Source organism: Atopobium fossor DSM 15642 (genome assembly GCF_000483125.1).
GTDB classification, from domain to species: Bacteria; Actinomycetota; Coriobacteriia; order Coriobacteriales; family Atopobiaceae; genus Atopobium; species Atopobium fossor.
In genome coordinates this window covers 1-57,671 of the sequence record NZ_AXXR01000003.1, presented here as the reverse complement: position 1 = coordinate 57,671, position 57,671 = coordinate 1, and the positions used below count along the sequence as shown (strand labels likewise).

Sequence of the window (57,671 nt, the reverse complement as noted above, 5' to 3'; positions counted from 1 at the left end):
CCCCATTTACAGTCATTTAAAATGCGCCAAGCCTCATCGTTGGGAAGTTTTCTTTTGGGTACGGACATGGAAGCTCCTTTACTAGGTATATGAGTAAGCTAGGCAAGCTTGTAAATCTTGCTGAACTTCTCTTCTAAGTACTTGGTGTAGAAGCTGGGATCAAAATCTGCGCCAACGGCACCCTTAATCAAATCAATGGGGTCTTTACCGCGGCCATAGGTCCAGATGCGGCTCCCCAGCCAGTCACTTAAGGGAGCAAGTTTGCCTGAGCCAATAATGCCATTAAGGTCCATGCCTTCTTCAATCATCTTGGCAGCAAACTGAGATCCGTAAGCACTGCCCAAAGCATAAGTGGGGAAGTAGCCAATAGAGCCGTCAGACCAATGCATATCTTGCAATGCACCCACTGTGTGGTTAGGAACATCTACACCCAAGTACTCCTTGTACTTTTGAGCCCACAGTGAAGGAATATCTGCTGCTTTGGCCTCGCCAGCAAACAACAGCTGCTCCAATTCGTAACGAATCAAAATGTGCAAAGGATAGGTAAGCTCGTCTGCTTCAGTGCGGATAAGAGAAGGCTCAGCGCGATTTTCGGCAAGATAGAGCTCTTGGGCGGTAACATTTGCCATATGCTCAGGGAAGTATTTTTTAAGCAGGTCAAGTAGCACGGGAGCAAAAGCTTCACTACGGCCAACAAGGTTCTCGTAGAAACGAGATTGAGCTTCGTGGATTCCCATGGAGGTGCCACCCTTAAGGCAGGTGTAGTCATATGCGGAATTGACTCCCTGCTCGTATATGGCATGACCTCCCTCGTGCAACATCGAGAAGATATTGGATAAAACATCATGCTCATACACATGCGAAGCAATAAAGACATGGTTGGAGGTCAGAGAGTCTGTAAATGGGTGCTCGGTATGGGCACATACCAAAGCATCCATATCCAAGCCCTCAATCTTACAAAGCTCAATACCCAAATCCCACTGCTTTTTGGCATCAAAGGTGCCTTCTACACAGCTACGACTGGGCTGATAGCCATTCTTTACGATATCGTTTACAAGGGGAACAACTGTAGCCTTAACAGCATCAAAGAAATTGTTATAAAACTCACGAGAAGTGCCGGGCTCAAATTCATCCAGCCAGACATCATAAGGGTCACGAGTAGCATCTTTGAGCTGGGCAATTTGGCGCATATAACTTACAACTTGATCAAGATAGGGAGCAAAGCTGTCCCAGTCCCCAGCAGGCTTAGCCTTGTGCCATGCATCGCCAGATTCAACGCGTAGGCGCGTGTAGTCACTTGCCATCTGCGCAGGAATATCTGCTTCGCGGGAACGGTCGCGTGCCAAAACGCGTACCTCGGCAGCACGAAAATCATCGAGCTCACCGTTTTTCTCGGCAGCTGTGAGGCGATCGAGAAGTTCTCCAGTTTCTTTAGAACACAATAGTTCGTGGTATTCTTCGTCTAAAATTGCAAGTGCTTCACCTCGACCAGCTGCACCTTTGGCAGGATCGGTTGTAGCTCCGCTAAAATAAATACCGCTCGTTGCATAATTATGGGCAAACAGGTGTTTTTCTATGCGATCAAGCTCGGCAAGATCGGCAGTAAGTTGATTGGGATTGGTAGCCATACTGCTCCTTTTTGGTAGGGAGTGATTATATAAAATTAAGTGTAACGCTTCGTAAACTTTGCGGATGGGAGAGCGGCATGATTAAGCTCATTTTGTCGGACATTGATGGGACCATTTTGCCGTATGGGCAAAAACATGTGTCGGCAAATATGTTGGATGCTATTCATACAGCCTTAGATGCTGGTATACGTTTTGGTCCTTGCACTGGTCGTGGCGTAGAGTGGCTGGCGCCATTGTTTTGTGATGATGCTACAGCCTATGCAACGGCTATTGGCACCAATGGTCAAAGTGTCTATCTGGATGGCCAAGCACTGGTGGAGACTCGCTTTACGCGTCAACTCTTGCAGCCTCTGGTAGACGAGCTATCTGATGTTTGCGGTGCAGGTGTGTTGGTGTTTATGGACGGTGTGCCCCATGTACTGTGTGGAGATACAGCAGATTTGATGGTGTCATTTCCAGAATATGCCAAAACCGCAATTATCGAGAAAACCATTCCATCCACAGATGCTATGACTAAATGCAATGTATTTCTTAACGGTGATATGGATGCCACAGTTACGTTGTGCCAGCGCCTGAATGAGCGCGTGAGTGGCCTAGACTTTGATGTGCCCAATCCTGCGTTTCTTAATGTGATGGTGGAGGGCCGTAACAAGGCTTCTGGTATTGATGCTCTTGCGCATCATCTGGGCATTACCTTGGATGACGTGGTAGTTTTTGGTGATGGCGGCAATGATGTACCCATGTTGGCTCACGTTCCAAATTCTGTTGCTGTTGCTGGTGCTATGGAACAAGCTGCAGCGGCTGCACGCTGGCATACTGGTAGCGTAGATGATGATGCAGTAGCAGATGATATTCGTGCGATAGCTTGTGGCGAGTGGCCCTTTACTCGCTAGTTTGTGCTAAGGTAAGCCAATGGCTATGACGGAGAGGGTATCTTCTCGTGTTATCCGTGGACAGAGAGGGTGTTTGGCGGTATGACCGCTGGCTGAGAAACGCCCACATGGATAGAGAAGTGCGTTCACTCTATCAGCTGTGACCTTAACGGAAGTTTTGTGCTCCTACGCCAGACTTCTTAGTAGGGGAGCCGTTCTCCTTACGAAACAAGGATAATTAAGTGGGCGTGTGCGAGAGAAAACGTGTGCGTCAATCAAGGTGGTACCGCGGTAATTTCCCGTCCTTGGGCACTATGCTCAGGGGCGGTTTTTATTGGAAGGGGAAGGTAAATGTCACTAGTTGACGACCTTAAACTTATTGCTGAGCAGGCAAACGAGCAGCTTGCTGCTGCAAAAACGTTAGAGGATTTAGAAAAAGTCCGCGTGGCAACTATGGGTAAGAAAGGTACGCTTGCAGGTGTGTTGCGTTCCATGGGCAGCGTAGATCCTCAAGAACGTCCTCGTATTGGTAAGCAGGCCAATGAGGTGCGTGCACAGTTTGAGGCCTCACTTGAATCGTTTAAAAAGCAACTCCAAGCAGCAGCTTTGGAGGCTCGTATTGCAGCAGATACGGTGGATGTAACCCTTCCTGGAACACAACTTTCCGTGGGTACCCAACATCTCATTTCTCAGATTGTAGAAGAGATTGAGCAAATCTTTGCTGGTTTAGGCTATACCGTACAGGATGGTCCCTATGTAGAGACTACGTATTACAATTTCACTGCGCTCAATGCACCAGAAGATCATCCTTCTCGTTCTGCGCGCGACACGTTTTATGTTCAAGATCGCACAGACCATAACAAGCATAATCATGTGCGTGGCGAGTCTGACATTTTGCTGCGTACGCAAACTTCTGGCGTGCAGGTGCACACCATGGAGGAGCAAAAGCCTCCTATTTACATGATTTGCCCTGGTACGGTATTTCGTCCCGATACAGCAGACGCCAACCATTTACCTCAGTTTACGCAGATTGAAGGTTTAGTGGTAGATGAAGGCATCACCTTTGGTGACTTGAAGGGGACCCTTGATTACTTCTGTCGTGAGATGTTTGGTAAGGATCGTGCTACGCGCTATCGTCCTCATTTCTTCCCCTTTACGGAGCCTTCCTGTGAGGTAGATGTATCTTGCAATATTTGCCATGGTAAAGGTTGCCGTTTTTGCAAGAACACTGGTTGGCTAGAGATTTTGGGTTGCGGTATGGTTGACCCTAATGTCTTTAATTATGTGGGAATAAATCCCGAGAAGTACTCGGGCTTTGCCTTTGGTATTGGTGCCGAGCGCGTAGCTGCGCTTCGCTATGACTTACCCGATCTGCGCATGCTGGTAACTGGTGACATGCGTTTCCTCCGTCAGTTCTAAGAGAAAGGCATTTCATCAATGCGCATTTCATATGAGTGGCTCAAGTCTATGGTTGAGCTTCCAGAAAATCCTGATGACCTTTGTCGTGAATTTGTTCGTACTGGTACCGAAGTGGAAACGGTCGAGAAAACCGGTGCAAATTTAGATCATGTAGTAACTGGTCGGGTTGTGTCTAAGACTGCCCATCCCAACTCTGATCACATGTGGCTCACTCAAATTAACGTAGGCAATCTTAATGTAGATGAGCATGGCCTCCCTGCTCCTCTGCAAATTGTTTGCGGTGCTCAAAACTTTAATGAGGGTGACCACATTATTGTTGCCATGATTGGTGCCGAGCTTCCTGGTGGCATAAAGATTAAAAAGTCCAAGCTCCGTGGTGTAGATTCGTACGGCATGAATTGTTCTTTGCGTGAGCTGGGCCTAGCGGCAGAGTCTAACGGTATTGCTATTTTGCCTGCCGATGCTCCTGTAGGTATGCCTATTGCTCAGTATTTGGGTCTATCCGACGTTATTATCGATGCAGAAATAACGCCTAATCGTCCCGATTGCTTATCTATGCGTGGTATTGCGGTTGAAGTTGGTGCCATATATAACAAGGACGTCCATTTTGATAATCCCACCATTACAGACGAGAAGGGCCCGCAAGCTTCTGATCTTGTTTCGGTAGAAGTGGTAGATTCTAAGCTTTGTCCTCGCTATGCAGCTCGTGTTGTTCGCAACGTTAAAATTGGTCCCAGTCCTGAGTGGCTGGCTCGTCGTGTTATGGCTGCTGGTGCACGCACCATTAATAATGTGGTAGATATAACTAATTATGTTATGTATTTGACCGGTCAACCTTTACATGCCTTTGACCTTGATAAAGTTACTGTACAGGCAGACGGTAAGCGTCATATTGTTGTGCGTGCTGCTCACGAGGGTGAAAAACTTACAACACTGGATGAACAAGAGCGTACCCTCACATCTGATATGGCTGTTATTACAGACAACGGTCAAACCCCCCTTGCGCTTGCTGGAGTTATGGGCGGTCTAGATTCCGAGGTAACCAGCAATACGGTAGATGTACTCTTGGAAAGTGCTGTCTTTAATGCGGGCCATATTTCTCGTACTAGTCGTAACTTGGATCTTATGAGTGAGGCTTCCATTCGTTACGAGCGTAAGGTTGATCCAACTGGTTGCGTAGACGCTGCCAATATTGCAGCAGCTTTGTTTGAGCAGTGCTGTGATGCTGAGGTTTGCTCCGGCGTGGTCGATTGTGTGTGCGAGCCATTTGAGCCTGTAAGTATTTCTTTACGCCCTGATCGTGTTCGTGCTTTATGTGGTGCGCCCATCACAAATGCCAAGATGGAAACGTTTCTTACACGCCTGGGCTGCAAAGTGGATACAAATTCTGAACCCTGGAATATCATCGTGCCTTCCAACCGTCCTGATCTTACGCGTGAAGCAGATCTGGTGGAAGAGGTGCTGCGTTTGTGGGGTATGGACCGTGTAGAACCCACACTTCCTGCGGCGCGTAACCATCATGGTGGTCTTACTACAGATCAGGTTCGTGTACGTCAGATAGGTGCAACCCTGCGTGCCTGTGGTTTGAATGAGACAAGCACATATTGTTTTGCAGATCATCGTGATCTTGAGTTGCTTAATATGCCAAAAGAGGATAGGGGCTTGCCCGTTGTTCTTCTCAATCCTTTAGTGGCAGATCAGTCAGAAATGCGTCGCTCTATGCTTCCTGGTCTTTTGCGCTCGGTGGCTTATAACTTGGATCATGGCGTTGCAAACGTTGCCTTGTATGAGATTGGCCGCTGCTTCTTTGGGAGCGCAGATGCCAGCCAGCCTGCAGAACCTTCTTTTGTAGCAGGTGTTTTGTGTGGCGAGAATAGCTTGCCTAGCTGGAATGTCAAACCAAAGATCTATGACTTCTTTGATGCCAAAGGTATTGTAGAGCAGTTGCTTAAGTCTTTGCGCATCCAGAAAGTTCGCTTTGTTCCTGCAGATTCTCAGCGTTATTCTTGGCTACAGCCTGGTCGTAGTGCTCAGATTTTTGCAGGCAAGGATTTGTTAGGCTGGATTGGTAATGTACATCCCACATCTCTTGCTCACTTTGGTATTGACGCAGACGTAGTTGCCTTTGAACTTGCTCAAGATGTTTTGCTTTCGCAGGCCGTACGTGAACTGCCGTATCAGGAAGTACCCACATTGCCTGGTGTCACTATGGATATTGCCTTGCTCGTAAATGAGGATGTTACGGCAGAAACGCTCATGCAGCGTGTGACTTCTGCGGGTGGCAAGTTGTTGGCCGAGGCACGCCTGTTTGATATATATCGTGATCCTTTGCTGATTGCTGCTGGTAAGAAGTCCATGACGGTTTCTTTGGTATATCGCGCTGTGGATCACACCCTGAGTTCCAGTGAGGTAGAGGCTGCACATTCCAAACTTATCGAGAAACTCAAGCGAGGCTTGGGTGCCGAGTTGCGCGGTTAGTTTGCCTAGCTGGAATGTACATATTGCTCATGTTGAGCGGCTCTTTCAGGAGAAAGAGCCGTGCACTTTGGGTATTGCCAGCGCTAATTGTTTTTTGTTTGGTAACCTTGTACCAGATATTTATGTGGGCTACATGGTGCAGCCGCTTACCAAAACGCTGAGCTATTGTCGTACGCATGTGGCGGTAGATGAGTTTATGCCTACACCTTGCTATAACGAGTTTTGGGATTTGTATGTGGTACCCCTGTTAGCCGATGGACCTTCGCCAGAGCGTGATTTAGCACTTGGTGCTTGGGCACATTTAGTGTGTGATCATAGCTATAATCTGGCTGCTCGTAAGGTTGCGCTTGCTGCAGGTTATAAACCAGGCGATGGCGTGCGTGTGCTCAAACAGTCTGATTTTGATGACTACGGAAAGAGTTTATCCATATCTATGGTGCCAAAACTTACACCTACACTGATTCGTGCAGCCCATAGCTTTTCGCAGTATCCTATCGATAAGCCCGATGTAACAGCAGCAATCGATGCGGCGCAACGCATAGTAGACACTAACACGCCTGCTATGCCAAGCCCAAGTTATCGGCTGCTGAGCACTGAGTTTTTTGAAACAACCGCGCAAGCGGCTCATAATATTATAATTTCAAACTTATTAGATGGAGCAACACAGTATAATACGAGCAGTTCATAGCATGCTTGTTACGTAAGGGGAAACATGGCGCAATTCGAAAAATCGTCTGATTCGCTTTTGTACGTGCAGGTTTCTGACTTTGTGCGTGAAAAAATATACTCCAAGGAATGGGGTGTTGATGACCGCATTCCGTCTGAGCATGAGCTCATGGACATGCTTGACCTATCGCGTGGTACTGTACAAAAAGGTATCCGCGCATTGGTGGATGAAGGTCTTCTTGTCCAGCAGCGTGGTCGTGGTACCTATGTAACTCAGCCAGTTATGGCTCGTCCCTCTTCCAACTCGCTTCTTTCCTTTGCGGAGTCCATGAACGAACAGGGCATTCCGTATCAAACTACCGTTGTCGAGAAAAGCATACTTCCCGCAGGCAAAGCTTGCGCTGAGGCTTTGGGCATTGGCCGTGGGGACTCCTATTTATATCTGGCTCGTGTGCGAGAAGTATTTGGTGAGCCAGTTATGTTTATTGAGAGCCATCTTAACTTGAAGTTGCTTCCTGGTTTAGCGGATGTGGATTTTAATGAGGAAGGTCTGTTTGAAGCGGTGGAGCGTTTGAGCGGTCATGGCATTGGCAAGTCAGAGATGATTTATAGTGCTCGCACGGCTGGTAAAAAGCGTTCTGAATGGTTGCGTTGTGATGAACATGCGCCTGTGCTTAACCTAGATCAACTGGTTCGCCTAGAAAATGGTTCTCCTTTTGAGTGGGGTAGTGTTTGGTTGCCTGCAAACCGTTGTGTAATTAGTTCTCAGACAAGTCGCAACGATTAGGGTAATAATATTCTGTATAGGGTTATTTAAATTATTCTTAGTTTAATTGCGTTAATAAAAATATAAAAATATTGCTACCAAATAGCAGACATGCGCGGTGTTTAAGGTCGCATGTCTGCTTTTTATGTGCACGCAGTATAATATAAACCAAGTCACTTGTGTTCGATTTTTTGAAGGGATGCAGGTATGAAAAAGATTATCAATAAGCCAGAGAATTACGTAGACGAGATGCTTCAAGGCATCTATGCAGCTCATCCTGATATGGTTAAATGTGCTGCTGATGATCTTCGTTGCTACTGCAATGCAGTTAAAAAAGATGGTAAGGTTGCAATTATTACCGGCGGTGGAACCGGACATCTTCCTCTTTTTCTTGGTTATGTTGGTGAAGGTCTTATTGATGGTTGCGGTGTTGGTGGAGTATTCCAATCTCCCTCTGCTGAGCAAATTTATAATATTTCAAAAGAGGTTGAAGCCGGTGCAGGCATTCTTTATCTGTATGGTAATTATACGGGCGACATCATGAATTTTGATATGGCAGCCGAAATGCTAGAAATGGATGATATTGCATCTATTTCTCTAGTTGGAGCTGATGATGTGCTGTCCAATGATAATCCTGAAGCTCGTCGTGGTGTAGCTGGTATTTATTTTATGTATAAAGCTGCCGGTGCAAAAGCTGATCAAATGGGAACCTTAGAAGAGGTTGCTGCTGCAGCTAAAAAGGCCGGAGATAATGTGCGTACAGTTGGCTTTGCGCTGACACCTTGCATTGTTCCTGAAGTTGGACATTCGAATTTTAATCTCAGTGAAGATGAAATGGCCTTTGGTATGGGTATTCATGGTGAGCCTGGTGTCTGGAATGGTCCAATTAAAACTGCTGATGAGTTAGCTGCAGAGTCCGTGGATGAGATTCTTAAGGATATGTCTCTAAACGAAGGCGATGAAGTTGCTGTTCTTATTAACGGTCTCGGAGCCACAAGTATTGAAGAACTTTATATTCTCAATAATTCCGTTCGTAAGCAGCTTGAAGCCAAGGGGGTAAACATTTATCGCTCTTGGACTGGTGAGTTTGCAACCTCAATGGAAATGATGGGTGCTTCTATCTCTATCTGTAAGGTAGACGAAGAGCTTAAAGGTTATTTTGATTATCCTGTACACACTCCTTTTATTTGCCAAAAGTAACTTTAGTAAGGAGTGATTGTAGTGGATACACTATCTCTTGCGGATGTAGCAGATCTTTTTGAGTCTGTTGGTAATCTTTTTGTTGAGAAAAAAGATGAACTTTGTGAGATGGATGCAGCTATGGGTGATGGTGACCTTGGTTTAACTATGAGCAAAGGTTATAGCGCCCTTCCAGGATTTTTGCGTGACTTTGCATCAGAAAACGATTTAGGAAAGATGCTTTTTAAAGGCGCTATGAAAATGCAAAATCTCGTTCCATCAACTATGGGAACACTCATGGCGTCTGGTGTAATGGAAGCTGGTAAAAATCTCAAAGGGCAGACCGAACTCGCTCCAGCAGATCTTGTAACGTTTGCAACTGCATTTGCTGCTGGTATTCAGAAACGTGGAAAGTGCGAGTTAGGTGATAGAACTATTTTTGACTCTGTAGATGCTGCTGCAAAGAAAGCAACTGCATTTTTAGAGAATAATGCAGAGGCAAGCTTTACTGAGCTAGTAGATGCTTTAGTAACTGGTGCGTCTGAAGGTTGTGAGGCAACCAAAGATATGCTTCCTAAGTATGGTAAAGCAGCGGTACATGCTGCAAAGGCCAAAGGCGTTATTGACCAAGGTGCCCTTGCGGGACAGTACGTATATGCTGGCATGAAAAATTACTTCTCTAAATAAGATTAAGGAGCAGATATATGCTTTTTAATGATCCGAAAAATTTTCGTGAGGATATGCTTCATGGATATGTGGCAGCTTATCCTGATTATGTAGTTGAAGTTCCTGGCGGCGTTGCGCGTGCAACAAAAATGCCTGAAGGCAAAATCGCTGTTATCAATGGTGGTGGGTCAGGACACTATCCAGCATTTTGCGGAATTATTGGCGATGGCTTTATGGATGCAACAGTTGTTGGAAATGTGTTTACATCTCCTTCTACTGATGATGTTTTGGGTGTAGCACGTTCTGTTGAGCAGGGTAGTGGCTTGTTTATTGTTGGTGGTAATTATGCCGGCGATAAAATGAACTTTAATATGGCGCGTGATACGCTCATTGAAGAAGGTGTTGATGCTCGCTCTTTTTATATTACTGATGATGTAGCTTCTGCTGCCCCTGAAGAAGTTGAAAAACGCCGTGGTAATGTAGGCACTTTTATGGTCTTTAAAGCTGCTGGTGCAGCTGCAGCTGCAGGTGTTTCTTTCGATGATTTAGTTCGTATTACAACCAAAGCAAATGACCGTACGCGTACTATGTCTATGGGCTTTCGTGGCTGCACACTTCCTGGTGCAGGTGAGCCATTGTTCCATGTTCCGTCTGGCAAGATGGAAGTTGGCCAGGGTATTCATGGTGAACCTGGCGTTGGTGAAGATAATCTTAAGTCTGCTGCAGAAGTTGCTCAAATTTTAGTTGAGCGTGTTCTCGCTGAAGCTCCTGCAGACGACACCAAACGTATAGCTGTCATTCTTGATGGTCTTGGGTCAACTAAGTATGAAGAACTTTTTGTTGTATGGGGTACAGTTTACCAACTTCTTGAAGAAAGAGGATATACCTTAGTAGAGCCCTTAGTTGGCGAGTATGTAACTTCCCTTGATATGGAAGGCATTGCGCTTTCTGTTGAGTACTTGGATGATGAGTTAGAAACTTATTGGAGTGCTCCTGCCGATACTGCTTCTTTCCGCAAAGGAGCAAGTTCTATGGCAGCGGGTGAACGTAAGGTTTATGCAGAGCAGTCCGAAGTAGTTGAAACTTTTGAGCTAGGTTCTGAAGCATCTAATGTAGTTGCTGATTATCTAGTAGATGCTTTTAGCCGTATGGCTGATGTTATTGCAGGCGCGGAGTCTGAACTTGCAAAAATTGATGGTATTGCTGGTGATGGCGATCATGGTCGTGGCATGGTTAAAGGCTCTTCTTTTGCATATGAAGCCGCTAAAACTGCGCGTTCTAAAGGTGCCGCAGCAGGTTCTGTTTTAAAGGAAGCTGGTAAAGCTTGGGCTGCAAAAGCTGGTGGAACATCTGGTGTATTGTGGGGGAGTGCTCTTCAGGCGGCAGGTGCTGTAATCGGTGATACTGCAGATGAATATACCACCAAGATGGTTGCTGATGCCGTAAGGGCAGCCTATGAAAAAATGCTTTCATTGGGTGGCGCAAAGCGTGGTGATAAAACCATGCTAGATGTACTCATTCCATTTGGTGAATCACTTGCGATATCCGCTAATAAGGGCATGGATATTAAAGATGCATGGACTATTGCATCTACTGTTGCAGATGAGTCTGCACGGGCAACTGCAAATCTGGTTCCAAAGGTTGGACGTGCTCGCCCTGCTGCTGAACGTAGTTTAGGTACTCCAGATGCCGGTGCAACTTCTATGGCTTTGTGTATCAAATCAGTATTACCTGAATGATAAAAACATATTAAGCTATTAGATGTAATCGGCCACATTAGGCCATGGGTTCTGACGTAATGTCGAGAAAGGATTTTTATTATGACGGCTCGTATCATTGTTGCTTGTGGTTCCGGTGTTGCAACATCTCAGACTGTTGCATCAAAGGTTCAACGCCTTCTCAAGGCTGAGGGTGCAGATGCAGAATGCGAGGCAGTTGATATCAAATCACTTAAGCACTACATCAAGAACGCTGATATTTACATCTCTATTGTTAAGGAAGATACAGACTGGGGTATTCCTGTATTTAACGGCGTTTGCTTCTTAACGGGAATGGGCCAAGATGCAGAGCTGAAAAAGCTTCTTGCGGCTATTGATGAAGTTAATAAGCGCTAAACTCCGGTTTTATTGAATTTGGAAGACCACAGTTGTCTAAGCGTAAGAAAAATATCGTTCCAGGAAAGGCTTCTAAAAAGCGCTGGGAAGACTTACATGCAGCGCCTGATAATAAATTTAATATTTCAAAAGCTGGTTGGTTAATTTTTATTGTCGTAGAAGCCTTACTGTTAATTGCTAGTTTCTTTACTTCAAATATTCTTTTGGGTATAGGAGCATTAGTTATCGGTATTTTTGTTGAACGATACGGTAAAGATTATATTTTGCATGACTATAACATGCAGGTTGCTGAGTATAGGCAGCGTTTTGGTTTTGGCAAAGATGGCATGACTGCTGAACAGCGCAACGAAATCATGGCTGCAATGCGTGATGAGCGACAGCGCCAGCGTCGTGAAAAGCGTGCAAAACGACTTTCCATAAAAAAGGGCATTGACTATGAAGAAGCCCTTGTCCGCGAGTATGAAAAAGTCGCAGCTAAGAGTGGCTTAACGGTCGAAGAATATCGAGAGAAGGAAAACGCTGATTTTATTCGTCGGCAAGAAATATTGCAGACAAATGAATCAGAGTAATAGTTTCAATCCGTTGCTACAGCTAAGGAGAGAAAATGGCGACTGACTGGAAAGAGATTGGTGCGGTAAAGGAAGCTCAAGAACTTGCTTACTTAATGTGGGACAAGAATTGGGATGAAGCTAACGGAGGTAATATTACTTATATTCTGACCGAGAAAGAAGCAACATCACTCAATTACACCATTGGCTCTGGACGTAAAGTTGAGCTTCAAATACCTGATGCTGTTCGTGGCAAGTATATTCTTACAACCTCTAGTGGATCGTATTTCCGTGAGCTTCGCGATAATCCTGATGACTTGATTGGAATCGTATATATTCCCGAAAATGGAGACTATTACGAGATTGCCTTTGGACTCGAACATGGCAATAAACCTACATCTGAGTTTCCTGCACATATTGCTACACATGCAGCCCGTCTTGCAATTGATCCCGAGCAGCGCGTAGTAATGCATAATCATGCAACAAATGTTTTGACAATGACACACGTAGGTCCTACAGATGAACGTGATTTTACGCTTGCACTTTGGCGCTTGATTCCAGAGGCACTTTTTATGTTCCCAGAAGGTATTGGTATGGTTCCATATTGTGCCTGTGGCACACAGCATATTGCTGATTTGACATTGGAAAAGATGAAAGACCGCAAGTTTGTAATCTGGCAATACCACGGCGTATTTTCAGCAGGCAAGTCTTTACATGATGCTTTTGGATTGCTGGAGTCTGTTGATAAGCTTTGCGGTGTGTACCTTGAAGTTATTCGTACCGGAAAGTTTAACGGTGGCATCAATGATGCTGAGTTGATGGAGCTTGCCAATCAGTGGGGAATTACCCCTCGTGAGGGTTATTTAAACGTTTAGCCCCCTAAAATCTTTGGAGTGAATATATTCTATTCACTCCAAAGATTTAATATAAGTATTATTAAAATTCATTCGTTTAAAGTATTAAGTCAAAATAATTCTTTATTACGAATATTTATAGAGTTTTATTTCTTTATGTGTATTAATATCGTGTACATGGTGAAGTGCCAGCACCACGTGCAGGAGAGAGCACGCCAAACAGTATCCAATGTCTTTGAAGGGAGTTCTCAATGGATGTTTTGCTAAACGTTGTTAATTACATCCTTGGGTTCGGAGCCGCAGTCTTCGTTCCACTGATTATGTTTATTCTTGGTCTTGCGGTTAAGATGAAGCCAGGAGATGCTTTTATCGCTGCACTTACTCTTGGTGTAGCTTTTACGGGCATGAATGTTCTTACCGGTTTTATGACTGGTGCAATTCAGCCTGCTGCAGAAGGTCTTGCTACAAAAACTGGTATTGTGTTGACTTCTATTGATACTGGTTGGCCAGCAATGTCTGCAATTGCATGGGCTTGGCCCTTTGGCGTTCTTTGCTTCCCTCTGCTTATTGTGATTAACATCATCATGTTGGTTACCAATAAAACCAATACTCTTAATGTTGATCTTTGGAATGTTTGGAACCTTCTGCTTACTGCTGTTCTTATTAACTTTGCATGCACATCTGCTGGCATGACTCCTGTGGTATCTATGGTTCTAGCATTTGTTGGCGCAGGCCTTATGGCAATTATTGGTCTTAAGATTGGTGATGCTTGGGCTCCCACTGTTGAGAAACTCACTGGTATTCCTGGTGTAACGGTTCCTCACTCCATGACCTTTACTGCAGTTTTCATGCTTCCTTTTGAGAAGCTTCTCGAGAAGATTCCTGCAATTGAGAATCAAAATTACGATGCTAAGTGGCTTCGTAATAAGCTCGGTATCTTTGGTGAGAATGCTGTAATGGGTCTTTTGATTGGTATCGTACTTGGTTTCGTTGCTTATGACGAACTTCAGGCTGCACTTACTCTTGGTATTCAGGCTGCTACTGCAATGCAACTTTTCCCGATGGTTTCCAAACTCTTTATGCAGGCTTTGTCTCCAATTTCTGATGCTGTTGGCGATTGGATGAAGAATAAGTTTAATGACGGGCGTGAGCTTTACATTGGTCTTGACTGGCCTATTGTTGCTGGCTCTAATGAGCTTTGGGTTCTTACCATCCTTTTGATTCCATTTGAGATTATTTTGGCTGTAGCGCTTGCGCCAGCTGGAAATACCGTTTTGCCATTTGCCGGTATCGTTAACATCTGTGTTGCTGTCCCTGCTCTCTTCATTGCTTCCGGCAACCTTGTAAAGATGTTTATTCTTGGTCTTATTACGACTCCTGTGTATCTGCTCGTTGCTTCTTCATTTGCTCCCGCATGCACTCAGCTTGCGCAGCAGTACTCTCCAGATGCACTTGCTAATATGGGATCCAATCCCTCTATTACTTGGTCTACGCTCGAGTGCCCTGACTTCCGTTGGGCAATTGCAAATGGTCTTTCTCTCAAGCCAGTAGGAATTATTGTTTTGATTATTTGGCTTGTAGGCTTTGTATGGCTGATGAAGGAAATGTCAGCGCGTAATGTTGAAATTAAGAAAGAACTCAATGGTTAGTTTTAAATAATTGTAGAGTCTCTAGTGTAATCTCTCCAATGTAACCGCCCACTATAGTAATGGTGGGCGGTTTCTACTATATCTGTATTGTATTAATCTACTTTGGGCTTATTTGACTATGGGTTTGGTTCATTTTCTTCAAAATAGCTAGTTGCTTCCCATTTCTTTCGGTATTGAAGAGGAGTATATCCTTCTATTTTTTTAAAAAAAGCAGAGAAATGACTTGGTTGAGGTATACCGCAAAGCTGAGCTACGGATTTAATAGGATAGTCGGTATACTTTAATAAATCACGTGCATAGCGCATCCTGTTGGCATTTAAATATTCGCTGATTGTTACACCAACATAATGTTTAAAATTCCGAGAGAGGTGAAACTTACTGACTCCAACTTGTTCAGATAAGTCATCTAAATTAATCTTTTTGGTATAGTTCCAATTAAGATAATTGACCGATTGTCTAATATACTCAGGTACTGAATTAAGCGTGAGGCTCGAGTCTACTCTACTTTTAAGTAGCAAGGTCATAATGTGTACAATAGAACCATTCGATAAAATCTCTCTTCGAATTGAAGTGCTTTTTGATAGGTTAAGTATCGCTTCGAAAAGGTTTTTGAATTTCTCTAAATTGCTCATGTGCGTATAGTTGTTTCCATACTTAGTAAATTCTTTATAGTAGCCACGCGCTGAATTACCATTAAATTGAATCCAGTAATAGTTCCAAGACTGTTCTTCAACGCCGAGTTTGTAGTCTTTCTTACAGTCAAGCCAAACAATATCACCTGACTGTAGAACCTGATGTTGACCCTCAAATTCAAAATAACCTGATCCAGATATTGTTAAGAAAATGTTATACCCCTCTAAATGAGGAGAAGTACGAAAAAACCCACTCATTGCCTCATAGTAACCAACGCGTTGTATATAGAAGAATGTACTAATTGCAGTTGGAGTAGGCGTATAAATAATCCTAATAGATCTATTACTTAGATTTTTTCTATCAATACTTGCGGTGATATTTGGAGAGCTTACGGGTCCAGTTTGTTTTTGAGGAGCAACTCCATCAAAAACAATCGTTGTTTCTTCGCTAGCTGACATTGCTATAGCCTCCAGCTTACATAAATTTATTCATGAAAATACTTTACCAAGCAAGCACAATTGATGCATTTAAGGATAATTGATTAATGTACCTACCCATGCAATGCATGTTCAAGAGCTGACTTATTAAGAATGATAAACCCTCGCTCTTCTTTGCGAAGAATATGTTGATTGCAGAGTTCATCGAGCAATCTAAACATGTGGCGATAACTCATGCCAATAGAAGCAGATACTTCGGTAAGTACACCAGAAAAAACTCCTGCGTTGGAATTATCGAGGATATAAGCACATAAGCGCTGTTTACCTGTGTAAAGTGCAGATGAAACATAAGAATCTGCTGAGCTTGCTAACTTAAGAGCTAAGCCGTTGCCAAGTTTGTTGGAAAAAATAATATTGTGGGTAAGTTCTTTTTGGCAGAGTGAATAGGGAAGTTGAATACACTCTAGTTGTGAGATAGCACTTATAGTTGTTTTTGCTTGTGGTAAGTTGCTCATAAGTTCAATATCGCCAATAACGCCACTGGAAATGTACCTGCTCATAATAAGAGTTTTGCCATTGTTGCCCAGTCTAAATGCCTTGGCACGTCCCTTTACTACAAGCCAAAAGCTTGTAAACGCGTCACCCTCGTTAATAACAATTTCTCCTGGATTAAAAATATTACAACTGCAGTTAATTTGATTAATTTTTGACAGGCCATATTGTGCAAATACAGCTTGGTGATGGGCGGTAAGACGTTTGAATCTCATGGCGGTAACTCCAATTGTGGAGAGACTACGTGTTGTGCTTCTTAGTATGACATATGTCCTACCTAGCTGTTTGCTTGCATCCGTATTGTGAGAGCAGAAAGGAGCACAATGTATATCTTTTTGTCACTTCTTACTGGTATGGTTTTATCGGTAATGATTGCTATAAATGGTAATTTAACCAGTTTACATGGTATGTTTTGGGCCGCAGTTATTATCCATTTGGTGGGTAGTGTTGCTGCATTTGTGCTGTGCAAGATGGAAAAAGAACAAAAACCCATTTTTAATCAGGGTCCCATCTGGATGTATTTGGGTGGCGCTGTTGGTTTGATAACCACAATGTTTCAAAATTTTGCATTTGGCAAGATTAGTGTTACAGGGTTAATTGCGTTGGGCTTGTTGGGGCAGACGATTACTTCCATAGGTATTGATTATTTTGGTTTGTTTAATGGTTCCAAAAGACCGTTTTTTGCTAAGCAACTTCCAGGCTTACTCCTCAGTTTTGCAGGTATTTTCCTTATGATGGATACCTCTGTTGGTATAGACACGTTGGTTGCTCTTGTGATGTCATTTAGTGCAGGCATTACTGTTGTGATTTCTCGTATGATTAACGCTCGTCTTGCTCAAAAAACCAGCGCACTACGTAGCTCGTTTGCAGTCCATATTACGGGGTTATCTCTTGCTTTGATTCTCGCTTTATTGTTTTCACGTGCGTCTTTATTCAACTTGCCAAGCGTGTCTTTTGGTCCCGCCTGGATGTATATGGGTGGCATGTTAGGTGTAATAGCTATTTTACTGTGCAACATTACTGTGCCTAACGTACCTGCGTTTCGTTTGACGCTCTTAACTTTTATAGGACAGGTATTGATGGGAGTGGTATTGGATGCTGCTATTGGTAGTGTGCAATCCAGTACTTCTATTATGGGTGGTATTGTTATTGCGGCAGGATTGCTTATTAACTCTGGGGTTGAAGCTTTGGACAGGCGTAAAAAGCTCATGAGCCAAGCAAACCAAGCTGTACAACCGGCCGAATAATTAAATTGCATAGTGTCAGTAAAATCCAATGAGTCATAAAAAGACCTACGGTCATTTGACCGTAGGTCTTTGCATTGCAAGTAAATGATTGGGTGTGCAAAAAAGCTAGAGCTTGTTGTGCTAGTTGACTTGACAGACCATAACCATGTTGGTGGAGGTTGAGTAATCACCCTGAACAGGAGAGGTCTTGGGATCGCCAGCGGTAATAACAACCAAATCGCCCTTTTCGACCAAACCAAGATTCTTGGCTTCCTTAAGAGCAATCTCAATCGTACCGTTAAAGTTGTCGGAATCCTCGGTTACAAAGCAATTAACGCCCCAGTAGAAGGAACACTTGCGATAGGTTTTCTCGGAGGGTGTAAAGGCATACAGAGGAAGCTTAGGGCGGAAGTCAGAAATCAAGCGAGCGGTACGACCAGAAGCGGTAGGAGCAATGATGCACTTAGCGCCCACGCGTTCTGCAGTGGTAACAGCAGCAAAACCAATAGCACCATTAACGTTCTTTACACCACCGCGATCAAAATAGGTATTGCGCTCCTTGAGGTACTTCTCGGTTTCAAAAGCAATGGAAGCCATGGTTTTAACGGCATCAATAGGATATTTACCAGCAGCAGTCTCGCCAGAAAGCATCACGCAATCCGTACCGTCATAAATTGCATTTGCTACGTCATTAACCTCTGCTCGAGTGGGGCGAGGGTTACGAATCATGGAGTCAAGCATTTGAGTTGCGGTAATAACAGGCTTATAGGCACGGTTGCACTTCTTAATGATGGTCTTCTGAATGTGAGGAACTTCAGCTGCGGGAACCTCTACGCCTAAGTCTCCGCGGGCAACCATAATGCCAGAGGACGCTTCCAAAATCTCATCAAAGTTCTTGACACCCTGTGCACATTCAATCTTGGGATATACAGAAATGCGCTCTGCACCCTGCTCAGCACAAATGGCGCGAATTTCATTTACGCCAGCTGCATCACGAATAAAGGAAGCAGCAATTGCATCAATACCAACCTCGCAGCCAAAGATGATGTCTGCACGGTCTTGTTCGGTAATTGCAGGCAGACCAACCTCAACGTTAGGCAGGTTAACACCCTTGCGCTCACCCAACTCTCCGCCGTTATTAACGATGCAGTGCATATTAGTGCCTTCAACGCGAACAACCTCAAGGCCAATCAGACCGTCATCAATAAGAATGATGGAGCCTGGAACTACTTCGTTAGGTAGATTTTTGTAGTCAAGTGAGAAACGCTTGGCGTTACCAATGACATTGTCATCTGTGGTAACAATAACCTCGTCACCAGTAACAAGTGTAACCTTCTCGTGATTTTCAAGATCGCCAGTACGAACCTCAGGTCCTTTGGTGTCCAGCATGACCGCTACGGGAACACCAAGTTCCGCTGCAATCTTACGGACGCGTGCAACGCCAGCTCGGTGATAGTCGTGAGAGCCATGGGAGAAATTAAAACGGGCAACATTCATACCATTGCGGATAAGCTCGCGCAATACATGTTCATCTTCTGTTGAGGGCCCCATGGTACAAACAATTTTAGTTTTCTTGCCGATCACAAATCTTCCTTTCGTTATGGTAAAAGCCACGTGTGGTGGCGTTACATGCTGTTTTATAAATTCAGTTATAAAAAAGTATAGCGCGCAAAGAACTATAAATGTCCATCAAAGTACAACTAGCAAACAATGCTGTGCTCAATAAAGTCCTTATTAGTAGCATAAGCTTGAGCGTTTGCTAAGGTTGTATGTGCAATCTGAGCTAATGCTTCTTTGGTAAAGAATGCCTGATGGCTGGTAATTACTACATTGGGGAATGAGCAGAGCTGCGCGGTGGGGGAGTTAAAAATTTCATCCGTACGGTCACGGTAGACATTGGGATTCTCTTCTTCATATACATCCAAGCCAGCCGCCCCAATTTTGCCCGATAGAATTCCGCGTATGAGAGCATGGGTGTCCACAAGGCCTCCGCGACCAGTATTAATAAAAATCACGCCATCTTTCATGTGAGAAATGCTGTCATCATTAATCATGTGATAGCTCTCATCATTGAGAAACGCGTGAAGGGAAATAAGGTCTGCACGTGCAAAGAGCTCTTCGTTGGAAACATACTCATCAATAACATGTTCTTCGTCAACGAGTGTTTGGTTGGGATAGGGGTCCGAACCCAGGACGGTCATGCCAAAACCCTTGCAAATGCGGCATAGTGCAGCACCAATACGACCCGTACCAATAATACCCGCAGTCTTGCCGTACAGAGTTTCACCTACAAGACCTACAAGCGAGAAGTCATTCTCGCGCACACGATTGTAGCCTCGATGGATACGTCTGTTTGCCGTGAGTGCCAAACCCATAGCATGCTCGGCAATAGCTTCAGGGGAGTAGGCGGGGACGCGAGTAATGGTCATACTCAATTTCTTGGCGTACTCAACGTTTACTACATCAAAACCTGCACAACGCATCAAAATGAGTTGCACACCTACACCACTGAGTATTTCCAGCGTCATGGCCGATAAATTATCGTTGACAAAAGCACACACGCCATCATATCCGCTGGCAAGTGGGGCTGTCATGGGGGTAAGGATGGAGTCGGTGTACTGTAGTTCAATGTCTGGATAGGAGGGAAGTTCTTTCTTAAAGGATTCGATGTCATAGCTTTTGGCACCAAAAACTAAAATTTTCATGCGTAGACCCTTCTTGACAGCTGCAACGGATGGTCGATGGCGCTCATCCGCTTGCATACAATGTATAAACTCTAGTGTAGCTGCTTTTCTTGATAGCAGTTAATTACGTTTAACTCGCGCATAAATGAGTAGAATTACAAGAGTAACAATGCTGTATCAGGCTCATATAGGGGAGGCTGTTATGAATAGATATTTTGTTAAAGCAAGTAAGTTTGTTCTTCCTGGTCGCGTGGCATCAGAAGGTTATCTGGAGGTCATAGACGGCTTATTTGGTGAAGTTGTATCCGAAGTTCCCGAGGATGCAGAGGTATTGGATTACTCTGGCTGCTGGATTGCGCCTGGTTATGTTGATACGCACATTCATGGTTTTGGTGGTCATGACGTTATGGATTGCGATATAGATGGCCTTAATGAGGCGAGCGTGGAGCTGGCAAAGCATGGTACTACCTCATGGGTTGCTACTACGCTTACTCAACCTGCAGAAGAAATCATGGCTGCGTGTGCTGCGGTTTTTGAGGCTGTAGAAGCACGTGATGATGACTTTGTGGGTGCCAACATTGATGGCATTTATTTGGAAGGCCCCTTTTTTACCGAGAAACACAAGGGAGCTCAAAACCCAGATAACATGTGTGATCCCAACGTAGATTTATTCTGTGATTGGCAAGAAGCTGCACACGGTTTGATTTGCAAGAGTGCTATTGCTCCCGAGCGTGATGGCTCCACACAGTACTGCACTACGTTACACGAGATGGGTGTTGTGGTAGCGCTGGGCCATTCTGATGCCACCTATGAGCAGGGTATGGCTGCTGTTGCTGCCGGGGCTACAGCTTTTGTGCATACTTACAACGGCATGAGCGGTTTGAATCATCGCAATCCCGGGTTGGTAGGTTGCGCTATGACAGCGACCTCAACCTATGCAGAGATTATTTGTGATGGCATGCATGTGCTTCCTGGAGCAATACAGACACTGGTAAATGCCCGTGGCTGGGAGCATGTGGTCTTGGTTTCTGACTGCCTACGTTGTGGTGGTATGCCCGCAGGTGATTACTTCTTGGGAGATTTCCCCATTCGTTTGACAGGTGGTTTAGCTCGTTTAAAGATGGCCGATGGTACTTTGGGTAGCATTGCTGGTTCTGTTTTAACGTTAGATCAGGCAGTTCGTAACGTAGTGGAATGGAATATTGTTACTGCAGAGCAGGGTATTCGTATGGCAAGTGAAGTGGCGGCAAAGTCTGCGGGTATTGATGATATTTGTGGCATGATGTTACCTGGTCGTTCTGCAGATTTTAATGTTTTGGATACAGACCTTATGCTGGTGGATACCTTTATTGGCGGCAAGCAGGTACAAAAGTAGCGTATAACGGACGTGTTGAGAAAAACGCTTATTTTTTTAAAGGCACCTGTTTTATATGGATGGGCTTCTCGATAGGCTATGAATCTACCGAGAAACCCATTTTTGTTTGCTAAAATACTGCATTTAAGGCACTCGTATTTTAGCTTGGTGAGCCCTTGCCCCTAGCTGGGGAATTATGATCGGGAATCAAACAATCGAGTGTGGAGTAACGTGGTTCTTGAGGACCATAGCCCGATCAAGGAGGGATACATGAGAGAGTATCTTGTAGATGCACAGGATGTTCTTGAGGAGGTTGGCACCAGCGAGCTTGAGGGCTTGGGTGCAGGTGTTGCAGATCAGCGTTTGCAACAAAACGGACCAAATAAACTTAAGGAAGCAAAAAAAGATCCGTTGTGGAAGCGCTTTTTCTCGCAAATGGCTGATCCTATGATTATCATGCTGCTCATTGCAGCATTAATTTCTGCACTGGAGGGATTCTATAAAGGCTCCGCAGATTTTGCAGACGTTATTATCATTTTGTTTGTTGTTATTCTTAACTCCGTACTAGGTGTTGTGCAGGAGTCTAAGGCGGAGGAAGCCTTGGCTGCTCTGCAAGAAATGGCCGCTGCTACCAGTAAGGTTATCCGTGATGGCACGCAGGTAGTGGTGCCTTCGTCTGAGCTTGTTGTGGGCGACGTAGTAATTTTGGAGGCCGGAGACTCTGTTCCTGCAGATTGCCGTATTTTGGAATCTGCCTCCATGAAGATTGAGGAAGCCGCACTTACTGGTGAATCCGTACCGGTAACTAAGCACGCTCATACTATTGCGTTGGAAGAGGGTGCGGATGACGTACCTCTGGGCGACCGTAAAAACATGTGCTACATGGGTTCAACGGTGGTTTTTGGCCGTGGTCGCGCGGTAGTGGTTGCCACTGGTATGGATACCGAGATGGGCAAAATTGCAGATGCTTTGGCCAAAGCGGAGGACGGGCAGACGCCTCTGCAAATCAAGCTGTCTGAGCTTTCTCGCATTCTCACCATTTTGGTTATTGCAGTCTCTGTTGTGGTGTTTTTGACGGGCTTCTTTAAGTATGGTACGGGTTTCTTGGGCAACATGAATCTTATGCTTAGCACATTCATGATTGCTGTTTCTTTGGCGGTTGCGGCAATTCCTGAAGGTTTGGTTGCGGTTGTAACCATCGTACTTTCTATTGGTGTTACTAAGATGAGCCAGCAAAACGCTATTATTCGTAAGCTTTCTGCGGTAGAGACTCTTGGCAGTACACAAATCATTTGCTCTGATAAAACTGGTACACTCACGCAAAATAAAATGACCGTTGTTGATCACTTTACCAATAATACGACGGCACATATTCGTACTATGGCACTTGCATCTGATGCTAAGTGGGATGCTGCCCAAAAGAATGCGGTAGGAGAGCCCACAGAGGCGGCTTTGGTTGCAGATGCTGCCCAAGCAGGTTTTACAACTGAGCTTCTTAGTGCTTCTCGTCCACGTGTGGGTGAGGCTCCGTTTGACTCTGGCCGCAAGATGATGTCCGTTGTTGTTCGTGGCGAAGATGGTTTTATGCAGCACACCAAGGGTGGTCCTGATGTAGTGCTGGCTCGCTGCACTAAGTACTTAACGGCAGATGGTGTTGTGGATATGACTGATGAGCTGCGCGCTCAAATTATGGAGTCCAACAAGGCTATGGCCGATAAAGCGCTGCGCGTCATGGCTTCTGCTCGTCGCGATTGGGGTGCCGATAAGCCCAACGATTTTAGCCCAGAAAACCTTGAGCATGATCTGACCTTTGTTGGTTTATCCGGCATGATTGATCCGGTTCGACCTGAGGTTAAGGCGGCAGTTGCAGAGGCTAAGTCTGCAGGTATCCGTGTTGTTATGATTACTGGAGATCATATTGATACTGCGGTTGCTATTGCTAAGGAACTCGGTATTATTTCCGAGCGTACTCAGGCAATTTCTGGTGCAGATCTTGATCGCATTTCTGATGAAGAGCTGGCACAGACCATTGGCAACTATGGTGTATATGCACGAGTTCAACCTGAGCATAAGGTGCGCATTGTTGATGCTTGGAAGAAGCAAAACAAGATTGTTGGCATGACTGGTGATGGTGTAAATGACGCACCTTCCATCAAGCGTGCAGATATTGGTATTGGCATGGGCATTACTGGTACTGACGTTACTAAGAACGTGGCAGATATGGTTTTGGCAGATGATAACTTTGCCACGATTATTGGTGCGGTAGAAGAGGGGCGTCGTATTTACGATAATATTCGTAAGTGCATACAGTTCCTTCTGTCCTCCAACCTTGCCGAAGTTATCTCGGTGTTTATTGCTTCGCTTATTGGATTTACCATTTTGGAACCAACACATCTGCTGTGGATTAATCTGATTACGGACTCCTTGCCCGCATTGGCCATGGCAACCGAGGATGCAGAGCCCGGCATTATGAAGCGCAAGCCTCGTGATGCTAAGGACGGTATTTTCTCCAATGGTATGGGCTTAGACACAATTGTACAAGGTGCTATTATCGCCACACTTACGCTGGTTAGCTATTTTATTGGTCATTGGTATGAGTATGGTACCCTGGATATTTCTCAGGTTCTTTCTAATCCTTCTGCAGGTATGGAAGGAATGACTATGGCCTTCTTGACCTTGTCTATGGTAGAGATGTTCCATTCGCTTAATATGCGCAGTCGTCGCCAGTCTATCTTCACGCTTAAAAAGCAAAACCTTTGGTTGTGGGGCGCATTTGCAATGGCATTGTTGCTCACCTTTGTGGTTATCGAAACACCTTTGTCTGCCGCTTTTGGTTTTGCCGAGATTGGTTTTGAAGAGTACATTACTGCCATGTTGTTGGCTGCTTCCATCATTCCCATCGTAGAATTGGAAAAGCTTATTATGCGCGCTGTTGATAAGGACAATCGCTAACAGAACCGTTACACTTAGTGCATATGGCACAAAAAGGTAAACATAGTCGTAAGCGCAAGAGTGCCGGTAGAGAGCAAGTTTCTCTGCCGGCGCTTTCGTTAATGTTGGATCTTCCAGCCTTTGAGGATTTGCCTCTCACCAACTCTCAACGTGCTGCATTTGAGCACACAGCTCTTAAGCTTTCTGTTGAGAATGGCGTGGAGCTAGCAGAGTATCATTTGGGTTGTGTGGTGAGGCTTGATCGTGGTTTTCCAGTCATTGCCTGCGCTGATAGTGTTTTTAGAGCCGAGTATTCGGTGATATTATCTCGCGATACAAGTGTGCGTGCCGCAGTGGGAGACTGGGTGGTTGTACGTCGTCCTCAAACGCACGATATGGGCGTTATTGAAGCTCTGTTGCCTCGAACAAGTGATGTGGCACGCTGGCGTGGGAACAGCCGTGGAGAACATCAGACGCTGGCCGCCAATGTTGGGTTAGTGCTTATTGCTCAAGCGCTTTCTGAACGAGATTTAGACCTTAATCGCATAGCTCGTTCTGTTGTAGTGGCATTAGATTGTGGTGCTCGCGCAGCTGTGGTGCTTACCAAGGCAGACCGTTGTAGTAGTTATGCGCAGTTAGTCAGTCAGTTGCATACCCTTGCACATATTGTTGGCCCAGAGGTGCCCATTATTGTTACCAGTGCGGGCACAAGGCCTGGTAGTGAGAATAGCACCAAAGCTGATTGTTGTAACAATGAAACCTGTATGTATAGAGCTATTAACGCTGATAAGATGAGCAGTGCTGGGGATATTCCTGCACAGGTATCTTGGGGGATTGAATCTGTAACTGCGCTTGTTGCGCCCAGAACAACGGCTATTGTATTGGGCGAATCTGGTGCTGGAAAATCTACCCTGCTCAATGCACTTCTTGGCAGAGAGATTCTAGAAACTGGTGCGGTACGCAGTTCTGATGATGCGGGTAGACATACAACAGTTACTCGTCGCATGGTGCAGATTCCTGGTGCGGGTATTATTGTGGATGAACCTGGCTTGCGCAGCCTTCCACTGGTGGGACATGAACGTGGTTTAGCGCTGGCCTTCCCCGAGATTTCTGCTGCGGCGCAGAACTGTAAATTTAGAGACTGTACACACACGCATGAGCCAGGGTGTGAGGTTTTAACTCATGCAAATGCAGGAGATTTTTATCCAGAGCGCCTTGCTGCGTATTTAGCTTTGGCGTCGGAAATGCGATTGTCCAAGCAGACTCTTGATCCTGATATTGTTCTGTAGCATGTAATGTGATTAAAAAAGAAAAATAAGCAGATAAAAATGCCTGTCTGCATCTGTAGTGCGCTATGTTGTTGGATAACTACCGCCTACCGATTGTTGGCTTATTGTTTGATTGTTGACAGCCCATTTTTGATTTTCGATTTTTCATCAGTTTTATACCTTTGAGCTCACGCACAATTTGAACCACGAGTTGGATTCGTTGTGCGGAGTAGCTATGTCACTAAAATTCAGAATTGTTTTCTCGGTAGCTTGTGCAGTGTTGGTTGGCATTCTGTTTTTGTCATATGCCCAGTCTGTTAAAGCGCAAGCACAGGCCATGCGTTCGGAAGCCCTGTCCAAATATGGGGGAGAACTGGTGCAGGTTGCTGTTGCAACGAGCACAATTGAAGCTGGCAAAACAATCGATTCAAGTGATATTCAAATGCGTGATTGGGTGGCCGAGCTTGTGCCTCAGGGAGCCATTACGGATGCAGATTCCATTATTGGCAAAGCTCTAACCGTTCCCATTTGCGCTGGTGCACCGCTTTCCGAATTCAACTTTAGAGAGGCTGGTTCTGGTATCGAAGTGCCTAAGGGCATGGTTGCTATCAGTATTCCTCTGACGGACAAGATTGGTATTTCTGCGGCTACCCTGCCTGGTACAAGTGTTGCTGCATATGCGACAAACGACTCGGAAACTTCGCTTGTTTCAGCAAACGTTTTGATCTTGGCATCGGGCGCAAAACAACAAAGCCAGTCTTCGGTACTTACCCTTGCGGTCCCTGTTGCGGATGTAGAGCAAATCTTATCGATCAGCGCTTCAGGCCAATTGAGGTTAGTGGTGCCAGCAGAGGATGTCTCTTCACTGGCCAATAAGAAAAAGGAAGTAACCCTAGGTTCTGTAGATGTTTTTGATGGGGACGAGCTGCAAGATGGCGAGAAGGAGCAATCTGATACCTCAACCACCTCTGATGAAGAAAAGGATAGGTAACACGATGGCTAATATTTGGTTCGTTTGTACAGGCGATAAGTATAAGGATGAAGTCTTGTGGGCAACACGCACGTTGCATCCCCACGCTTTGATTATTGATGAGCCTAATCCACATCACTTGCGTCAAAGGTTGTTGAGTCAAACACCTCATCGTGCTTCTGCGGTAATAGGTCCTGAAGTATCTGGTTTGACTGCGGTAAATCTTGCAGCAGCTTTGGCACGTGATGGTTATGCCGATGAAGTTGTTTTGGTTGGTGAGAAACCCTCTGGATCTTTGAGGTCCCGAGCAGTGCGTGCGGGTATTGTTCGTGTGCACAGTTTGGAGGACTTAAAGATACGTACTGAGGAACCGGCTACAGCTGAATATGCAAAGGAGTTGCAGGTAGAAGCTGTGGCCGATTCCTCAAGTGCATTGATTACAGATTTGGATGAGCCAACGGTAGAAAAGACTGACAAAAGCAAAGTAATGAGCGAGAAGGTGGTGCAAGAAGGTGCTATTGCACAAAACGCGCCACAAAGCACTCATGTATTTGAGGTGCAGACTCAAATGACTCAAAAACCTGAATCGCAAACGATTGTTCGTAAGAAAGATTGTGCGCCCATTGTAGTTGTAACTTCAGGTCGTGGTGGTGTTGGAAAATCTACGTTGATTTGTGCTGCTGCATTACATGCTGCAAGCTGGGGCTTAAAGGTGGCTTTGGTTGATCTTGATTTGGGTTCTGGCAATTTATTTAGTATGTTTGGCGCTCAGCAAGGTACCGATCTAGCACGTTTTGTTGACCATCAACATATTGATGATGTATTGGCTGCAGGCACCAAGGTTGGAGAAAACATCACTTTGTGGGGACCATGCTCTAAACCAGAGTTGGCAGAAACTGTAACACCACTCATCAATAATCTGTTAATCGCTCTGTCTAATGAGTATGAACTGGTGTTAGTTGATACCTCCACGTTATGGACGGATTCAGTTGGTTTAGCTGCACAAATGTGTGATCGCCTATTGCTTGTTTCTGACGATCGTTATGGGGCTGTGGGTGCGACCTCTCGCTGTGCAGCTTTAGCAGTGCGCTTGGGTGTAGCTCGCACGCGTATCATGCGTGTGTCAAGTAAGAGTGATGTGAGCAGTAAAAATGAGCATCATCTGTATAGGGCTGATATTGGTCTAGAGGCTGCTCGTTTGCTACGTGTGTCTGACGGTGGAGTAGAAGTTCCTGAACTACTGAGTATGGGTCATGCGCAAGATCTTATGCAAACGGATAGTGCATTTGTGCGTACCACTAAAATATGCTTGGCAAAGGTATTATCTGAACTTGGTTGCCTTCCTCAAAATGAAGATGCACAAAAGGCATCAACTGCGAGTTTTACTCAAAAGCCTAAAGGGTTCTTTGCACGCATGAGGGAGGCAGGTTAATGTCACTGCTATCCCGTGTGCAAGAATCTCAAAGTGCAGTTGTTTCTTCTTCTGATGAAGGAACACAACACACTATGGATGAGTTGCGTAAGAAGCTCAAAGAGCAACTGATTGCCATGCTGGGTTTATCAACAATTTCAAACATTGCCCAGGAATCAAATATTGGAACTGCCTATAACGAGTTGGAAGTTGCTTGTCAGACTATCTTGAACACTCACTCGTATGAAGGCATTACTTCTGCAAATCAGCCACTTCTTATCAAAGAAGTATTGGATGAAATTTTGGGACTCGGTCCTTTGCAACCCTTGTTGGATGATGCGAGCGTAACTGAGGTTATGGTTAACGGCCCAAGTTCACTATTTTTTGAACGAGAGGGTCAGATGCATACAGCAAAGCGTGTATTTGAATCTGACGAGCAAATTCTGATGGTTGTGGACCGCATTTTGGCACCGCTAGGAAGGCGTTTAGACGAGCAAAACCAGATTGTTAACGCTCGTTTAGCAAATGGCTATCGCGTAAATGTTGTTAATAAGCCCGTCGCACTTGATGGTCCCATTCTGACTATTCGAAAGTTTTCTGATCGCATTGCTTCTTTGGATGAGCTTGTCCAGCTGGGATCGTTGCCTCGCTGGTACGCACAGCTGTTATCCTGGGCAGTTAAATGTCGCAAGGATATTGCTGTTGCGGGAGGAACAGGTTCTGGAAAGACCACCTTATTAAACGCATTGTCTTGTGAAATCAACCCTACGGAACGCATTATTACCATCGAGGATTCTGCAGAATTGCGTTTTGATATGCACCCACACGTTGTCCGTTTAGAGGTACGTGAGTCTTCTTTAGAGGGCACTGGGCAAGTTACCATTCGTGATCTGGTAAAAAATGCACTGCGCATGCGCCCAGATCGCATTGTCGTTGGTGAAGTTCGTGGTGAAGAGTGTATCGATATGCTTCAGGCCATGAATACTGGTCATGATGGTTCACTTACTACATTACATGCGGGTACTGCACGAGAAGCATTACTACGTTTGGTGCTTATGGCTCGCTTTGGTATGAATTTGCCGGTTGATGTTATTGAAGAGCAAGTAGCAACTGCGCTTGATCTTATTGTTATGTCTGCGCGTTTACCTGATGGTTCTCGTGTAATTACTTCTGCAGCAGAAGTTTTTCGTGGGGCTGCTGGTGGTATTCAGGTCCAAGACTTTATTTCCTATGACCTTGGTACTAAGAGCTGGAAGTTGTTATATGTGCCTACCTTTATCAAGAAGAGCGTAGAGGAAGGCAGGCTTTCTCGAAAGGAGGTTGATCAGTGGAAGCAATCATGCTTGCAGGAGCCATAGCCGTAACAGGAGCCGGAGTATTTGCTTGTATACCGAGGCGTTTTATAGGACATGGTACATCTGTATCGTCTACAGGATATTTATCAGGTATGACTAATAGCTTAAGTAAGACGCCTACGATTGTATGGTTTTCTCAGCAGCAGTTTTTCTTACCGGCTTTTAAAAAGACTCAACAAATGGCAGAAACGTACGGCTATATTTTGAGCATTCCTCACGCCGCAGCAGTGTATGCAATCATAGTAAGCGTAGTTTGTGCTGCATTTCTTATTTTGTTTGGCCCTGCTTTAGGCATATTGTTTGCTTTAGGTGGTGTAGTCGGGTCTACTGTATGGCTTACTCATAAGCAAAAAGTAAATGAGATCCAAAGTATTCAACAACAGATGCCTGAGATCTTACGTTCCTTGTCTGTTGCCTTGCAATCTGGAAAAACGCTGTTTCAGGCTATGGAGTACATTGGTGCCCATGCACAGGGACAACTTTCAAAATCTTTTGCAATAGCTGCATTGTCTTTGCGCTGCGGTGTGCCTATGCAGGAAGTGCTGGGGCAGCTTAACGAATCATTGTCTGTTCCTGGTGGCGAGTTGTTGGCCATTGCTTTGGAAATTTCTCAAAGGACAGGTAGTCCGTTGGGAGAGATTTTAGCCACTTCATCACGCATGGTTGAACAGAGGGAAAAGCTGGCCCGGCTGTTACGCACTAAAACAGCACAGGCTCGACTTTCGGTCAAGATTGTCTGTGGTTTACCGTTTTTAATGCTGCTGGTTTTATCGGCAATATCACAAGACTTTCGTCAAGGTCTCTTTACAATTCAGGGCGTTGTTTGTATCGCAATTTCCCTGACACTTGATGGCATTGCTCTTCTTATTGTCAAAAAGATGATGCAAGGGATTTCCCAATGAGCACCCATGAAATGAGTCTCCTTATAGCTAGTGTATCCATGGGATTTATCTGGGCATTTATTGTTATGCAAAAACCATCTTCAGAAGCTGGAACGTATATAGTACATCACAACAAAAAGTCTCTTACACTTATTGCTTGGTGGAAAAATTTGCCTTTTATGCAGGCTATAAGAAAGCGTGCAGAGCTTACGGCCATGCGGAAAGATTGTTTAACCAACTTACCGGCTTTTCTTGATATTTTGAACCTAGGCCTATCGGCAGGGATGTCATTTGATACATCGCTCAATCTGTATTGTTCCAAGTTTAATACTAACTTAGCTCTGTGTTTACGCAGGTCATTGCTGAGTTGGCAAATTGGAGAGCAGAGTCGTTCTGAGGCATTGCGGCTATTGGCTCGTGAGTTGGATTTGGCGCCATTTTCACGATTTGTCACTGCAGTAGATGAAGCGTTGCGTTTTGGATCTCCACTTGCGCACACATTGTCTGCTCAGGCAGAACTTATCCGAGAAGAGCAAAGAAGCACGCTGGAAGAGCAGGTAGAAAAAGTTCCCATTAAGATGCTCATTCCGCTTGGCACGCTCATTGTACCTGCGATGTTATTGGCAATTTTGGGGCCGCTTCTCAGTGCAGCTTCGGGAATTTTTTAGAAAGGAATTGATATGCAAGCATATATGTTGACCATGCTAACTCATGGATATGCGAGGATGTTGCAAGTATTAGCCAAGATACATGAAGAGAAGGATGCACAAGGCACTACAGAATATGCCATTTTAGTGGGCGTTTTGGTGGTTATTGCTATTGTGGCAATTCTATCTTTTAAGGACAAGGTTACACAGTTGTGGGATGCCATTGCGCAAGGCATCAATTCACTATGATGCTCCGCAAATTTTTACCTAAACAATTAATTTTAACAGGTATTTTAGCGATTTTTCTAATTGGACTTATAGCAATTTTTGGACATATTGCCACTTTACAACCTGCAGGACAAAAGAGTGCAAGTAATCAAGTTACTGCAGTTGATAAACCCTCTGGCAAAAAATCCAAGGATGTTATTTTGCATAAAAGAGTTGATGTATCAAATGAAGAGTCAAGGCTTTCGAAAGTTGTTACTGAATCTGGCGAAGTGAGCACATACTACGAGCAAAATAATCTTCTCGATAGCGCTCAATCAATCTTAAAAACATATCAAATGCGGGGAGATTGCGTGCTTGTACGCTCTGGCTATCTGGATTTGCAGGGAAATGTATGGAGTTGCACAACATGTGGAAAGGGGTGGGTGGACGTTGTTTTTGTATCTCAACAACAAAAGAATCAGTGTGAGGTTAAAACTGTCCGCCTCACAACTAAACAATGGGCTTCTCAATACTCAGAGTTTACAAAGGCTGCATAAGGTTGCGCTATGCCAAGCTGGTCAATCAACTGTGGAATATGCCGTGGTACTTACAGTATTTATGGCAATCGTACTGGGTTTAGCTGCTATTTTTCATGTAATCAGTGATGGAAGATTCTTATCCAATGTCATCAAATCGTTGCCATTTACTTATGTAGAATCGGGAGATTTGGGGGTGTGGCAGGATGTTCTTTTGTTCTGAGACACATGCTCAGTCAAGCGTAGAAGCTGCTTTTATCATTCCCGTTTGTATGCTGGTTTTAATCTGCCTGCTGCAACCCTTGTGCTTGATGTATACCCAGGCAATTATGTGGTCCGCTGCTAATCAGGCGCTGCGTTGTATGGAAACAACTCAGGATGAATCTTCAGTTAAAAGCTATATTCACAGGCGTCTTTCTGCTATTCCAGAAGCTCCGCTTTTTCATGTGGGTGGAGAAGGAGATTGGGATATTTCCTGTTCGGGGTTTTCCGAAAAGACCGCGGAAATCACAATCTCTGGTCATGCAAAACCACTCCCTTTGTTTTATGCAGCGTCAAGACTCTTTGCAAAGGTTGATAACCAAGGAATTGTCTTAACGATTAAGGCGCATTCTCAAGTTAGACCAGATTGGTTAGGAGGTGATTATGAAAGTTGGGTTGAAATGTGGGACCAGTAATGTTTGCGTATCAAAAATGCAACGATGGAGACCTATAAATCTGTTTATACAAGAAACAGGAGGTTATACCTCTTTGGCGGTAGTTACCTCTTTGCTGGTTAGCATAAGCTTGCTTTTTGGTATGGTCGGTGCAGGATGGTATCTCGCAAAATCCAATAAAACACAAGCTATTGCAGATAGCGCAGCACTTGCTGGTCAAAATGTTATAGCGGGTTATACAACCATTGCCCAAGTGCTTGATTCTTGTGTGCTCAGCATGGGTATTACGGGTGTGCTGGTTGGCGGTGCAGGTCTTGTTTTATCTGCTGTGCCGGGCTTATCGGCAGTAGGTGCACAAACGGTGCAGACAGCTAAAACTATTTTAGACGCACGCTCAAAGTTTGCTCAAAGTGCCAATGCTGGGTTACAAAAACTAGAAGCAACATTGCCTTTTCTGATAGTAAAAAATTCTGCAGACGTTATCCAAGCTAACAATGGAAATTCATTTGAATATTCTGGTGCTGCTGTTCCATTTCCCCAGGTTTCACAAAGTCAGTTTATGTTAGATGAGTCGTCTTTAGATACTCAAAAACTCGATGATCTTGCCGCTAAAATGGGAGAGCAATCAGATCAGGTAGAGCAAGCCAAAAAAGAGGCTGACGCTGCACTTATGGAAGGTTGGCAAGCTGATTGTGTGGATAATCCATACTGTTTGTATCAGCGTGCTAAAACTTTATCATCTATTTCATCAAGTAATAATCCATGGTATAGCTCGGTTAATGATTGGAACTTTGGCGTACCGCTTTTTAGGGCTCGTGCTTATTATCTTGCGCGTTCTAGAGCAGAAAAGCCCCAGGGCTCAAGTGTAGAAGAAGCTTCAAAGTCTGCAGCGCGGTCAGCGTTTTATGAATACGCTCTGCAAACCCTTAATAAGGGTCATTATAGGCAGTTTGAGAATGGCACTATTGAGCTGGATTTACCCTCACTACCAGCAAATACGCAAGAGCTTAAACAAACAGAACTGTATACCAAAAAGATGTGGCCCGTAACTAGTGTAAATGGCATACCAACTATGCACTACTCATTCAATTGTCCAGGTGCAAGTGGACCAAGTATGGGATTAGCTTCTCTTGCAGATTTGGACGCAGGTGCCGTGTATGAGTGTGAGTTGTGTCATTTTAAAACAAGCGATGTTGGTAAAACACCCGCTGCATCTACTTCAATAAATAATGGCTTTGAACATTATTGGGCAATCATTGTGCAGGCGTCAAAGCGCTATCAGAAGGCAAAAAATCAGCAGATAGAAGCAGAGGAACAGATGAAACAGACAGCTCAGGAGGGAGGCAATGCTTTTGAAGAAGCTCTTGATGCTCTTAAGGTCAATCGACCTAAGCTGTGTCCTCCTGGTGCTTGGGGATGTATTGCGTTTGTAACGCGTAACAGCTCTGTTCCGCAGACTCCTGTGCTGCACTCATCACTTATTAACGTACCAGAGCTTCCTGCTGGTGTGGCAATTTCTGCGGCAGTGCTTGCACCAGATAAGGCCGATACGCAAAACAATGTTCTCTCTCATTTATTTGATGGCTTCTCATTGAAACATGAAGGCCTACTTGCGGGTCTTTCCAAACAGATTTGTACGATTTGGGGCAGTTTGCTCATGTCATACAGCGATGCTTATGGCTCTGTGGCACAGATTACAGATTCGTTTTTTGAGAAGCTTGAGGGAATTGCTGGAGGAACAATTGCATACATGCTGCAAAACCAGCTGGTTAGTCTGGTAGAAGATGCGGGTCTTAAGCCTGTTAATTTACAGGCAAGAAAACCTGTACTTACCAATACGCAAAAGGTGCTTACAAAAGCTGGTTTTGGTGGTTTAGAAGAACTTCGTGCAAAGATTCAATCCTTACCAACCAATGCAACTACTCAGCAGGTTGCACAAGCTATGGGTGTTGTTCTCATAAACGAGTTACCGGATGAATATTTTACTATTGCAGATCTACCTATACCAGGCACAGAGTTGTCTATCCCGCTCAACGTTGATGTAAGAAAGTTGGTGGGTCTTACATGAGGCAAAACATGTGGTGCTCGGCTAAGGTCTGGGTGCATCAAGTAGATGCTCAAATGAGTATAGAACTTGCAGTTCTTATGCCTGTTGTTTTGGTCATGTCTCTTTTGGTATTCAATCTTGCTCGATACCTTGGGTTGGGAATGAAGTTTTCTGCTGAGTGTTCTCATGCCATCGTAAACCTAGGGACTACTCAAACCTCTACGATTCAACAATTGGGCAATCCAACTGCTGTGAAACAGGCTATTGAGAAAAACATGCAACTAAATGATTTAGGGGAAATTGAAGTGCAGGTGCACGAGCGCAATCATTTTATTGCAGAAACAACTACGTTTAGCTTTTTACCAAAGGTTCATGAATATATATGTACACTGCGAATAAAACCATGGCCTTCGCACTTCGTAATTGCTGGCGTTAGCTTTAGTCCACCGCCATTTATGGTGTATGAATATCGCCTATTTGTTGATCCATATCGGTCGGGGGTGGTGGTATAGAAAGCAATCATGTATTTTCTCGTCCGCATTGTTTACAGAGGGAGTGCTGAAGGTGATGGCAGAGATTCAAGTTGAAGATAAAGTTCAAACTCAAACCAAAACAGTTACAAACGAGCATACAAAGGTTTGTCCCAGCTGTGGTGCAACCCTTTTTGCAGATATGGATATCTGTTACGGATGTCTCTATGACTTTACAAAAACTTATGAGCCGCCTCAGATTGGCGTGGCTGATGAGGTGCCTTTAGACGTGTACGAACAACTTTCTCAATCTCAAATTGATGAAGAAAAAAGCAAGGTTATTGCCCCTCCACAACAAGAACTGAGTGCTGTACAAAAAACATCAGACTCTGTTGCCCAAGCATGTTCCGTTTTATGCATATCGGGACCATCGGTTAATTTGTCCTTTGGTTGCACACATGAAGGTATCCGCTTGTTTACCTCTAATACTGCGCCTGATAACTGCGAAGGTGTATGTCTTGATAGGGGGACAAAAATTCACATGGGCAATCTGGTATTTATGGTGCAATAACAAGACCGCTCACATGTCATTCTCATTCTGCAATAGAAACTTGTAAGCACCGTATCATGTATTTTTTGGTTGCCTTAGCCAAAACAGGGTATAGTTATACACAGTTAACACTACAAAGTTTGGGAGTGTCGCATGTCTCCAGTAGATATTATTGTCATTGCTGTTATTGTGGCAATCATTGCGCTAGCCATTCGCTCGCTTATGCGTTCCAAGGGTAACTGTGCAAGTTGTGGAAGTTCGTCGGGTTGTGCTAGCCATGGGGGAGAAAAGGGCTGCTGTACAGCTGCTGAGTCTATTGTTTCCGGGATGGAAGCTAAGCTCTCTTCTCAAAAATAGTATTCACACTTTGACGTGCAATAAGCTTATCTTGTGTTGGTCGTAGACTACCGTATTCCGGAAATCTGCGGCCATTTGCTTTTTTCTATATATTGAGAAATATGGGTGAAACATCTTTGTGTCAGTCTTACTATGTGAAAGGTTCATTTTTAGTTTCAATCCGCTGGGAGGGACTATGTCCTACGAGCAGAATATTGACTTCGTACTTCGAACAGTTGAAGAGCGAGACATTCGTTTTATTCGTCTGTGGTTTACTGATGTACTAGGCAATCTTAAATCACTTGCAATTTCTCCAGAGGACCTTGAGGAGGCCTTTGAAGAAGGCATTGGCTTTGATGGCTCTGCAGTAGATGGTTTTGTTCCTTTGGAAGAATCGGACATGCTTGCATTTCCCGATCCTGAGACTTTCCAGCTGCTTCCTTGGCGACCCAAAGAAAATGGCGTTGCTCGCATGTTTTGCGAGGTAAAAACACCCAATCGCAATCCTTTTGTTGGCGATTCTCGTGCTCGCTTAGAGAAACTCTTCCGCGAGGCAGAAAAGCATGGCTATTTTCTCAATGTTGGTGCTGGTATCGAGTACTTTTATTTGGATAACGATAAAACTCCTCAGCTACTGGACAGTGCTGGTTACTTCGATTTAACACCTTCTGACTATGCTCAGGACTTGCGTCGCAGTACAACACTTGCACTGGAAAAAATGTCTATTCCGGTTGAGTATTCTTACCATTCGATAGCACCTTCGCAAAATGGTATTCAACTTCGCTATGCAGAAGCTCGTACCTGTGCGGATAATATCATTACCGCTCGCTTGGTGATTAAGGAATCTGCTTATAATCAGGGTCGTTATGCCTCCTTTATGCCCAAGCCTTTTAATGGTATTTCTGGTTCTGCCATGTTTGTTCATCAGTCCTTAATGGATCATGATGGCAATAATCTGTTCTGGTCAGATGATGAGAAGCTTGAGGGCGGTGTAGGTCTTTCCAGTTTGGCTAAGCATTACATTGCTGGCATTCTTAAGTATGCACCAGAGTTTTCTTTGGTAACCAATCCAACGGTTAACTCGTATAAACGTCTTATTCCTAATGGTGAGGTTCCTTGTTATGCAACCTGGGGTCGCAAGAACCGCTCTGCTTTGGTACGCATTCCTACGCATAAACCTGGTAAGCAGTCTGCAACCCGTATTGAGCTTCGCAGTCCAGATCCAACATGCAATCCTTATCTTGCATTTGCGGTAACCTTGGCTGCTGGTATGCGTGGTATTAAAGACGAGCTTGAACTTCAGCCTGAGTCAACAGTGGAAGATGCACACTTAAGTGATACTCAACTTCGTGCTAAAGGTATTCAGGCACTACCTCGTGATCTTGGCGAAGCAATTGCTACTTTTGAGCATAGTGAACTTATGCAAGAGGCATTGGGTGAACACATCTTTACCTACCTGCTTAATGTAAAGAAGGGCGAGTGGGAAGAGTATCGTACATCTGTTACGGATTGGGAGCAGTCTCGTTATTACGGTGGTTTTTAATTACATCGATATACAATATAATTGCAAATACTTTGCTGAATAAACTCTGTTCCAAGCGGTAAAATACAGGATAAAACCTGCAATTATCGTGCGTTGTAATGCAAGCAATAATGCATGCTCGATGCTGTGGTATTCTCAACATCGAGCATCTTTCTTACCATACCAGGTTGGAGGTGGAATCAGTGCACCACAGGAATATTTTGTACATTTCAACGACTTCTCGTCATCGTGAGTATATGCGTGAACTTACCCACTCGTTGGATGCCTCTGCACTCATTGCATCTCCAGATACGTTTGCTCAGGCTATTGCTTCTAATCGAGAGTTTGATCTTGTAGTTCTTGATCTTGCTGGAGTATCGAGTGATTTCTTTGGAACGATAGAGGCATATCTTTCTGACAATGGAATGATGCCATTGCTGTTGGTGGTTGACCAAACTGCGCTTTCTAGCATGAGGATTCCTATTCAGTTTAAGACAGATTTTGTTGTCTCAAATTGTTCCGAACCAGAGATGGAAGTGCGCGTGTCACAGCTTTTGTGGCCAGGTGAGGAAAGCGCTCCTTCAGATATTGTCACTATAGATAATATGACTATTAACTTAGCAACCTACCAAGTGTATGTGGACGATAAGCCCGTGGACTTGACACTTATGGAGTATTCGCTCCTTTCGTTTTTGGCAACGCATCCTTCAAGGGCGTATTCTCGTGATACTCTGCTTCATCGTGTCTGGGGTTTTGAATACTGTGGTGGCACTCGTACGGTAGATGTTCATATCCGTCGAGTCCGTTCTAAGATTGGTCCACAAATTGCAGGACATATCGTTACGGTACGTGGCATTGGGTATCTATTTAAGCTTTAATCTGCGTTATGTCGGCATCTTTGCATTTACATCCGCTTGGTCATAACTTTTACGTTTGCATCCATACAGACATCGGTATCTTGCGTTCGTTGAAACTTTATAAAACCTGATGACAAAGTTCCAAATATACAGGTTGACGCTACGTTTTTGTTGGAATTGCGGTTTGAGAGGAATTTTCTCTTAAGACAGGTAAAATTGGACACTCTATAGGTACATATATAGTGAGTTATTCGCATCATGTAAAGAGGTGCTTCATGTCCGAGATATCTAATGAGCCCAACCCATCTATGGTGGACAACAATACTACTACTTCTCAACAAACTGTAGTTACTTCCATGCCTGTAGCAAATCAAAAACCTCGCCATGGTCGAACGGTACTTATTTCGCTAGTAAGCGGTGCCGTTGGTGCTGCTGTTGTTGTGTGTGGCCTCAAGTTTAGTGGGTTTCTCAACGTACCTATAACTTCAAATACCAGTTCTGCTGGACAAACCATCACTATTCATTCCACGGATGAGAAAGCAACTACGGCTCAAGCAGTTTCAAAAAAGTGCCTTCCTTCTGTTGCAGCTATCTACATCTCTTCTGGTAACAATGATTACGTAGGTTCGGGTGTAGTGTTGGATACCAAGGGCAACATTCTTACTAACTATCATGTGGTAGATGGTGCCGACACCATCAGCATTACGCTTAATAATGTGAGTTATGAAGCTAAAGTTGTTGGCTCTGATGCTTCGAGTGATCTTGCTGTTGTAAAGATTAATCCCGAAGATACTCAGCTTACCCCTATAGAGGTTGCAGACTCTGATTCCCTTGTAGTTGGAGATTGGGTCATGAGTATTGGCAGTCCCTACGGTCTTGACCAGTCTGTTTCGTCAGGCATTGTGTCTTCGTTATACCGTTCCACTATGCTGCCGTCTACTTCAGGCAATACCATTTATGCTAATCTCATTCAAACCGATGCCGCCATCAATCCTGGCAACTCAGGTGGTGCATTGGTAAATGCAGAAGGCAAGCTTGTGGGTATTAATTCCATTATTGAGTCTGAGTCTGGTTCAAATGCTGGTATCGGCTTTGCCATTCCGTCCAATTATGCTGTTAAAGTGGCTAAGACCCTCATAGAGGGCAAGCAGGTTCTCCATGCGTACCTGGGCGTTTCTCTGCAAAGCGTCACTGCGGATAATGCTGCACGCAATAATCTTTCGGTCAATCAAGGTGCCTACATTACAGGGGTTGTAGCTGCTAGCCCTGCAGGTACGGCTGGTCTCAAAGAAGGCGATATCATTACCAAGGTCAATGATGATGATATTTCTTCTGCTGATGCATTAATTTTGGCAGTTCGTTCCCATGAGGTGGGCGAGAAGGTCAAGGTTACTGTTGTGCGTGGCTCTGACGAGAAAACCTTTGAGGTAACCCTTGGTTCTGATGAGTCTTTGCAGGCGGGTACGGCAGCCGATTCTGCACCTAAGGGTGATACCAGCGGCGATTCAAGCGATTCTACTGGTTCTAACTAGCAAATCTATACCTTTGCAGGTATGCATTGCAAGATATATACGCATGGTATGTACGAAAGGGTGATACTTCATTTAGAGTATCACCCTTGTTGTTTGTACTAGTGTCCGAGCGACAACGTACAATAGGAAGCGTTAATGAGTTGCTAATAGGGATTTGAGCGCCTATGAAGTTTATCCATACATCAGATTTGCATCTGGGCAAAAAGATAGCTAATTATTCTTTGGCAGAAGACCAGGCGCATATGATGAGTCTGCTTTATGATGCTGCAATTGCGCATGATGTGGACGCAGTTGTAATAGCAGGTGATGTGTTTGATACGGTTGCGCCTCCGGATTATGCAACGAGACTATGGGACGAGTTTCTTACACGCATGTCTTTAACAAAAATCCCTGTGTTAGTTGTGAGTGGTAATCATGACTCAGGTGCACGTCTAGGTTGTGGTTCTCGCCTGTTTTCTCAGGCTGGTATTCATATTGCTGGTGAACTCGCCCATCATCTTGAGCCCATTACGATTGCAGGGGTTAATTTTTGGTTGATACCCTTTGTGCGTCCATCGGATGTGCGTGCATGGGCTTCTCAACAAAAAGATGAAAACATTCAGATTTCAAGCTATGAAGAGGCATTGGATTATGTAATTGCATCTATTCGCTTACACCCTTTGTTTGCACATGCTCCCAATGTTTGTGTGGCGCACCAATTTATTACAGCTGGTAGTATGAAGCCACAGCTTAGTGAATCCGAACGTGGCGGTTTTGGTCCTTCGGTAGGAACTCTCGATAACATCGATGCTGCTGTATTTGATGATTTTGCTTATGTAGCGCTTGGTCATATTCATGCTCCACAAAGTATTGGACGTTCCACTATTCGATACAGTGGTACTCCACTTAAATATTCCAGCTCAGAAGCTCATCAAAATAAGAGTTTTATGTTGGTGAGTATGAGTGAAGACGGAAAAGCACAATACAAGCCAGTACCTGTTACAGCATTACACGATTTTAGAATAGTTACAGGATCTTTGGATGAGTTGCAATGTATTGCTGCAGCAGAGTCTGCAAAACAGCGAGAAGATTTTGTCCAAGTAATGGTAGTAGAAGATAACCCTGTGGATGTTGTGGAGCGTATTAAATATCTATGGCCTCATTATGCAGGGATTTCGGTGCAGTCTCATAACGGACCAGCTATTGCTTTATCAGCAGCACCCTCGCAAGAAAAGCTGGAAAATAGCAGCCTTAAAGAGCTTTTCTCGGACTTCTTTGAAAACCAATTAGGTAAACCTTTATCTGCTGATGAAGATACCTTGGTATCACAGGCGCTTACTCACAGTTCAGAGGGGTTGGTATAAGTGAAACCCCTACAGCTTTCGCTCACAGCTTTTGGTCCCTACGTACAGCAGACTACTATTGATTTTACGCAGCTTGGCAAGCATGGTTTGTTCTTGATTTACGGAGATACTGGCTCGGGCAAAACTATGCTTTTTGATGCACTATGTTTTGCGCTATACGGGGAAACCTCTGGTGGGCGTGACCCCATGCAGCTGCGAAGTAACTATGCTACTTCTAATCAAATTTGCTCGGTTAGTTTTACCTTTGAACAAAATGGTAAGTGCTACACAGTTACTCGTGAGCCAGCTCAGCTTGTTAAAAAGCGCCGTAAAACAACTTCGGAAGATGATACAACCCAACGTTCACCAAAGGCCGAATTACTTTGTGGGAATGAGGTGGTTCAAAATGCAACTACTAAGGTTACCGCTGCTATTGAGAATCTTTTGGGCCTTGATGTAGACCAGTTCCGCCAAGTAACCATGATTGCGCAAGGCACGTTTCGTGAACTCCTTACTGCAAAAAGTTCTGCACGAGAAGAAATTTTGCGTAAGATTTTTATGACGCAAAATTTAAAAAACTTCCAGGAGTTTCTTAAGCAGCAAAAAAGTGAAACGCAAACAGCATACGACAAGCACATGTCATTGCTGCAAAATGAGCTGTCTCATCTACGTATTGATGCCGTTCAAAATCCTTGTGATGTTGCAGCTTTACAGCAGCAAAACGCTGCTATTGCGGTGCCTCAACAGGAAATTATAACCGCTATCAAGGCACTGCTAGATAGTCTTACCTCTATGCAAGCGCAGGCGCAACAAGCATTTGAACAAGCACAACAACATCAGCATACTGTTCAGATTGAGCTTGAGCAGCTTCGTCAAAAGCAGCAGGTGCTCAAGGTAACTCAGCAAAATTACAATGCTCACAATCAGGCAGTATCCGCGTATAAACAGGCAAAAGTCTCGTTTGATACCCTGCAAGAGACCTATCCAACAAAGCATGAGCAGCTTATTGCACGAGAGACACAGCTTACACAAAGCCTGTCTAGCTATGATGAGTTGGAAACACATCAGCATGTGCTCAAAAAATTGCGCACCCAGTTTAGTGCGTTCACCGAGCAGCAGCACCAGCAGAAGTCCTTGCAGGAATCTGTTTTGCAACGGCAACAAAGTGCTCTACAAGCCCAAAAAGAACTTCCAGAGGTAACAAAGCGTGTTGCTTGTTTGGAGCAAGAACAGTCCGTATGTACACAAAATAGTACAACGGCTAGACAATTGCTGGCTCAATATAAGACACTTTTGTCCAATCAAACGTATGTTCATGCTACAAGTGAGCAGTTTCACGCTATTCAAAAAAAGCGTGCGTTTGCACATGCAACAGCAGATCAGCTCATGCATGCCTTTACTGCAGGCAGCTCCTATGTCTTGGCAAAAAATCTTCGAGAAGGTGAGCCGTGTCCTGTATGTGGTTCACTTCACCATCCTTTGCCAGCAGTTGCCTCAGAAGAGCCCCCTACTAAAGAGCAGCTTGATGCGGCTCAGCAAACAGCGCAAGCTGTACAACAACAATATGATGCTGTGTCTGAAAAGCATATTTCTGCAGTAGAGAAGCTCCGAGCTATTCAACGGACTTTTCGTGAGGAAGCTTCTAATTTTTTGCAAAAAGAAATCACTGATGAGGTCTATGCAAACAACCAGATTTCCAAATGTCTCGCACAGGATGAGAAAAAGCTTGAAGAGCTTACTGCTTCGCATACGCACATGCTTGCCCATCAGACAGAGCTGCAAAAACAAACAGAAGAACTGGAAGTTCTGGAGGAGCAGCTTGCTGTACTCACAACTCAACAAGAAGAACTTCAATCAAAGATTTCTGAGGTTAAACTCGAAGGGGAGCGTGCAAGAGCGCTTGTTGATAATCTGCTCAACAAGTTGGAATTTAATTCAAAGGATGTGGCAGAACAGCAGCTTGGCAAGATAAAACAAGAACGAAAAGAACTAGAAGATGCGCATCGTAAGGCCAAAAATGCGCTTGACGATGCGGGAAAACATGTGGCATCTACTCAGACAGCCTACGATGTTTCGTTAGCGCGCTTGCATGAGCTGGGACTTTCAGAAGATACCAAGCTTGAAAGCACTTCTTATTTACAGCACCTATTTGAAGCAGCTCAAAAAACAACAAAAGAGCAGCAAGAAGCATTTACTGTTGCTGTTGCACGGTTAACGCAAAACAAAGAAATTGCTCTTCGTGTACAAGAGCTTTATAGTCAGCTGCCTTCTATAAAAAAGGCTTGGCAAACTGCGCAGGAAGTGTCGAGTGTTGCCTCAGGCGATATCACCAGTGCTGTATCACGCACTGCTAAGCGTGTGTCTTTTGAGCGCTACGTTATGAGCTACTACTTTGACCAAGTACTCATGTGTGCAAATTATCGCTTGCACAAGATGTCATCTGGCCGTTACCAGTTAATCCGCTCTGACCAAGCAAAAGGTCGTCGTCAAACAGGATTGGATATTGACGTATACGATAGTTGGAATGGAAAGATGCGTTCTGTAGACACTCTTTCTGGTGGAGAGTCTTTTGAAGCATCGCTCTCCTTAGCGCTTGGCTTATCTGACTATGTACAACAACAAACAGGCGGCATTGCTCTTGATACGGTATTTATAGATGAAGGATTTGGCACACTTGATCCAGACACGCTCAATCAAGTCATGGATGTTCTGTCCGACCTCGCCTCGAGTGATTGTCTGGTGGGTATTATTAGCCACGTAGAAGAATTGCGTGAGCAAATCCCAAAGCGCATTGAAGTTACCGCAACCAATGATGGCAGTTTTACTACTGTTATCTGTGAATAATATGAGGTAAACATGGCAGAAAAGAATATGCAAGACAGCTGGATTCAATCCTCTTTGTTTAGTGATGTTGAGCCACAAGAAGTTGAGGAGTCTGCTGGTTTTCAGGTTACAAAAAATCAAACCCCTGCTCAGCGTGCGGCCCAGCTTAACGAGTTATTGAGCCATGCTGCATATCAGTACTATGCGCTCGATGATCCAGAGATGACAGACGCACAATTTGATCGCCTGCTTATAGAGCTACAGCATATTGAGGCTACGTATCCTGAACTTGTTACGCCCCAAAGCTATACTCAGCGCATTGGTGGATATGTATCAGAACAATTTGCTCCTGTTCAGCATGCTCAACGCATGTATTCTATTGATGATGCCATGAATCTTGAGGAGCTTGATGAGTGGTTACGTCGTACAGAAGAGTCTATCGGAGCAACAGGTAATGTGGCCTATACCTGCGAACTTAAGATTGATGGTCTAGGCATTGCTCTAACCTATACGGATGGTCAGTTTGTTCGTGCGGCTACTCGTGGTGACGGTACAACGGGTGAAGATGTAACAGCAAACGTACGCACCATTCGTGATATTCCTTCAAAACTTGCTCGTGAAGGCCTTATTGCGATTGCCGATAAAGGCTTTGGACAAAGCGTTGAAGTTCGTGGTGAAGTATATATGCCTCGTCGCAGCTTTGTGCGTCTGAATGCACAAAATGACGAGGCAGGACGTGCTCCATTTGCAAATCCTCGCAATGCAGCTGCTGGTTCTTTGCGCCAAAAAGATGCAAAGGTAACAGGTTCCCGCGACTTGGGAACGTTTATCTATGCTGTGGCAGATGAGTCAAACCTTAACCTTTCTTCTCAGCATGCTTTTTTGCAGTGGTTACGCAACTGTGGTTTCTCGGTAAATCCACATGCTCAACGTGTAGAAGGCGCCCAAGCCGTTCATGACTACTGTGCTGCTGCTTTGCAGATGCGCGATGAGCTGGACTATGACATCGATGGTGTAGTGGTAAAGGTAGATGATTTTGAACTTCAAAATCATTTGGGTTTTACGGCTCGCGCACCTCGTTGGGCTATTGCGTTTAAATTCCCACCCGAGGAGCGCCAGACAACCTTACGAGAAATTCGTGTTCAGGTTGGTCGTACGGGCGTGCTTACGCCTGTAGCAGAGTTTGATCCCGTAACGGTTGCAGGCTCTACCATTGCTCGTGCCACCCTGCATAACATCGATGAAGTACGTCGCAAGGATGTACGCGTGGGGGATACCATTGTGGTTCACAAGGCAGGTGATGTTATTCCTGAAGTAGTGGGCCCTGTTTTAAACGGTGATTTACAAGCAGAACATGAGCAGCGTCCCCTGTGGGATATGCCGCGCATTTGTCCAAGTTGTGGAAGTCCCATTTTACGTGAAGAGGGAGAAGTGGCGTATCGTTGCGTTTCTATCGATTGTCCTGCTCAAGCAACTGAACGTCTCATTCATTGGGGAAGCCGCAAGGCTATGGACATTGATGGTTTGGGAGACGAAATAGTAAGGCGCTTGGTTGAACGAGGCATTTTGAGCGACGTTGCAGACTTTTATGACAAGCTCACCGAGGAACTTCTTGCTGCTACGCCAACGGGGCGCGTGTATGAAACCAATACAGCAGACCATATTGAAGGAGAGCAAATCCTGCTTGGTCATACCATTGCACATAAGATTATGAATCAGGTGCTGGAGTCTAAAGCCCGCGGTCTTGCACGTGTCTTGTTTGGCTTGGGAATTCGCTTTGTTGGAGAGCAAGTGGCTCGCTCTTTAGCAGATTCATTTGGCTCTCTTGAAGCTCTTCGCTCGGCTTCAAAAGAACAAATTATGCAGGTGGACGGCATTGGTGAGAAGCTTGCTGTATCCATCAAAAACTTTTTTGCTGTTCCAGAAAATATTGCGGTTATTGAGCGCTTGCGCAGCTGTGGTGTAACGCTAGAGCAACCTTGTGTTAAGACAGCAGATACAGCAGAACAAACGCTTGCCGGACTTACTTTTGTGCTTACGGGTACCTTGGAGACTATGAAGCGTGATGAGGCGGGTGCCGCCTTGCGTGCTTTGGGTGCTAAAGTTTCCGGTTCGGTTTCTAAGAAAACCAGTTATGTAGTTGCAGGTGCTTCTGCTGGTTCTAAGCTTGTTAAAGCACAAGAGCTGGGTGTTGCTGTGTTGGATGAGGCTGCTTTACAACATATCCTTGCTACAGGAAGGATCTAAATGAGCCGCATAGTAACTGAAGGCTTCATGCCTTTTTTGGGTTACCAAACCTATTACCGTATCGTCGGCACTTGGACAGCACATACTACGCCAAAACATGCGCCAATTATTTTGTTACACGGAGGTCCTGGTTCTACACATAATTACATGGAGCTTCTCGATAGCCTTGCCGATGATGGACGTGCAGTTATAAGTTACGATCAGCTGGGTTGCGGTCAGTCTTTTGTGGATGGTCATCCCGAGCTGTGGCAGGCTCAAACTTGGGTGGATGAGCTGCGTGCATTAGTGGAGTATCTAGGTATTACGGAGTTTCACCTGTTGGGGCAGTCTTGGGGTGGCATGTTGGCGCTTACGTATTTGGCGGATTATCAGCCGCAAGGTGTGCGTTCAGTTGTGCTTTCAAGTACGTTACCTTCATCGCAGTTGTGGGGCAAAGAAAATCATCGTATGGCGCGGATGCTTCCTGCGCAGGAATGGGAGGCGCTTAATCAGGCCGAGAAAACTGGTGAGTATGAATCGATAGCCTACAAACAAGCTATTGATCACTATATGCAGTTGCATTGTTGCGATAGTGTGTATGGACAAAACGCACCAGAGTGTTTGCGCCGACCTAAGAAGTCGGGTATTGAGTGTTATGAAACTGCATGGGGCCCCAATGAGCTTATGCCCCAAGGAACACTCAAAGATTGGGACTATACAGCTCAGTTACCAAACATCAAAACGCCAGCACTTATTGTGAGTGGAACCGATGACCTTTGCACGCCACTCATTGCAAAGACCATGTTTGATGGCTTACCCAATGCTCGTTGGGAGCTTTTTGAAGGTTGTCGTCACATGTGTTATGCGGATGATACTTCCAAATATGTACAGCTTATACGTGCGTGGCTTAAGGAACATGACAAGTTCTAGTAAGATGGTTTATCTGATTTGTCTAGCTCATCAACATTGCTAACTATTGTTATTCCAAGTAGCTTACCAGCTCATTCTTGTTGCGTGATGCTTCATGCATAGGAGAAGGGTGAGCATTTGTAGATGGCCAGCCAACCGGAAATGCAGCAACGAGCTCATATCCAGTGAGCTCAGGCAACTCTTGGATAAGGGCAGGAACATCAAAAGAACCAAGCCAAGTAGTGCCAAGTCCCAAGTCTGCAATGGCAAGCATAATATGCGTGGCAACAATAGAGGCGTCCACTTCTGCAAAATTTTTACCATCGTAGCGTCGTGTCCAAGCTTCATCTGTAGCTGCGCCAACTAAAAGATAGGTGTGTGCACCAAAATCGTAGCGGGTGTGACGTGTGAACTTTGTAACTGCATCACCTGTTAAAACCCACAGTCTAAAGGGTTGTTTATTTACGGCAGTTGGTGCCGCAAGTGCAGCATCAATGATCTTCTCGATAAGCTTGGGGTCTACTGGCTTGTTGGAAAACGAGCGGCATGAATAGCGCTCGTGAGCCAAACTTGCAAAATCACTCATCTAAAATCCTTTGTTTGAACGCTCAAATGTTGTGCTGTTGGGTACTATTGTAGAGATAAACAAGCGTTTTGGGAGGAACTATGACGCGCAAATCAAAACTTATGCTTGCGGGAATTATTGGAGCTGCGGCCGCAACTGCTTCAGTCACTGCTGCACTGGTTGCCCGTGCTTGGGTGCGTCATGACCCTCATCTTATTCGCTCTACGGCCTATGGTCCTGCATTGGTATATACCAGCTATGATCAAAAAGGCACTCCTGTGCGCCTGCTTAGTGTTGGTGGCGCAGTGCAAAGTGCCAGTTATATGGACCAAAATCGCTATGAGTTGCCCTTTGAGTACTTCCGTGCGTTTGCTCGTGCAACACATGAGGCTGGCTTACAGGTAAAACGTACGCTTGTCTTGGGCGGCGGCGGATACGCTTATCCTAAGTATCTTATTGCTCACGATAAGGACGTGAAGGTAGATGTGGTGGAAATCGATCCAGAGATTACGTCTATCGCACATCGTTGGTTTTATTTAGATGCGCTCAAACGCGAGTTTAAGACTCAAATTACAGGACGCCTTACTAACATTTGCGCAGATGCAGTTTCGTATTTACAGTATACAGATGCCGATTATGAGGTCATCATCAACGATGTCTTTGCTGCTGGTCTGCCGGTAACTTTGCTGGTGGGGGAGACAGGTGCTAAGACCGTACATACACATCTTACTCCCTGTGGCTTATATCTCATAAATTATGTTGTTGATAAGACCGGTCTATCTGGACTTCAAAAAGTAACGAGCATTCTGAGCAACGAGTTTGAACACGTGCATATTGTTGACGCTTGTGATGAGGAGTTTAGTAACTCAGAAAATTATCTTATCATTGCCACTGACGGTGACTATGATTTCTCAAACACTATTGGGTTTTAGATACGCATCGTACAAGAATTAACTATCTGCTAAACATATTGCGCAGGGTAAATTCTGCCTGAACAGTACGGAACATAAGGTCAACATCTTCCAAACCCAAGTGCTTCTCGGATTGTCCTGCTGCTAAGGTTTTGCGACGGCGTGCCCAGCTTTCAAGTGAAGCAGGCCTTTGCTCGTGGGGCAGAATTTTGGTTTCGGGATCTACGCGGCGGCAGATGTCACGTGTATCAATAGGAACAATTTTACCTTCCTTGCGAGCTTCTGCATAACCGTCAATATGCAGCATAAACCACGAATCTTCAAAGGCAGCATTATGTGCCATATAGGGAAAACGCGTAAGTGTTGCCAAAAGTGCTGCCTGCATCTTTTTATCTTCCCTAAAGGGTGTTTTGTCTTCTACATCAGACCAGCTAATGTGGTGAATATGAGCGAGAGGAACGCCCTTTTCTTTATACATGTTAGGTAGTCCGCAGTAAGCAAAGTAAGGATTAGTTGGTTGAGTATCTGCAGCAAGTTGCATAAATTCAAGACCGACATTTACGATGTAGCCGCGATCTGGCTCGCGTGAAGTAGTTTCTATGTCAATTCCAACTACCATGCCAGAAATAGGTGCTGCAAGGTATGCCATGGTCAGTTCATTAAGACCTAAACCTGCTTCTTTGGCAACAATTTTGGGATTGCGATGCTGCATTGCAGCAACACCGCGAATCAAATCCTCATCAGAAAGACGTGGCGCTAAGCTTGTGCCACGCACATTTTGTAGACGCTCAATACCAAAACTATCGCAAGTAGCTCGGTTGCGATCTGCTAAGGCACGAACAATCTCAAAATCAAAAGGATCATCAGTGCCAAAAGAGGAACGCCAAGCAGCAAGAAGCTGAGAAATGGCATCTTCATTAGCTGCACGATCTGCCGTAAGAGTGGCATCATCCATAAAAAAGCCAGGTAGCGAGAACGCATTTGCACGTTCAAGTGCTTCACTCAAGTTCATATATACATCTCCCGTTTTGAGAGCAAAAGAGTAAGTCTCGTTAAGCCTACCAAAGTTGTGCGCTGCGCGTGTGCAGATTACACGTTCCATTGGATAAATGTTGACCACTCAACATTCATTGCTAAACTGTTGACTTGTCAACAAGAAAGGAGGTAAAACTTGTCTCAGTCAACTCAATCAATCCAACCCGCGCAGTCAGAGCGTTTTGAGACTTTTTCAAGTCTCATATCTGCGCTCAACAAAGAAGTACAACGTCTTAAAAAAACAGAAATGGCTCGCTTTGGTTTGCAAGGAACCGATGCCATGTGTTTAGTGTGTCTTGCCAAGCACCCCAAAGGTATTCCCAGCGCGGATATTGCGCGGGCTATTGGTGTGGACCGTGCACTGGTTTCGCGTTCGCTAGCATCGTTGATGCAAAAAGGTTACGCACAAGCGCAGCAGGATCATGGTGTGATGGGGTATCGAAGTCCTGTGCTTCTTACCAAAAAAGGAAGGGAGCTTGGACATCGGATAGAAGAGGTTATTAATCGCATGGTAGGCCTGGCTGCAGACGATCTTGCTGGGGAAGATATCGTGGTTATGTATCGTGTACTTAAACAAGTCCTTGCAAAAATAAAGGTGTTATAGCACGATAATGCCAATATTTAGCAAGCCAATCGCGCATTTGCGCGGAATAGTACACATCGCTTAACCGCGCTACTACAAAGGAGAAACTGCATGGCCATTCGAATTGTTTGCGACTCAGGCGCCGACGTTTCCGATCTCCAGCACGATCAGCTTACTGTTTTACCATTATCCGTTGCGTTTGGTACAACCACGTATCTGGATGGAATTGACCTTACTAACCAGCGCTTTTATGAGTTGCTTATGGAAACAGATGTCATGCCAACCACCGGGCAAGTCACGCCGTATCGTTTTGACCAGGCTTTTGCACAGGCGCGTGAAGCGGACGAGAAAGTCGTGGCAATTACTATCTCTTCTGTTTTGTCGGGCACCTATCATAGTGCGGTGACTGCGGCACAGTCTTACGGCAGCAACGTCTGTATTATCGATACACTTAATGCTTCTATGGGTACGCGTGCAATGGTTGAATATGCACTTGAACTTGTCGATAAGGGTATTGAGTTTGAAGCTCTGTGCGAAGAGCTTAACCGCAGTGTAGAGCATCTGCATGTCTTGGCCCTTCTTGACACCTTAGAATACCTGCATCGTGGTGGCCGTTTGCCAAAGGCAGCGGCAACTTTGGGGACCTTGCTCTCCATTAAGCCCGTCATCACTACGCACGAAGGCGCGGTTTCGCTGGTAGGAAAGGCGCGTGGTTCCAAGGCAGCCAACAATTTGCTTGACCAACTGGTTGAAAAGAGCGGTGGCATTAACTTTGGTTTGCCCATGTGTGTTGGTTATACCGGTCTGGATGACACACTTCTTAGGAAGTATGTTCAGGATAGCGCTGCGTTGTGGAAGGGCAATGTCAATCAACTTGTGTTCCACTCTATAGGTGGCACCATTGGTACGCATGCTGGCCCTGGCACCATTGTCTTAGGTTTCTTTGCCAATAAATAGAGTATGTATGTCGTCTGTGCAGTTGTGTGCAGGCGACATATGTTTGTTTATGACAATTGCATAGCTCTATCTGCGTTTATTGCATTATTTTGTGGAGCTGCTGTTATGGGTGTGTTACCGGCACATGTCTATTGCGCAGCAATCAGCTGCTTAAGCATGCTAATAAATTCTTGAGCATGTTCGCTTAGCTTGCGCTGACTATGAGTAAGATAGCCCACGTTCATAATCTCGTCTGTTTCCAGCGGAATGGACACAATATGTGCAGACATCTCGTCAGACAGCATGCCAGTTGAAATCAAAAATCCATTGTAATTTGCCAGCAAGCTGGTCATAGTTCCACGGTCGCTTACCACTACATTTTGTGCGTGGGGTATGTAAGAAAACGGTTCTTCCGATAAATACAGTGAGCTTTGTGTGCCCTGTTCAAAGGTGTAGCGCGGCCAGCTGGCAAGTGCAGAAACCTTAATGGAAGGCAGCGCAGCAAGTGGATGATCCTTACGGACAAAAACATGCGGTTTTGCTTTGTATAGTGATGCAAATTTAAGGTTATTCTCGTCAAAACGCCTGCGCAGCGCTTGCTCGTTATAGGAACTCAAAAACAAAATGCCAATATCTGACCTGAAATCTGCAACGTCATTAATAATATTGGTAGTGCGGGTTTCGCGTAGGATAAAGTCAAAACCACTTCCTTCTTGTGTGCGCACAAATTCTGTAAACGCGCGGACTACAAATGCGTAATGCTGTGAGCTTATCGATAAGCGCTGTTTAAGTTGGTCAGGGTGGCCAGCGTAGCGACTTTGTAGCAAATCTGCTTGTTCAACAACCTGGCGAGCGTAACCCAAAAACTCAACACCCTCACGGGTAACACGGATGCCCTTGCTGGTGCGCGTAAAAATAGTGATACCCAGCTCCTGTTCGAGGTCCTTAACTGCAACCGACAAACTTGATTGTGCAATAAAATGTGTCTTAGCAACCGAGTTCATTGAACCACTTTCGGCAATAGCAATTATGTACCTGAGCTGCTGAAGATTCATGTTCTTTCCTTTATACGCATGCTAGTATGAGACAACAACAGGTAGACCACGCTTACGTACACGCTGAGCAATGCCATCTAGTATTGCGGGTGCTACCTTTGTAAGTGTAGGTATAGGTACTTCGCGCGCAATCGTGTAGATAAATACCTGCTGTGGGTCAATCTTTTCTAGTGCATCCAACCATGGGTTTACATATACTTCGCCAGTGTTATCTGCACTTACGCCTGCAAGCTTGCCGCTTACAAAAATGGTTTGAATCTTTATGTGGCCATGAAAAGACGCGTATGTTGTAATGCGTTCATTCACATCATATGGTCCTTGTGGCTTATTAAGAAGCTCAATGTAGGTTGCATCCACGGTATCAAGCTTCAAAATATTATCATCTACCTGCATCAATGCATGAAAAACGCTGGGTTTATCGGCAAACATGCCATTGCTTAGTACACTTATACGCGCAGCTGGTGCATAAACAGTACGTAGTGCGCGTACCAAATCAACTGCTTGTGCAAATATAGGACTTGCCGTAGGTTCACCATTGCCTGCAAAGGTCAGGACATCAGGTTGTGTCCCGTTTGCAGCCATGCTTGCGAGTTTTTTCTTAAGGGCATGCTCAAGTTCATCCAAGCTAACATAGTCATTGCTTGTACGTCGTTGTTCATTCAAGCCATTTTCACAATATGCACAGTTAAACGAGCAAATCTTTCCCGTTGCAGGCATCAAGTTAATCCCTAAAGAGATTCCTAAGCGACGGCTTTGTACGGGTCCAAAAACAGGACTGTCATTCAAAAAAGTAGGCATCAATTCCCTCCATCTTGATAATACAAAAGAAGGGAGCAAAATCCGAGCAATTCATCCTGTACGGTCATTTCATATGTGGCAATCGTACAAAATGGATACGTTTACAAAAAACGATGGCCACTCAAAGAATGACCATCGTCCGCATTGTCTCCAACTTGGTTGGAGGTACTACCTACTATATCCTAATTTGGGATGATGCGAAACTCGGATAATAATTTCCTCATGGATATTTCAAGTAATCAGACAATCGGCAAGAATCTTAAGTCCATCCGCTGTGCGCATGGAATCACTCAGCTTGATTTGGCGGAGAGGCTTAACGTAAACCAGTCTTTCCTCAGTAAGCTGGAAAGTGGAGAGCGTGCACTTCGTGTATACGAAGTCCGTTGGATTGCAGAGGTTTTAGATATGTCTGTTGCAGATCTTGCTACAAAACTCAATGAGGGTATCTCATCTGAACCTAACTTTTAAAAACAAGTTCATCCTTGCTTGAAAGTGACTCATCAAACGTATAACCGCGTCCATTAAAGTTGCGTAGGTCATCGAGGGATTCGACGCCTTTCTCAGCACACCAACGAATAAAACTTCCGCGTGCAGCCTTAATTTCTGGCGCACGCATAACAAGTTTGCCTGATTTTTGATCTGGCGATAAGAACGAACAGGTTATGGCCCGATCTGTCACGTAAGGTAGCACTGCTTGCGAATATTCCTTAGATGCCAGATTTACAAGATATACATCATCTGCTTCATCCATAAGTGTGTGTGCAAGCAAATCTCCCCACCACTCATATAAGTTTCGCGATCCATCCATAGTAAGTTTTGCTTGCATTTCCAGCCTATATGGACAGACGCCGTCCAGTGGTCGCACTAATCCGTACATACCAGAAATCACGCGTAGATGTGTTTGCATCCATTCAATTTGTTCTTCTGACATGACTGAAGCAGCAATATTGGTGTATTGAATGCCGTTATAGCTGCAAATTGCGGCACTGAGCTGCTCAAAAGGCAGCTGCAAACCCTCCTGCAGTGCATCAAGTTGTTGCATAGATTCATGTGCTAAACGCTCAGAACATGCCCATAACTTGTGAAGTTGCTCAAAATCCATTTGGTGCAAATGAGCTGCGATGATACGGGCCTTCTCAATAAACTGTGGCAAGGCAGTGGCAAAAGGATACTCCTCAGTGGTTTGCATTTTCTTTGCAGGTGAAGTTATAAATCTCAGTGCCACAGTGTCATCCTTTTACAGTTTGTTACTTCTCATATTGTTGATATTGTATTTCGTGTTTTTGCGAAAGCAATGACGTGCTTACTTTTGCGTCTATGCTCTAAAGTAGTTTGTGATGGTTAACGCTGACTGACGCTTACTACTGTCAAGTAGTGTTGCGCTGGTTAATGCCAACTCAAGGAGGTACCGTGAACCCAGCCACTCCATTTTCGCCCGCCGCTTTGGTTGATCAGGTAGATTTGGAAGCTCGTAATGACGATGCCATGTTTGCTAAAGCTGGTATTCCTGATGAGCTCCGTGGCAATATGACTCTATTTTTACGTCTGGTTCGTAAAGTTTTGTCTGAATATGATCCTTCTCTGCGTCAATCGTTTGATGATCTTCTCACAAATACTTTGTTGGTTCACACTCAAAGCTCTGCATCTCCTTTATCCGATGGTGCTAATTCATCCGATGCTGTTACAGCAACTGACACCTCAACATCTTCTATCCAGCCTCCTGCCCCTATCGAAGCGGATTTCAAGAAGGCCGTCGAACTCATTGATTCTTTGCCCGTTGAGCAGGCAACCTTGCTCATGCGCGGGTTTGCAACCTACTTTCATCTTGCTAATGTCTGTGAAGAAAATTATCGTGTTCATGCTCTTCACCTGCGCGAACAAGCTATTTCTTCCGCCACTCTTACATATGACCCCATTAATGATCTTACGGTGGCATACCGTCGCTTGATTGATGAATGCGGGCATGCTAAGGCGTTCTCTTTACTTAAGCGTTTGGAGTTTCATCCTGTATTTACTGCTCACCCAACTGAAGCACGTCGCCGTGGCGTGGAAGGTAAAATTCGCCGTATTGCTGGCCTTCTCAAAGAACGCCCTGCTTTAGGTGGCGCTTCTTTGGCGGAAAACGAACGCAAGATGCTGCAGGAAATTGATGCCATGTTCCGAACATCGCCCATCGGTTTCAAAAAGCCTACACCCGCAGAAGAAGCGGACACCATTCTTGATATTTTTGATAACACCTTGTTTGACATGGTGCCTGAAGTTTACCGTCGCTTTGATGACTGGGAGTTGGGTGACAAGGCCGGTACCGTTCCTCCTGTTTGTCCTGCATTTTTTCACCCAGGTTCTTGGATTGGCTCGGATCGAGATGGCAATCCCAACGTTACTGCCAAGGTAAGTCGCGAAGTTGCCGAGAAGTTCCGTCGTCACATTCTTACAGCTCTTACGCAGCGCACATATTATGTGGGTCGCAACCTCACGCTTGATACCTTGTGTACTAAACCCTCAGACATGCTTATTAACTTGTGGAATCACCAGGTTGAGATGAGCGAGTCTATGACTTCGCGCGCTCAAACGGTAAGCGCCTCCGAGCTACATCGTGCCGTTATGATTGTTATGTCCTATAGGCTCAAGGCAACTATCGACCGCACAGCAGATCTTATGTATAACACTGCAGAGGACTTCCTTAATGATTTGCAGGTGGTTCAAGAGTCTTTGGCACGTGCTGGAGCTCTTCGTGCTGCATACGGTCCTGTTCAAAACCTTATTTGGCAAGTGCAGTCCTTTGGATTTCATATGGTAGAGATGGAATTCCGTCAGCACTCCGTTGTACATGAGCGTGCTCTAGCAGATATTCGCGAGCACGGTAGAAGAGGGGAGCGCGGTGAACTTGCTCCTATGACTCGTGAAGTTTTGGATACGTTCCGTGCCATTGGTTCTATTCAGCGTCGTAATGGTGTTATTGCTGCTCGCCGCTATATTATTTCTTTCTCACAGTCAGCTCAAAATGTGGCAGATGTCTATGAACTTGCTCGTCTGGCATTTGCTCACGAGCAGGATGTACCTGTTTTGGATGTTATTCCGTTATTTGAACAGGTAGAGGACTTAGAAAATGCCGTTAATATCCTTGATGCGATGATTCGTATTCCTGAGGTTCAAAAGCGCATGAGTCAAACCAATCGGCGTCTTGAAGTTATGCTGGGATATTCTGATTCATCCAAAGACGCTGGTCCAACTTCTGCAACCTTGGTTTTACACGCTGCTCAGCAGGCAATTGCTCGATGGGCAGAATGCAATCACATAGATTTAGTATTGATGCATGGTCGCGGTGGTGCTGTTGGTCGTGGTGGTGGTCCTGCAAATCGTGCTGTTTTGGCTCAACCCAAGGGTTCGGTTAACTGTCACTTCAAATTGACAGAGCAGGGTGAAGTCATTTTTGCTCGCTACGGAGATCCTACGCTTGCGCGTCGCCATATTGAGTCCGTTGCTGGTGCAACGCTATTGCAATCCGCTCCTTCTATTGAGGAGATTAATACAGATACGACACATAGATATACACAGCTTGCTCATGATCTTGATGTGTATTCTCGCCAGCGTTACCTACAGCTTCTTAATACCAAGGACTTTGCCGAGTGGTTTTCCATCGTAACACCTCTTACCGAGATTGGCCTCATGCCCATTGGTAGCCGTCCCGCCAAACGCGGTTTGGGTGCTCAGTCTCTTGATGATTTACGTACTATCCCCTGGATTTTTTCTTGGTCGCAGGCACGAACCAACTTAGCTGCTTGGTACGGTCTGGGTAGTGCTTGTCAACAAATTAATGACCTTGAGCTGCTCAAACAAGCCTATGCTGAGTGGCCTGTCTTTACTACATTTATTGATAATATCGAGATGTCGCTTTCCAAGACCGATGCCAGTATTGCTCATATGTATCTTAACCTGGGAAATCGCAAAGATCTCTCCAAGATGGTCCTTGATGAAATGGCTCTTACGCGCAAGTGGGTCCTTGCTATTACTAACAATTCTTGGCCTTTGGAGCATCGACGTGTTCTTGGCCCTGTCATTCGTATGCGACTTCCTTATGTAAATGCATTATCCCTCACGCAGGTGCGAGCTCTTGCAGCTCTTCGCGAGAAGAGCGATAAACTTACTGCTGAAGAGCGCGAGCGTTTTATCTATCTTATCTTGTGTACTGTATCTGGAGTTGCAGCTGGCCTACAAAACACTGGTTAGTTTCCAGCCATTCTTTGGCTCATATCTTACTGCTACGTTATTTCACATCTTATAAAAGCTACGCACACTAAGGGGCAAGTCAATTACAACTTGCCCCCTTTTATATATACGTATATACGGCTTAGCTTTTCATCCTTTTTGCCCCTCAATATAGCTAAATTCTATAATGCCTTTTCAGACGTATATATGCCCAAAATTTTATCCAACTCCTCATATCTATTATCGAGAAATGCCAGGTAAAGTGCTATGAGATAGATTGGACGGCAATATCTAGTCATTTCATATTTGTGTCCATAATATGAATCAACACAAATCTAGTCTTGGTACTTGAAACACCCAAAAGGGGTGTGTATATTAATACATCGCACGCGGTGATG

Annotated in this window: 51 protein-coding genes (1 of these 51 running past the window's edge); 40 read left to right on the top strand and 11 right to left on the bottom strand. The window is 44.8% G+C overall.

Annotated features, from left to right (window positions below):
* Positions 1-68: the start of a pyridoxamine 5'-phosphate oxidase family protein gene (locus tag G469_RS0100260; RefSeq protein ID WP_028263342.1), read on the bottom strand. The gene continues 403 nt to the left of window position 1, outside the view; the window shows 68 of its 471 coding nt (coding positions 1-68); it begins with the start codon at positions 66-68; its stop codon lies beyond the left edge, outside the window.
* Between the two features lie 30 nt (positions 69-98).
* Positions 99-1,628 carry a carboxypeptidase M32 gene (locus tag G469_RS0100255; RefSeq protein ID WP_028263341.1) on the bottom strand — a complete coding sequence of 510 codons (1,530 nt, stop codon included), beginning with the start codon at positions 1,626-1,628 and terminating at the stop codon, positions 99-101.
* A gap of 77 nt (positions 1,629-1,705) precedes the next feature.
* Between G469_RS0100255 and G469_RS0100250 the strand changes: the two genes are divergently transcribed.
* The 12 genes from G469_RS0100250 to G469_RS0100195 all read left to right on the top strand — a co-directional run bounded on the left by G469_RS0100250 (position 1,706) and on the right by G469_RS0100195 (position 14,839).
* Complete coding sequence (locus G469_RS0100250; protein ID WP_028263340.1) at positions 1,706-2,521, top strand: HAD-IIB family hydrolase; 816 nt, start codon at positions 1,706-1,708, stop codon at positions 2,519-2,521.
* 330 nt (positions 2,522-2,851) lie between these two features.
* Positions 2,852-3,919 carry a phenylalanine--tRNA ligase subunit alpha gene (gene pheS, locus G469_RS0100245; protein ID WP_028263339.1) on the top strand — a complete coding sequence of 356 codons (1,068 nt, stop codon included), beginning with the start codon at positions 2,852-2,854 and terminating at the stop codon, positions 3,917-3,919.
* An 18-nt stretch (positions 3,920-3,937) separates the two neighbouring features.
* Positions 3,938-6,397, top strand: a complete 2,460-nt coding sequence (gene pheT, locus G469_RS0100240; RefSeq protein ID WP_028263338.1) for a phenylalanine--tRNA ligase subunit beta — start codon at positions 3,938-3,940, stop codon at positions 6,395-6,397.
* Positions 6,398-6,464: 67 nt separating this feature from the next.
* On the top strand, positions 6,465-7,085 hold the full coding sequence (locus G469_RS0100235) for a hypothetical protein (RefSeq protein ID WP_051353649.1): 621 nt from the start codon (positions 6,465-6,467) through the stop codon (positions 7,083-7,085).
* Between the two features lie 24 nt (positions 7,086-7,109).
* On the top strand, positions 7,110-7,850 hold the full coding sequence (locus G469_RS0100230; RefSeq protein WP_028263336.1) for a GntR family transcriptional regulator: 741 nt from the start codon (positions 7,110-7,112) through the stop codon (positions 7,848-7,850).
* A 186-nt stretch (positions 7,851-8,036) separates the two neighbouring features.
* Positions 8,037-9,029 carry a dihydroxyacetone kinase subunit DhaK gene (locus G469_RS0100225; protein ID WP_028263335.1) on the top strand — a complete coding sequence of 331 codons (993 nt, stop codon included), beginning with the start codon at positions 8,037-8,039 and terminating at the stop codon, positions 9,027-9,029.
* Positions 9,030-9,050: 21 nt separating this feature from the next.
* Entirely contained in the window at positions 9,051-9,695 is a 645-nt protein-coding gene (locus tag G469_RS0100220) for a dihydroxyacetone kinase subunit L (RefSeq protein ID WP_028263334.1), read from the top strand.
* 17 nt (positions 9,696-9,712) lie between these two features.
* Positions 9,713-11,413 (top strand): dihydroxyacetone kinase family protein, encoded by a 1,701-nt coding sequence (locus tag G469_RS0100215; protein WP_028263333.1) that lies wholly within the window; start codon positions 9,713-9,715, stop codon positions 11,411-11,413.
* A gap of 81 nt (positions 11,414-11,494) precedes the next feature.
* Positions 11,495-11,788 (top strand): PTS sugar transporter subunit IIB, encoded by a 294-nt coding sequence (locus G469_RS0100210; protein ID WP_028263332.1) that lies wholly within the window; start codon positions 11,495-11,497, stop codon positions 11,786-11,788.
* 32 nt (positions 11,789-11,820) lie between these two features.
* On the top strand, positions 11,821-12,357 hold the full coding sequence (locus G469_RS0100205; protein ID WP_028263331.1) for a hypothetical protein: 537 nt from the start codon (positions 11,821-11,823) through the stop codon (positions 12,355-12,357).
* A 35-nt stretch (positions 12,358-12,392) separates the two neighbouring features.
* The gene (rhaD, locus tag G469_RS0100200; RefSeq protein WP_028263330.1) at positions 12,393-13,211 is read left to right on the top strand and encodes a rhamnulose-1-phosphate aldolase; all 819 of its coding nucleotides are present in this window, start codon (positions 12,393-12,395) and stop codon (positions 13,209-13,211) included.
* A gap of 230 nt (positions 13,212-13,441) precedes the next feature.
* Complete coding sequence (locus G469_RS0100195) at positions 13,442-14,839, top strand: PTS galactitol transporter subunit IIC (RefSeq protein ID WP_028263329.1); 1,398 nt, start codon at positions 13,442-13,444, stop codon at positions 14,837-14,839.
* A gap of 116 nt (positions 14,840-14,955) precedes the next feature.
* Here the strand turns inward: G469_RS0100195 and G469_RS0100190 are convergent, their stop codons facing one another.
* The gene (locus G469_RS0100190) at positions 14,956-15,930 is read right to left on the bottom strand and encodes an AraC family transcriptional regulator (protein ID WP_028263328.1); all 975 of its coding nucleotides are present in this window, start codon (positions 15,928-15,930) and stop codon (positions 14,956-14,958) included.
* 92 nt (positions 15,931-16,022) lie between these two features.
* Entirely contained in the window at positions 16,023-16,676 is a 654-nt protein-coding gene (locus G469_RS0100185) for a Crp/Fnr family transcriptional regulator (RefSeq protein ID WP_028263327.1), read from the bottom strand.
* 108 nt (positions 16,677-16,784) lie between these two features.
* Between G469_RS0100185 and G469_RS08790 the strand changes: the two genes are divergently transcribed.
* A complete protein-coding gene (locus G469_RS08790; RefSeq protein ID WP_084522243.1) occupies positions 16,785-17,708 on the top strand; it encodes a DMT family transporter in 924 nt (307 codons plus the stop codon).
* Between the two features lie 120 nt (positions 17,709-17,828).
* Here the strand turns inward: G469_RS08790 and pyk are convergent, their stop codons facing one another.
* Positions 17,829-19,271, bottom strand: coding sequence for a pyruvate kinase (pyk, locus tag G469_RS0100170; RefSeq protein WP_211225383.1), 1,443 nt, complete (start codon positions 19,269-19,271; stop codon positions 17,829-17,831).
* 116 nt (positions 19,272-19,387) lie between these two features.
* Positions 19,388-20,392 (bottom strand): 2-hydroxyacid dehydrogenase, encoded by a 1,005-nt coding sequence (locus G469_RS0100165; RefSeq protein WP_028263325.1) that lies wholly within the window; start codon positions 20,390-20,392, stop codon positions 19,388-19,390.
* A 181-nt stretch (positions 20,393-20,573) separates the two neighbouring features.
* Here G469_RS0100165 and nagA point away from each other — a divergent pair, with 181 nt between their 5' ends.
* The 22 genes from nagA to pepI all read left to right on the top strand — a co-directional run bounded on the left by nagA (position 20,574) and on the right by pepI (position 47,202).
* Positions 20,574-21,746 carry an N-acetylglucosamine-6-phosphate deacetylase gene (gene nagA, locus G469_RS0100160; protein WP_028263324.1) on the top strand — a complete coding sequence of 391 codons (1,173 nt, stop codon included), beginning with the start codon at positions 20,574-20,576 and terminating at the stop codon, positions 21,744-21,746.
* 249 nt (positions 21,747-21,995) lie between these two features.
* A complete protein-coding gene (locus tag G469_RS0100155; protein ID WP_028263323.1) occupies positions 21,996-24,677 on the top strand; it encodes a cation-translocating P-type ATPase in 2,682 nt (893 codons plus the stop codon).
* 23 nt (positions 24,678-24,700) lie between these two features.
* Positions 24,701-25,945: a ribosome small subunit-dependent GTPase A gene (gene rsgA, locus G469_RS0100150; RefSeq protein ID WP_028263322.1), complete on the top strand. Its 1,245-nt coding sequence runs from the start codon at positions 24,701-24,703 to the stop codon at positions 25,943-25,945.
* A gap of 214 nt (positions 25,946-26,159) precedes the next feature.
* A complete protein-coding gene (gene cpaB, locus G469_RS07790; RefSeq protein WP_051353648.1) occupies positions 26,160-26,915 on the top strand; it encodes a Flp pilus assembly protein CpaB in 756 nt (251 codons plus the stop codon).
* 4 nt (positions 26,916-26,919) lie between these two features.
* Positions 26,920-28,326, top strand: coding sequence for a nucleotide-binding protein (locus G469_RS07785; RefSeq protein ID WP_051353647.1), 1,407 nt, complete (start codon positions 26,920-26,922; stop codon positions 28,324-28,326).
* Positions 28,326-29,663, top strand: a complete 1,338-nt coding sequence (locus tag G469_RS0100135; RefSeq protein ID WP_028263321.1) for a CpaF family protein — start codon at positions 28,326-28,328, stop codon at positions 29,661-29,663. The genes G469_RS07785 and G469_RS0100135 overlap by 1 nt, the downstream gene beginning before the upstream one ends.
* The gene (locus G469_RS08785) at positions 29,633-30,562 is read left to right on the top strand and encodes a type II secretion system F family protein (RefSeq protein WP_051353646.1); all 930 of its coding nucleotides are present in this window, start codon (positions 29,633-29,635) and stop codon (positions 30,560-30,562) included. Before G469_RS0100135 ends, G469_RS08785 begins: the two co-directional genes overlap by 31 nt.
* Positions 30,559-31,209, top strand: coding sequence for a type II secretion system F family protein (locus G469_RS07775; protein WP_028263320.1), 651 nt, complete (start codon positions 30,559-30,561; stop codon positions 31,207-31,209). The genes G469_RS08785 and G469_RS07775 overlap by 4 nt, the downstream gene beginning before the upstream one ends.
* Before the next feature lie 12 nt (positions 31,210-31,221).
* Positions 31,222-31,437: a hypothetical protein gene (locus G469_RS0100120; RefSeq protein ID WP_028263319.1), complete on the top strand. Its 216-nt coding sequence runs from the start codon at positions 31,222-31,224 to the stop codon at positions 31,435-31,437.
* Entirely contained in the window at positions 31,434-31,952 is a 519-nt protein-coding gene (locus G469_RS0100115) for a hypothetical protein (protein WP_028263318.1), read from the top strand. The genes G469_RS0100120 and G469_RS0100115 overlap by 4 nt, the downstream gene beginning before the upstream one ends.
* 185 nt (positions 31,953-32,137) lie before the next feature.
* The gene (locus G469_RS0100110) at positions 32,138-32,608 is read left to right on the top strand and encodes a pilus assembly protein (RefSeq protein WP_028263317.1); all 471 of its coding nucleotides are present in this window, start codon (positions 32,138-32,140) and stop codon (positions 32,606-32,608) included.
* 73 nt (positions 32,609-32,681) lie between these two features.
* Positions 32,682-34,655 (top strand): hypothetical protein, encoded by a 1,974-nt coding sequence (locus tag G469_RS0100105; RefSeq protein WP_051353645.1) that lies wholly within the window; start codon positions 32,682-32,684, stop codon positions 34,653-34,655.
* Positions 34,652-35,146, top strand: coding sequence for a hypothetical protein (locus G469_RS0100100; RefSeq protein ID WP_028263315.1), 495 nt, complete (start codon positions 34,652-34,654; stop codon positions 35,144-35,146). The genes G469_RS0100105 and G469_RS0100100 overlap by 4 nt, the downstream gene beginning before the upstream one ends.
* A gap of 55 nt (positions 35,147-35,201) precedes the next feature.
* Complete coding sequence (locus G469_RS0100095; RefSeq protein WP_028263314.1) at positions 35,202-35,675, top strand: hypothetical protein; 474 nt, start codon at positions 35,202-35,204, stop codon at positions 35,673-35,675.
* Positions 35,676-35,807: 132 nt separating this feature from the next.
* Positions 35,808-36,011 (top strand): hypothetical protein, encoded by a 204-nt coding sequence (locus G469_RS07770; protein WP_035425191.1) that lies wholly within the window; start codon positions 35,808-35,810, stop codon positions 36,009-36,011.
* Positions 36,012-36,186: 175 nt separating this feature from the next.
* Positions 36,187-37,533 carry a glutamine synthetase family protein gene (locus tag G469_RS0100085; RefSeq protein ID WP_028263313.1) on the top strand — a complete coding sequence of 449 codons (1,347 nt, stop codon included), beginning with the start codon at positions 36,187-36,189 and terminating at the stop codon, positions 37,531-37,533.
* Between the two features lie 182 nt (positions 37,534-37,715).
* Positions 37,716-38,390 carry a winged helix-turn-helix transcriptional regulator gene (locus G469_RS0100080; protein ID WP_028263312.1) on the top strand — a complete coding sequence of 225 codons (675 nt, stop codon included), beginning with the start codon at positions 37,716-37,718 and terminating at the stop codon, positions 38,388-38,390.
* Between the two features lie 254 nt (positions 38,391-38,644).
* A complete protein-coding gene (locus G469_RS07765) occupies positions 38,645-39,901 on the top strand; it encodes a S1C family serine protease (RefSeq protein WP_051353644.1) in 1,257 nt (418 codons plus the stop codon).
* A 164-nt stretch (positions 39,902-40,065) separates the two neighbouring features.
* Positions 40,066-41,244 carry an exonuclease SbcCD subunit D gene (locus G469_RS0100070; RefSeq protein ID WP_028263311.1) on the top strand — a complete coding sequence of 393 codons (1,179 nt, stop codon included), beginning with the start codon at positions 40,066-40,068 and terminating at the stop codon, positions 41,242-41,244.
* Positions 41,245-44,067, top strand: coding sequence for an AAA family ATPase (locus G469_RS0100065; RefSeq protein WP_028263310.1), 2,823 nt, complete (start codon positions 41,245-41,247; stop codon positions 44,065-44,067).
* 12 nt (positions 44,068-44,079) lie between these two features.
* Positions 44,080-46,293, top strand: coding sequence for an NAD-dependent DNA ligase LigA (ligA, locus tag G469_RS0100060; protein WP_028263309.1), 2,214 nt, complete (start codon positions 44,080-44,082; stop codon positions 46,291-46,293).
* Positions 46,294-47,202, top strand: coding sequence for a proline iminopeptidase (gene pepI / locus G469_RS0100055; RefSeq protein ID WP_028263308.1), 909 nt, complete (start codon positions 46,294-46,296; stop codon positions 47,200-47,202).
* Between the two features lie 49 nt (positions 47,203-47,251).
* On the opposite strand, the gene G469_RS0100050 is transcribed toward pepI, so the two are convergent.
* The gene (locus G469_RS0100050) at positions 47,252-47,767 is read right to left on the bottom strand and encodes a nitroreductase family protein (protein WP_028263307.1); all 516 of its coding nucleotides are present in this window, start codon (positions 47,765-47,767) and stop codon (positions 47,252-47,254) included.
* Positions 47,768-47,847: 80 nt separating this feature from the next.
* On the opposite strand from G469_RS0100050, the gene G469_RS08780 reads away from it, so the two are divergent.
* Positions 47,848-48,678: a spermidine synthase gene (locus G469_RS08780; RefSeq protein ID WP_051353643.1), complete on the top strand. Its 831-nt coding sequence runs from the start codon at positions 47,848-47,850 to the stop codon at positions 48,676-48,678.
* 22 nt (positions 48,679-48,700) lie between these two features.
* Here G469_RS08780 and G469_RS0100040 read toward each other — a convergent pair whose 3' ends face one another.
* The gene (locus G469_RS0100040; RefSeq protein WP_028263306.1) at positions 48,701-49,669 is read right to left on the bottom strand and encodes a 3'-5' exonuclease; all 969 of its coding nucleotides are present in this window, start codon (positions 49,667-49,669) and stop codon (positions 48,701-48,703) included.
* Between the two features lie 159 nt (positions 49,670-49,828).
* On the opposite strand from G469_RS0100040, the gene G469_RS0100035 reads away from it, so the two are divergent.
* Positions 49,829-50,296, top strand: coding sequence for a MarR family winged helix-turn-helix transcriptional regulator (locus G469_RS0100035; RefSeq protein WP_051353642.1), 468 nt, complete (start codon positions 49,829-49,831; stop codon positions 50,294-50,296).
* 90 nt (positions 50,297-50,386) lie between these two features.
* Positions 50,387-51,232 (top strand): DegV family protein, encoded by an 846-nt coding sequence (locus G469_RS0100030; protein ID WP_028263304.1) that lies wholly within the window; start codon positions 50,387-50,389, stop codon positions 51,230-51,232.
* Positions 51,233-51,360: 128 nt separating this feature from the next.
* On the opposite strand, the gene G469_RS0100025 is transcribed toward G469_RS0100030, so the two are convergent.
* Positions 51,361-52,266: a LysR family transcriptional regulator gene (locus tag G469_RS0100025; protein ID WP_028263303.1), complete on the bottom strand. Its 906-nt coding sequence runs from the start codon at positions 52,264-52,266 to the stop codon at positions 51,361-51,363.
* Between the two features lie 21 nt (positions 52,267-52,287).
* Positions 52,288-53,064, bottom strand: coding sequence for a radical SAM protein (locus G469_RS0100020; RefSeq protein ID WP_028263302.1), 777 nt, complete (start codon positions 53,062-53,064; stop codon positions 52,288-52,290).
* 222 nt (positions 53,065-53,286) lie between these two features.
* Between G469_RS0100020 and G469_RS0100015 the strand changes: the two genes are divergently transcribed.
* Positions 53,287-53,532, top strand: coding sequence for a helix-turn-helix domain-containing protein (locus G469_RS0100015; RefSeq protein WP_028263301.1), 246 nt, complete (start codon positions 53,287-53,289; stop codon positions 53,530-53,532).
* Here the strand turns inward: G469_RS0100015 and yaaA are convergent.
* A complete protein-coding gene (yaaA, locus tag G469_RS0100010) occupies positions 53,522-54,289 on the bottom strand; it encodes a peroxide stress protein YaaA (RefSeq protein ID WP_084522241.1) in 768 nt (255 codons plus the stop codon). The two genes, G469_RS0100015 and yaaA, sit on opposite strands and share 11 nt — an antisense overlap.
* A gap of 260 nt (positions 54,290-54,549) precedes the next feature.
* On the opposite strand from yaaA, the gene G469_RS0100005 reads away from it, so the two are divergent.
* Positions 54,550-57,294, top strand: a complete 2,745-nt coding sequence (locus G469_RS0100005) for a phosphoenolpyruvate carboxylase (protein ID WP_051353688.1) — start codon at positions 54,550-54,552, stop codon at positions 57,292-57,294.
* Positions 57,295-57,671 lie beyond the last annotated feature (377 nt).

Coding starts and splice junctions, on each gene's coding strand:
- G469_RS0100040 (WP_028263306.1), bottom strand. CDS start 49,669: ATGAACTTGAGTGAAGCACTTGAACGTGCAAATGCGTTCTCGCTACCT.
- G469_RS0100120 (WP_028263319.1), top strand. CDS start 31,222: ATGCAAGCATATATGTTGACCATGCTAACTCATGGATATGCGAGGATG.
- G469_RS0100015 (WP_028263301.1), top strand. CDS start 53,287: ATGGATATTTCAAGTAATCAGACAATCGGCAAGAATCTTAAGTCCATC.
- G469_RS0100005 (WP_051353688.1), top strand. CDS start 54,550: ATGTTTGCTAAAGCTGGTATTCCTGATGAGCTCCGTGGCAATATGACT.
- G469_RS07775 (WP_028263320.1), top strand. CDS start 30,559: ATGAGCACCCATGAAATGAGTCTCCTTATAGCTAGTGTATCCATGGGA.
- G469_RS07785 (WP_051353647.1), top strand. CDS start 26,920: ATGGCTAATATTTGGTTCGTTTGTACAGGCGATAAGTATAAGGATGAA.
- G469_RS0100025 (WP_028263303.1), bottom strand. CDS start 52,266: ATGAATCTTCAGCAGCTCAGGTACATAATTGCTATTGCCGAAAGTGGT.
- pepI (WP_028263308.1), top strand. CDS start 46,294: ATGAGCCGCATAGTAACTGAAGGCTTCATGCCTTTTTTGGGTTACCAA.
- G469_RS0100230 (WP_028263336.1), top strand. CDS start 7,110: ATGGCGCAATTCGAAAAATCGTCTGATTCGCTTTTGTACGTGCAGGTT.
- G469_RS0100070 (WP_028263311.1), top strand. CDS start 40,066: ATGAAGTTTATCCATACATCAGATTTGCATCTGGGCAAAAAGATAGCT.
- G469_RS0100250 (WP_028263340.1), top strand. CDS start 1,706: ATGATTAAGCTCATTTTGTCGGACATTGATGGGACCATTTTGCCGTAT.
- cpaB (WP_051353648.1), top strand. CDS start 26,160: ATGTCACTAAAATTCAGAATTGTTTTCTCGGTAGCTTGTGCAGTGTTG.
- G469_RS0100215 (WP_028263333.1), top strand. CDS start 9,713: ATGCTTTTTAATGATCCGAAAAATTTTCGTGAGGATATGCTTCATGGA.
- G469_RS0100165 (WP_028263325.1), bottom strand. CDS start 20,392: ATGAAAATTTTAGTTTTTGGTGCCAAAAGCTATGACATCGAATCCTTT.
- pheT (WP_028263338.1), top strand. CDS start 3,938: ATGCGCATTTCATATGAGTGGCTCAAGTCTATGGTTGAGCTTCCAGAA.
- G469_RS0100085 (WP_028263313.1), top strand. CDS start 36,187: ATGTCCTACGAGCAGAATATTGACTTCGTACTTCGAACAGTTGAAGAG.
- G469_RS0100135 (WP_028263321.1), top strand. CDS start 28,326: ATGTCACTGCTATCCCGTGTGCAAGAATCTCAAAGTGCAGTTGTTTCT.
- rhaD (WP_028263330.1), top strand. CDS start 12,393: ATGGCGACTGACTGGAAAGAGATTGGTGCGGTAAAGGAAGCTCAAGAA.
- G469_RS0100110 (WP_028263317.1), top strand. CDS start 32,138: ATGTTCTTTTGTTCTGAGACACATGCTCAGTCAAGCGTAGAAGCTGCT.
- G469_RS0100155 (WP_028263323.1), top strand. CDS start 21,996: ATGAGAGAGTATCTTGTAGATGCACAGGATGTTCTTGAGGAGGTTGGC.
- G469_RS0100100 (WP_028263315.1), top strand. CDS start 34,652: ATGAGGCAAAACATGTGGTGCTCGGCTAAGGTCTGGGTGCATCAAGTA.
- G469_RS0100115 (WP_028263318.1), top strand. CDS start 31,434: ATGATGCTCCGCAAATTTTTACCTAAACAATTAATTTTAACAGGTATT.
- pheS (WP_028263339.1), top strand. CDS start 2,852: ATGTCACTAGTTGACGACCTTAAACTTATTGCTGAGCAGGCAAACGAG.
- G469_RS0100030 (WP_028263304.1), top strand. CDS start 50,387: ATGGCCATTCGAATTGTTTGCGACTCAGGCGCCGACGTTTCCGATCTC.
- G469_RS0100190 (WP_028263328.1), bottom strand. CDS start 15,930: ATGTCAGCTAGCGAAGAAACAACGATTGTTTTTGATGGAGTTGCTCCT.
- G469_RS0100225 (WP_028263335.1), top strand. CDS start 8,037: ATGAAAAAGATTATCAATAAGCCAGAGAATTACGTAGACGAGATGCTT.
- G469_RS07770 (WP_035425191.1), top strand. CDS start 35,808: ATGTCTCCAGTAGATATTATTGTCATTGCTGTTATTGTGGCAATCATT.
- G469_RS0100185 (WP_028263327.1), bottom strand. CDS start 16,676: ATGAGATTCAAACGTCTTACCGCCCATCACCAAGCTGTATTTGCACAA.
- G469_RS08790 (WP_084522243.1), top strand. CDS start 16,785: ATGTATATCTTTTTGTCACTTCTTACTGGTATGGTTTTATCGGTAATG.
- G469_RS0100195 (WP_028263329.1), top strand. CDS start 13,442: ATGGATGTTTTGCTAAACGTTGTTAATTACATCCTTGGGTTCGGAGCC.
- ligA (WP_028263309.1), top strand. CDS start 44,080: ATGGCAGAAAAGAATATGCAAGACAGCTGGATTCAATCCTCTTTGTTT.
- rsgA (WP_028263322.1), top strand. CDS start 24,701: ATGGCACAAAAAGGTAAACATAGTCGTAAGCGCAAGAGTGCCGGTAGA.
- G469_RS0100020 (WP_028263302.1), bottom strand. CDS start 53,064: ATGCCTACTTTTTTGAATGACAGTCCTGTTTTTGGACCCGTACAAAGC.
- G469_RS0100050 (WP_028263307.1), bottom strand. CDS start 47,767: ATGAGTGATTTTGCAAGTTTGGCTCACGAGCGCTATTCATGCCGCTCG.
- G469_RS07765 (WP_051353644.1), top strand. CDS start 38,645: ATGTCCGAGATATCTAATGAGCCCAACCCATCTATGGTGGACAACAAT.
- G469_RS08780 (WP_051353643.1), top strand. CDS start 47,848: ATGACGCGCAAATCAAAACTTATGCTTGCGGGAATTATTGGAGCTGCG.
- G469_RS0100095 (WP_028263314.1), top strand. CDS start 35,202: ATGGCAGAGATTCAAGTTGAAGATAAAGTTCAAACTCAAACCAAAACA.
- nagA (WP_028263324.1), top strand. CDS start 20,574: ATGAATAGATATTTTGTTAAAGCAAGTAAGTTTGTTCTTCCTGGTCGC.
- G469_RS0100210 (WP_028263332.1), top strand. CDS start 11,495: ATGACGGCTCGTATCATTGTTGCTTGTGGTTCCGGTGTTGCAACATCT.
- G469_RS0100255 (WP_028263341.1), bottom strand. CDS start 1,628: ATGGCTACCAATCCCAATCAACTTACTGCCGATCTTGCCGAGCTTGAT.